Annotated in this window: 42 protein-coding genes; 11 read left to right on the top strand and 31 right to left on the bottom strand. The window is 74.8% G+C overall.

The features are described from left to right. A partial coding sequence (locus ACI79E_RS19615) for an NAD(P)-dependent oxidoreductase (RefSeq protein WP_456934249.1) occupies positions 1-773 on the bottom strand: 773 nt, incomplete at its 3' end. Positions 774-933: 160 nt separating this feature from the next. On the opposite strand from ACI79E_RS19615, the gene ACI79E_RS19610 reads away from it, so the two are divergent. Next, on the top strand, positions 934-1,695 hold the full coding sequence (locus ACI79E_RS19610; protein WP_456934248.1) for a hypothetical protein: 762 nt from the start codon (positions 934-936) through the stop codon (positions 1,693-1,695). A 281-nt stretch (positions 1,696-1,976) separates the two neighbouring features. Beyond that, positions 1,977-2,339, top strand: coding sequence for a hypothetical protein (locus ACI79E_RS19605; RefSeq protein WP_456934247.1), 363 nt, complete (start codon positions 1,977-1,979; stop codon positions 2,337-2,339). Between the two features lie 121 nt (positions 2,340-2,460). Here the strand turns inward: ACI79E_RS19605 and ilvC are convergent, their stop codons facing one another. The 6 genes from ilvC to ilvD all read right to left on the bottom strand — a co-directional run bounded on the left by ilvC (position 2,461) and on the right by ilvD (position 13,542). Then, positions 2,461-3,489, bottom strand: a complete 1,029-nt coding sequence (gene ilvC, locus ACI79E_RS19600; protein WP_456934246.1) for a ketol-acid reductoisomerase — start codon at positions 3,487-3,489, stop codon at positions 2,461-2,463. A gap of 53 nt (positions 3,490-3,542) precedes the next feature. Beyond that, positions 3,543-4,070 (bottom strand): acetolactate synthase small subunit, encoded by a 528-nt coding sequence (gene ilvN, locus ACI79E_RS19595; RefSeq protein ID WP_456934245.1) that lies wholly within the window; start codon positions 4,068-4,070, stop codon positions 3,543-3,545. 99 nt (positions 4,071-4,169) lie between these two features. Continuing rightward, on the bottom strand, positions 4,170-6,041 hold the full coding sequence (locus ACI79E_RS19590; RefSeq protein WP_456934244.1) for an acetolactate synthase large subunit: 1,872 nt from the start codon (positions 6,039-6,041) through the stop codon (positions 4,170-4,172). Between the two features lie 282 nt (positions 6,042-6,323). Further along, complete coding sequence (locus ACI79E_RS19585; RefSeq protein ID WP_456934243.1) at positions 6,324-9,017, bottom strand: putative bifunctional diguanylate cyclase/phosphodiesterase; 2,694 nt, start codon at positions 9,015-9,017, stop codon at positions 6,324-6,326. Then, positions 9,017-11,641, bottom strand: a complete 2,625-nt coding sequence (locus ACI79E_RS19580) for a putative bifunctional diguanylate cyclase/phosphodiesterase (RefSeq protein ID WP_456934242.1) — start codon at positions 11,639-11,641, stop codon at positions 9,017-9,019. Before ACI79E_RS19580 ends, ACI79E_RS19585 begins: the two co-directional genes overlap by 1 nt. A gap of 194 nt (positions 11,642-11,835) precedes the next feature. Next, entirely contained in the window at positions 11,836-13,542 is a 1,707-nt protein-coding gene (ilvD, locus tag ACI79E_RS19575) for a dihydroxy-acid dehydratase (RefSeq protein WP_456934241.1), read from the bottom strand. Positions 13,543-13,627: 85 nt separating this feature from the next. Here ilvD and ACI79E_RS19570 point away from each other — a divergent pair, with 85 nt between their 5' ends. Both ACI79E_RS19570 and ACI79E_RS19565 read left to right on the top strand, forming a co-directional pair. Continuing rightward, entirely contained in the window at positions 13,628-14,449 is an 822-nt protein-coding gene (locus ACI79E_RS19570; protein WP_456934240.1) for a helix-turn-helix transcriptional regulator, read from the top strand. A 24-nt stretch (positions 14,450-14,473) separates the two neighbouring features. After that, positions 14,474-14,851, top strand: coding sequence for a PH domain-containing protein (locus tag ACI79E_RS19565; protein WP_456934239.1), 378 nt, complete (start codon positions 14,474-14,476; stop codon positions 14,849-14,851). Between the two features lie 7 nt (positions 14,852-14,858). Here the strand turns inward: ACI79E_RS19565 and ACI79E_RS19560 are convergent, their stop codons facing one another. After that, the gene (locus ACI79E_RS19560) at positions 14,859-15,812 is read right to left on the bottom strand and encodes a 2-hydroxyacid dehydrogenase (RefSeq protein WP_456934238.1); all 954 of its coding nucleotides are present in this window, start codon (positions 15,810-15,812) and stop codon (positions 14,859-14,861) included. A gap of 236 nt (positions 15,813-16,048) precedes the next feature. On the opposite strand from ACI79E_RS19560, the gene ACI79E_RS19555 reads away from it, so the two are divergent. Then, complete coding sequence (locus ACI79E_RS19555; RefSeq protein ID WP_456934237.1) at positions 16,049-17,212, top strand: PQQ-dependent sugar dehydrogenase; 1,164 nt, start codon at positions 16,049-16,051, stop codon at positions 17,210-17,212. Between the two features lie 37 nt (positions 17,213-17,249). On the opposite strand, the gene gatB is transcribed toward ACI79E_RS19555, so the two are convergent. From gatB to gatC, 4 genes are read right to left on the bottom strand one after another with little or no spacing between them, the layout of a single operon-like run. Next, positions 17,250-18,743, bottom strand: coding sequence for an Asp-tRNA(Asn)/Glu-tRNA(Gln) amidotransferase subunit GatB (gene gatB / locus ACI79E_RS19550; RefSeq protein WP_456934236.1), 1,494 nt, complete (start codon positions 18,741-18,743; stop codon positions 17,250-17,252). Next, the gene (locus tag ACI79E_RS19545) at positions 18,740-18,919 is read right to left on the bottom strand and encodes a hypothetical protein (RefSeq protein ID WP_456934235.1); all 180 of its coding nucleotides are present in this window, start codon (positions 18,917-18,919) and stop codon (positions 18,740-18,742) included. The genes gatB and ACI79E_RS19545 overlap by 4 nt, the downstream gene beginning before the upstream one ends. Next, on the bottom strand, positions 18,916-20,463 hold the full coding sequence (gene gatA, locus ACI79E_RS19540; protein WP_456934234.1) for an Asp-tRNA(Asn)/Glu-tRNA(Gln) amidotransferase subunit GatA: 1,548 nt from the start codon (positions 20,461-20,463) through the stop codon (positions 18,916-18,918). The genes ACI79E_RS19545 and gatA overlap by 4 nt, the downstream gene beginning before the upstream one ends. Next, the gene (gatC, locus tag ACI79E_RS19535; protein ID WP_456934233.1) at positions 20,460-20,777 is read right to left on the bottom strand and encodes an Asp-tRNA(Asn)/Glu-tRNA(Gln) amidotransferase subunit GatC; all 318 of its coding nucleotides are present in this window, start codon (positions 20,775-20,777) and stop codon (positions 20,460-20,462) included. Before gatC ends, gatA begins: the two co-directional genes overlap by 4 nt. A 214-nt stretch (positions 20,778-20,991) precedes the next feature. Here gatC and ACI79E_RS19530 point away from each other — a divergent pair, with 214 nt between their 5' ends. Next, a complete protein-coding gene (locus tag ACI79E_RS19530; RefSeq protein ID WP_456934232.1) occupies positions 20,992-21,675 on the top strand; it encodes an ACT domain-containing protein in 684 nt (227 codons plus the stop codon). 6 nt (positions 21,676-21,681) lie between these two features. Here ACI79E_RS19530 and ACI79E_RS19525 read toward each other — a convergent pair whose 3' ends face one another. From ACI79E_RS19525 to ACI79E_RS19445, 17 genes are all read right to left on the bottom strand, one after another. After that, complete coding sequence (locus ACI79E_RS19525; RefSeq protein ID WP_456934231.1) at positions 21,682-22,053, bottom strand: DUF4440 domain-containing protein; 372 nt, start codon at positions 22,051-22,053, stop codon at positions 21,682-21,684. Further along, positions 22,046-24,235, bottom strand: a complete 2,190-nt coding sequence (gene ligA, locus ACI79E_RS19520; RefSeq protein WP_456934230.1) for an NAD-dependent DNA ligase LigA — start codon at positions 24,233-24,235, stop codon at positions 22,046-22,048. Before ligA ends, ACI79E_RS19525 begins: the two co-directional genes overlap by 8 nt. Before the next feature lie 57 nt (positions 24,236-24,292). After that, the gene (locus ACI79E_RS19515) at positions 24,293-25,330 is read right to left on the bottom strand and encodes a methionine synthase (protein WP_456934229.1); all 1,038 of its coding nucleotides are present in this window, start codon (positions 25,328-25,330) and stop codon (positions 24,293-24,295) included. 67 nt (positions 25,331-25,397) lie between these two features. Continuing rightward, the gene (gene mnmA, locus ACI79E_RS19510) at positions 25,398-26,486 is read right to left on the bottom strand and encodes a tRNA 2-thiouridine(34) synthase MnmA (RefSeq protein ID WP_456934228.1); all 1,089 of its coding nucleotides are present in this window, start codon (positions 26,484-26,486) and stop codon (positions 25,398-25,400) included. Next, a complete protein-coding gene (locus tag ACI79E_RS19505; RefSeq protein ID WP_456934227.1) occupies positions 26,486-27,676 on the bottom strand; it encodes a cysteine desulfurase family protein in 1,191 nt (396 codons plus the stop codon). The genes mnmA and ACI79E_RS19505 overlap by 1 nt, the downstream gene beginning before the upstream one ends. Then, positions 27,673-29,067 (bottom strand): MFS transporter, encoded by a 1,395-nt coding sequence (locus tag ACI79E_RS19500; protein ID WP_456934226.1) that lies wholly within the window; start codon positions 29,065-29,067, stop codon positions 27,673-27,675. Before ACI79E_RS19500 ends, ACI79E_RS19505 begins: the two co-directional genes overlap by 4 nt. A 143-nt stretch (positions 29,068-29,210) precedes the next feature. Next, positions 29,211-30,173, bottom strand: coding sequence for an electron transfer flavoprotein subunit alpha/FixB family protein (locus tag ACI79E_RS19495; protein WP_456934225.1), 963 nt, complete (start codon positions 30,171-30,173; stop codon positions 29,211-29,213). 42 nt (positions 30,174-30,215) lie between these two features. Next, positions 30,216-30,995 carry an electron transfer flavoprotein subunit beta/FixA family protein gene (locus tag ACI79E_RS19490; RefSeq protein ID WP_456934224.1) on the bottom strand — a complete coding sequence of 260 codons (780 nt, stop codon included), beginning with the start codon at positions 30,993-30,995 and terminating at the stop codon, positions 30,216-30,218. A gap of 117 nt (positions 30,996-31,112) precedes the next feature. Further along, positions 31,113-32,243, bottom strand: coding sequence for an ABC transporter ATP-binding protein (locus ACI79E_RS19485; RefSeq protein ID WP_456934223.1), 1,131 nt, complete (start codon positions 32,241-32,243; stop codon positions 31,113-31,115). Beyond that, positions 32,240-33,118, bottom strand: coding sequence for an ABC transporter permease subunit (locus ACI79E_RS19480; protein ID WP_456934222.1), 879 nt, complete (start codon positions 33,116-33,118; stop codon positions 32,240-32,242). Before ACI79E_RS19480 ends, ACI79E_RS19485 begins: the two co-directional genes overlap by 4 nt. Then, positions 33,115-34,065, bottom strand: a complete 951-nt coding sequence (locus ACI79E_RS19475) for an ABC transporter permease (protein ID WP_456934221.1) — start codon at positions 34,063-34,065, stop codon at positions 33,115-33,117. The genes ACI79E_RS19480 and ACI79E_RS19475 overlap by 4 nt, the downstream gene beginning before the upstream one ends. Continuing rightward, the gene (locus tag ACI79E_RS19470; protein ID WP_456934220.1) at positions 34,041-35,207 is read right to left on the bottom strand and encodes an extracellular solute-binding protein; all 1,167 of its coding nucleotides are present in this window, start codon (positions 35,205-35,207) and stop codon (positions 34,041-34,043) included. Before ACI79E_RS19470 ends, ACI79E_RS19475 begins: the two co-directional genes overlap by 25 nt. Positions 35,208-35,329: 122 nt before the next feature. Then, positions 35,330-36,115 carry an enoyl-CoA hydratase/isomerase family protein gene (locus ACI79E_RS19465; protein ID WP_456934219.1) on the bottom strand — a complete coding sequence of 262 codons (786 nt, stop codon included), beginning with the start codon at positions 36,113-36,115 and terminating at the stop codon, positions 35,330-35,332. Positions 36,116-36,155: 40 nt separating this feature from the next. After that, positions 36,156-37,676 (bottom strand): glycosyltransferase family 39 protein, encoded by a 1,521-nt coding sequence (locus ACI79E_RS19460; protein ID WP_456934218.1) that lies wholly within the window; start codon positions 37,674-37,676, stop codon positions 36,156-36,158. Between the two features lie 97 nt (positions 37,677-37,773). Further along, complete coding sequence (locus ACI79E_RS19455) at positions 37,774-39,303, bottom strand: NAD(P)/FAD-dependent oxidoreductase (RefSeq protein ID WP_456934217.1); 1,530 nt, start codon at positions 39,301-39,303, stop codon at positions 37,774-37,776. 79 nt (positions 39,304-39,382) lie between these two features. Further along, entirely contained in the window at positions 39,383-40,981 is a 1,599-nt protein-coding gene (locus tag ACI79E_RS19450; RefSeq protein WP_456934216.1) for a hypothetical protein, read from the bottom strand. 127 nt (positions 40,982-41,108) lie between these two features. Beyond that, on the bottom strand, positions 41,109-41,900 hold the full coding sequence (locus ACI79E_RS19445) for an ABC transporter ATP-binding protein (protein WP_456934215.1): 792 nt from the start codon (positions 41,898-41,900) through the stop codon (positions 41,109-41,111). 74 nt (positions 41,901-41,974) lie between these two features. Here ACI79E_RS19445 and glgX point away from each other — a divergent pair, with 74 nt between their 5' ends. Continuing rightward, positions 41,975-44,125 (top strand): glycogen debranching protein GlgX, encoded by a 2,151-nt coding sequence (gene glgX / locus ACI79E_RS19440; RefSeq protein ID WP_456934214.1) that lies wholly within the window; start codon positions 41,975-41,977, stop codon positions 44,123-44,125. 137 nt (positions 44,126-44,262) lie between these two features. Here glgX and ACI79E_RS19435 read toward each other — a convergent pair whose 3' ends face one another. Both ACI79E_RS19435 and glgP read right to left on the bottom strand, forming a co-directional pair. Continuing rightward, positions 44,263-45,243 (bottom strand): FHA domain-containing protein, encoded by a 981-nt coding sequence (locus tag ACI79E_RS19435; protein ID WP_456934213.1) that lies wholly within the window; start codon positions 45,241-45,243, stop codon positions 44,263-44,265. A 177-nt stretch (positions 45,244-45,420) separates the two neighbouring features. After that, a complete protein-coding gene (glgP, locus tag ACI79E_RS19430; RefSeq protein WP_456934212.1) occupies positions 45,421-47,970 on the bottom strand; it encodes an alpha-glucan family phosphorylase in 2,550 nt (849 codons plus the stop codon). 143 nt (positions 47,971-48,113) lie between these two features. Here glgP and ACI79E_RS19425 point away from each other — a divergent pair, with 143 nt between their 5' ends. The 4 genes from ACI79E_RS19425 (at position 48,114) to glgB (ending at position 56,472) form a co-directional block, all read left to right on the top strand. Then, on the top strand, positions 48,114-50,147 hold the full coding sequence (locus ACI79E_RS19425) for an alpha-1,4-glucan--maltose-1-phosphate maltosyltransferase (protein WP_456934211.1): 2,034 nt from the start codon (positions 48,114-48,116) through the stop codon (positions 50,145-50,147). Between the two features lie 130 nt (positions 50,148-50,277). Further along, the gene (gene treS / locus ACI79E_RS19420) at positions 50,278-52,146 is read left to right on the top strand and encodes a maltose alpha-D-glucosyltransferase (protein WP_456934210.1); all 1,869 of its coding nucleotides are present in this window, start codon (positions 50,278-50,280) and stop codon (positions 52,144-52,146) included. Further along, positions 52,143-53,513: a maltokinase N-terminal cap-like domain-containing protein gene (locus ACI79E_RS19415; protein WP_456934209.1), complete on the top strand. Its 1,371-nt coding sequence runs from the start codon at positions 52,143-52,145 to the stop codon at positions 53,511-53,513. The genes treS and ACI79E_RS19415 overlap by 4 nt, the downstream gene beginning before the upstream one ends. A 52-nt stretch (positions 53,514-53,565) precedes the next feature. Then, positions 53,566-56,472, top strand: a complete 2,907-nt coding sequence (glgB, locus tag ACI79E_RS19410; protein ID WP_456934208.1) for a 1,4-alpha-glucan branching protein GlgB — start codon at positions 53,566-53,568, stop codon at positions 56,470-56,472. Positions 56,473-56,586: the final 114 nt, after the last annotated feature.

The following is a 56,586-nucleotide window of genomic DNA, read 5'->3' as shown; positions in this document are numbered from 1 at the left end:
CCCCCCCCCCCCCCCCCCCCCCCCCCCCCCCCCCCCCCCCCCCCCCCCCCCCCCCCCCCCCCCCCCCCCCCGCGCGCGGCGTTGACGATGATCACGCCGCGCTTGGTGGTGGCCAGCTCGGCGGCGCCGATGAGCCCGAGGGTCTCGGGCGTCTTGGGGAGGTGGACGGTGATGAAGTCCGCCTCGCGCAGCAGCTCCTCCAGCGACACCATCCGGACGCCGAGCTGCGCCGCGCGGCCCGGCTGGATGTAGGGGTCGTAGGCGATGAGGGTCACGCCGAACGCGGCGAGGCGCTGGGCGACCAGCTGACCGATGCGGCCCAGGCCCACGACGCCGACCACCTTGTCGGTGACCTCGACGCCGGTGAACTTCGACCGCTTCCAGGTGCCCTCGCGCAGCGACGCGTCGGCGGCGGGGATGTGCCGGGCGGCGGCCAGCAGCAGGGCCACGGCGTGCTCGGCGGCGCTGACGATGTTCGACGTCGGGGCGTTGACCACCATGACCCCGCGCTCGGTGGCCGCGGCGACGTCGACGTTGTCCAGGCCGATGCCGGCCCGGGCCACCACCTTGAGGTTCGGCGCGGCCGCCAGTGCCTCGGCGTCGATCTGCGTGGCGCTGCGGATCATCACCGCCGACGCGTCGGCCAGTGCCGGCAGCAGCGCGGCGCGGTCGGCACCGTCGACGGACCGGATCTCGACGTCCCGACCGAGCACCTCCAGCACGCTGGGCGCGAGTTCTTCGGCGATCAGGACGACGGGCGCGGTCGTGGTCACGGGACCACAGCCTAAGGACGGCGGCACCCCCGTCCCCGGCCAGCCCCTCCCGGGTCGGGCGACACCTCCCGCCGGAGGGGTGGGTGTGCTTGCCCGCGCTGGGGTGCGCCGACATCCTGACCGCGCAGAGTCGGCACAGCCGGCGCCGACGGAGGAGATCATGAGCACCCACGACAACGAGCCCGGCAGCAGCTCCGGCTCGCCCCAGTACGGCCAGGGCCCGCAGTACGGGCAGGGCCAGCCGTACGCGCAGGGCCAGCAGCCGGGGCACGAGGCGCCGCAGTACGGGCAGCCCTCGGCCTACGGCCAGCAGGACCAGCCCTACGGGCAGTACGGGCAGCAGCCGTACGGCCAGCAGTACCAGCCCTCGCCGTACGGCCAGGGCTACCCGCAGCAGTACGGCCAGGCCCCTCCGCAGCAGTACGGCGAGTACGGGCAGTACGGCCAGTCGGCGGTGCCGGCCAAGCCCGGCGGCGTGGTCACCGCCGCGGTGCTCGGCTTCGTCTTCGGCGCGATCGGGGTCATCGTCACCCTGTTCGCCGTCGTCGCCGGCGCCGCGGCCAGTGGCAGCAGCTCGGACTTCGACGACATCCCCGGCTTCGAGGGCGTCGCGGGCGCCATCGGCGGCGTGCTGCTGGTCTTCGGCCTGCTCGCCCTCGTCTGGACCGTGGTGATGATCTGGGGTTCGGTGTGGGCCCTCACCGGCCGCAGCCGCGTGATGCTGCTCGTGGGCGGCTCCATCGCCCTGGCGTTCACCGCGCTCACGCTGATCAGCAGCCTGTCCGACCCCGACAACAGCGGCGCCGGCGGCATCATCACCAGCCTGCTGTTCTTCCTGGCGGCCCTGGCCATCGTCCTGCTGCTCACGATGCGGCCGGCGCCGGCCTTCTTCGCCGCCCACCGCGCCCGGCGCGGGCGCTGACCTGCGGCTCCGGGGGGCGGGAGTCCCCCGGGGCCACCGGGGTGGTCCTCCACCCCGCCGCCGACCGTCCCGACGGCGACCCCGCCGCCCAGGAGGATGCTGAGTCCATGTCCAGCCCCAGCGGATCCGAGCCGCACCCCGCACCCGGACGCGGTCCCGAGGACCAGCCCGGCTGGGGGGCACCACCGCCACCTCCCGGCCAGGCCCCCGGTGCGCCGGGCCCCGGCTGGCCGGCGCCGTCCGCCGGCCCGGGCACCCCGCCCGGGAAGCGGCCCCCACAGGTGCTCCTCGCCGCCGTCCTCGGCTTCGTCGTCGCCTTCTTCCTGCTGATCGGGGCGCTGGTCCTGTTCGCGGCGTCCTCGCTGTTCGGCGCCCTGAGCGCGGTGTTCGGCGTCCTCTACCTGGCGCTGACCGCGCTGAACGTCGTCGGCGGCGTCCAGGCCGTCCAGGGGCGGGGCAGCACGCTGCTGAAGATCGCCGGGGGCATCACCGCCGGCCTCGGCGTCCTCTCCCTGGTCACGTACCTCGTCCAGGGCAGCTTCGACTTCTCGACGCTGGTGTCGATCCTCATCGGCGCCGCCATCGTCTTCCTGCTGGTGCAGCCGGCGTCCAGGGCCTGGTTCGCCGCCCGCGGCACGAAGTAGTCCCCCGACGCCACGAGGCCCCCGCTGCCGGCCGGCAGCGGGGGCCTCGTGACGTACTGGAGCGGCCCCCTCCTGGGCCCCACCCCGAGCGGAGCCTGGGGTGGGGGGAAGAGGCCCTCCCTCAGTTGCGGGCGGCGGTGCCGGTGTAGTCGTCGGAGGCCGACACCCAGCTCATGAGGCCGCGCAGCTTGCGCCCGGTCTCCTCGATCGGGTGCGCCTCGGCCTCGGCCCGGCGGCGCTTGAAGTCCGGCGCGCCGGCGTCCTGGTCGGCGATGAAGGCCGCGGCCCAGGAGCCGTCCTTGATGGCGGCGAGGACGTCCTTCATCGTGTCCTTGACGTGCTGGTCGACGATCTTCGGGCCGGTCGTGTAGTCGCCGTACTCGGCGGTGTCGGACACCGACCAGCGCTGCTTGGCGATACCGCCCTCGTACATGAGGTCGACGATCAGCTTCAGCTCGTGCAGGCACTCGAAGTAGGCGATCTCCGGCTGGTAGCCGGCCTCGATCAGGGTCTCGAAGCCCGCCGCCACCAGGGCCGACATGCCACCGCAGAGCACGGCCTGCTCGCCGAACAGGTCGGTCTCGGTCTCCTCGGCGAAGGTCGTCTTGATGACGCCGGCCCGCGCGCCGCCGATGGCCTTGGCGTAGGACAGCGCCAGCTGCAGCGCCTGACCGCTGGCGTCCTGCTCGACGGCGACCAGGCAGGGCACGCCCTTGCCGTTCTCGAACTCGCGGCGCACCAGGTGGCCCGGGCCCTTGGGGGCGACCATCGCGACGTCCACACCGGCCGGGGGCTTGATGTAGCCGAAGCGGATGTTGAAGCCGTGGCCGAAGAACAGCGCGTCGCCGTCCTGCAGGTTGGGCTCGACCGACTCCTTGTACAGGTTCCGCTGCACGTGGTCGGGCGCGAGGATCATGATCAGGTCGGCCTCGGCGGCGGCCTCGGCCGGCGTCACGACCCGCAGGCCCTCGGCCTCGGCCTTGGCCCGGCTCTTGCTGCCCTCGGGCAGGCCGACGCGGACGTCGACGCCCGAGTCCCGCAGCGACAGGGCGTGCGCGTGGCCCTGGCTGCCGTAGCCCAGGACGGCGACGGTGCGCCCCTGGATGATCGACAGGTCGGCGTCGTCGTCGTAGAAGATCTCGGCGGCCATGCGGTGCGTGCTCCTTCGGTTGGTCCTGATCGGGAGGTCTGGGGGTCCGAGCCTCAGGCGGTGCGCTCGACCGGGCGCAACGTACCGGCGCCCGACATCGACCGCGGACCCCGCCCCAGGGCGACGGTGCCGGACTGCGCCATCTCCTTGATGCCCAGCGGGGCGAGGACGGCCAGCAGTGCCTGGAGCTTGTCCGGCGTGCCGGTGGCCTCCAGGGTCACCGTGTCGGTGTTGACGTCGATGACGTGGGCGCGGAACAGCTCGGCGGTCTGCAGCACCTGGGTGCGGTCGGCCATGGGGGCGCGGACCTTGACCAGCAGCAGCTCGCGCTGGACGGCGCCGGCCGCCTCCAGCTCGACGATCTTGATGACCTCGACGAGCTTGTTCAGCTGCTTGGTGATCTGCTCCAGCGGCTGGGTCTCGGCGTCGACCACGATGGTCATCCGGGACAGGTCGGGGTTCTCGGTCGGCCCGACGGCCAGCGACTCGATGTTGAACGCGCGCCGGCTGAACAGCGCCGAGACCCGGGCGAGGACGCCGGACTTGTTCTCGACCAGGACCGACAGTGTGTGGCGGGTCATGACCCGGGGTTCCTTTCAGGACGGAGTGGACCAGGGCTGGCCCCGTCCGGGCCCTCGCCCCGGGCGGGGCGAGGGGTGGGGAGGACGGGGTCCTCGGAGTTACACCTGTCCGTCGCCGAAGACCGGGCGGATGCCGCGCGCGGCCATGATGTCGTCGTTGCTGGCACCGGCGGCGACCATCGGCCACACCTGGGCGTCGGAGCCGACGACGAAGTCGATGACGACCGGCGCGTCGTCGATCGCCATGGCCTTCTCGATCACCGCGTCGACGTCGTCCTTGCTCTCGCAGCGCAGGCCCACGCACCCGAGCGCCTCGGCCAGGGCGACGAAGTCGGGGATGCGCACCGGCTTGGGCCTGCCGTCCTCGTCGACCGGGTGCAGCTTGGTGTTGGAGTAGCGGCCCTCGTAGAACAGGGTCTGCCACTGCCGGACCATGCCGAGGTTGCCGTTGTTGATGATGGCGACCTTGACCGGGATGCCCTCGATCGCGCAGGTCGCCAGCTCCTGGTTGGTCATCTGGAAGCAGCCGTCGCCGTCGATGGCCCAGACGGTGGTGTCGGGGCAGCCGTACTTGGCGCCCATCGCGGCGGGGACGGCGTAGCCCATCGTCCCGAGGCCACCGCTGTTGAGCCACGTGCCGGGCTTCTCGTACCGGATGAACTGGGCGGCCCACATCTGGTGCTGGCCGACGCCCGCGGCGTAGATCGCGTCGGGGCCGGCGATGGCGCCCAGCCGCTCGATCACGTACTGCGGGGACAGTGCGCCGTCCTCGGGCCAGTCGTAACCCAGCGGGTACTTCTGCCGCCACGAGTCCAGCTGCGCCCACCAGGCGGCGAGGTCGGGGGTGCGCCCGGCCTCGTGCTCGGCGCGCAGGGCGGTGACCAGCTCGGCGATCGTCTCGCGGGCGTCGCCGACGATCGGGACGTCGGCGCGGCGGTTCTTGCCGATCTCCGCGGGGTCGATGTCGGCGTGGACGACGAGGGCCTCGGGGGCGAAGGAGGACAGCTGGCCGGTGACCCGGTCGTCGAAGCGCGCCCCGAGGGCGACGAGCACGTCGGCCTTCTGGAGTGCGGTGACCGCGGCGACGGTGCCGTGCATGCCGGGCATGCCGAGGTGCTGCGGGTCGCTGTCGGGGAACGCGCCCCGGGCCATCAGGGTGGTCACGACGGGGGCCCCGGTGAGCCGCGCCAGCTCGGCCAGCTCCGCGGTGGCCTGCGCCTTGAGCACGCCGCCACCGACGTAGAGCACCGGCCGGCTGGCGCGGGCGATCAGCGCGGCGGCCTCGCGGACCTGCTTGCCGTGCGGGCGGGTGGTCGGCTTGTAGCCGGGGAGGTCCAGCCGCGGCGGCCAGGTGAAGTCGGTGGTCGCCTGCAGGACGTCCTTGGGGATGTCGACCAGGACCGGGCCGGGGCGGCCGGTGGCGGCCAGGTGGAACGCCTCGGCGATCCGCTGCGGGATCTCGCGGGGGTCGGTGACGAGGAAGTTGTGCTTGGTGACCGGCATCGTGATGCCGCGGATGTCGGCCTCCTGGAAGGCGTCGGTGCCGATCGCGCTGCTGGGCACCTGACCGGTGATCGCGACGATCGGGACCGAGTCCATGTAGGCGTCGGCCAGCGGCGTCACCAGGTTGGTCGCGCCGGGACCGGAGGTGGCCATGCAGACGCCGACCCGCCCGGTGGCCTGCGCGTAGCCGGTGGCCGCGTGGCCGGCGCCCTGCTCGTGCCGGACCAGCACGTGCCGCACGCGGGAGTCGAACAGCGGGTCGTAGGCGGGCAGGATCGCCCCGCCGGGGATCCCGAACACCACCTCGACGCCGACCGCCTCGAGCGAGCGGACGAGGCTCTGCGCCCCGGTGCAGCCGAGGAGCGGCTCGGCGGCGGCCTCGGCCACCGACCGCGCGGTGGTCTCGACGCCGGCGAGCGCTGCGGCGGCCTCGCGGGTCGCGGACTCGCCGGGGGTGGTGCTGTTCATGGCGTCTCCTGGCAGTGCCCCGGTGGGGGGCGTCGGTTCGGGGGCCGTGCGGTGTGCACGCGGTGCCTGCGGGCGCGGGCCGGCCGCCGTCCGGGGAGTCCAGGGGGCCCGCAAACGAAAGACCCCTCGTGCCTGCGGGCACAGAGGGGTCAGCGCGTCGGTCGGGCGACCGACGCGCTAGGCGACTACGAGGAGCAGGCAGGCCGGGCGCACCCGCCCACTGTGCGCCTCGACGCGGGCGCCCGTCAACCACCCCGTCCCACACAGTGGACCGGTAGGGGCTCAGACGTGGGACGGCACCCCGGCGTCGTCGAGGACCGCCGGGTCGAAGCGGGCCAGCAGCGCGGGCAGCTCGGCGGCGGGCACCGGGCGGCCCAGCAGGTAGCCCTGCAGGTACCGGCAGCCCAGCCCGCGCAGCGCCGCGAGCTGACCCGCCGTCTCGACGCCCTCGGCCACGACGTCCATGCCGAGCGTGCGGCCGAGCTCCACGACGCTGCCCACCAGCGCGGCGGTCCGCGGGTCGGACTCGATGTGGGCGACGAATGCGCGGTCCATCTTGAGCACCTGCACCGGCAGCCGGGCCAGGCGCGCGAGGCTGGAGTGGCCCTTGCCGAAGTCGTCGAGCGACAGCACGCAGCCCATGCCGCGCAGCGTGTCGAGGTCGCCGTCCATCCGGTCACCGGCGCCCATGAGCACCGACTCGGTGAGCTCCAGCATCAGCCGGTGCGCCGGCACGCCGGCGCTCGCGAGGACCGCCGCGACGTCGGCGGCCAGGCACCCGGCCTGCAGGTGCCGGATGGAGACGTTCACGCCGAGCTGCACGTCGTGGCCCGCGGCGAGCAGGGGGGCCAGCGCGGCGGTCGACTCGGCCAGCACCCACCGCTGCAGCGGCACGATCAGGCCGTCGTCCTCGGCCAGGCCGACGAACTCCTCGGGCGGGACGGAGCCGAGCTCCGGGTGGTCCCAGCGGACGAGGGCCTCCAGGCCCAGCACGCGCCGGTCCGGCACGCCCACCACCGGCTGGTAGACCACCGACAGCTGACCACCGGCGATCGCCGCGGGCAGGTCGCGGGCCAGCTGCGCGCGGCGGTCCACCACGCGGTCGAACGAGGCCCCCGACGTGCGGACGCAGTTCTTCCCCGCCGCCTTGGCCGCCCGCAGCGCGACGTCCGCGCGGCGCACCGCCTCGGCCGGCTCCTCCCCCGGGCGCAGCACGGCGACACCCACGCTGCCGGAGACGCGGAAGACCAGGCCTCCGTCGGCGCTCCCGCGCGGGGTGACCGGGCGGTGGTCGCGGTCGAGCAGCAGCACGAGCCGCTCGGCCAGCGCCGTGGCCTCCTCCCGCCCGGCACGCACGAGGACGGCGAACTCGTCGCCACCCAGCCGCGCCACGACGTCCCCCTCGCGGGCGGCCGCGCGCAGCCGGTCGGCCACCTCGCCCAGCAACCGGTCGCCGGCGTCGTGGCCGGCGACGTCGTTGACCGCCTTGAAGCCGTCCAGGTCCACCAGCAGCAGACAGCCCGGGGCGGAGGAGGCGAGCGCCGTGCGCAGCGCGGTCATGAACCGCGCCCGGTTGGGCAGGCCGGTGAGGAAGTCGGTGTAGGCCAGCCGCTCCAGCTCGCGCTGGGCGCTGGTGCGGTCGGTGACGTCGCGCAGGTGGAGCACCAGCCCGTCGTCGTCGCCGGTGCGTGCGGCGCCGGAGACCTCGACCTCCCGCCAGTCCCCCTCCTGGGTGTGCAGGCGCACGGTGGCGGGCAGCTCGGGCGGCTGCTCCCCCGCCCGCACGGCGACCGCCACCCGCTCGAGGAGGCCACGGTCCCCGGCGTGGACGAGCCCGAGCAGGACGCGACCGGAGAGGTCGCGGTGGGTCCAGCCCAGCTGGTCCCTCGACGGCCCGGACGTCCAGGCCACGCGGCCGGTCCGGTCGAGCAGGACGGTGACCGCGTCGCCGCTGTGCAGCAGCGCGCGCAGCCAGCCCTCGGTGTGCCGCACCCGCCGGGTCAGCCGCTCCCCGTCGGCGGCCCACACGAGGCAGCGCACGAGGGTGAGCAGCATGAGCACGGTGATGCCGGCTCCCTCCAGTGGGGAGACGGTGCGCCCCGCGGCGACCCCGATGGCGAGGAACAGCGCGACACCGAAGGCGGAGCAGTTGCTGAACAGGACGCCGGCGAGCGGCAGCCCGGCCGGCGGTTCGGCGTCCTCGCCGACCCGACCGGGGTCGACGTCGACCGCCCGGACGGCGGCCGCGAGCATGGCCAGCCACGCCACGCCGGTCACGACGTCGAGTGCGGTGTCCCGGGTGGTGACGGCGAGGGCGCCGCTGAGCACCACGACCGCGAGGGCGACCGAGGCGGCCAGCAGCCAGCCGGCGGCCCGGCGCCGGCCGTCGTCCACGGCGGCCACCGCCACCAGGCCCACGCCGCACAGCAGCGCCCCCACCGCCGGGTAGCCGACGGAGACCAGCGGGTCGGCGACGCCGCCGGAACGGGCGGCCGCGTCGGCCAGGAGGGCCTCTCCGGCCAGGCCGACCGCCACGAGCACGATCCCGCCGTCGAGCAGCGCACGGGAGCCGATGGACCGGGGGCCGGCCGAGGACAGCAGCCGGGCACAGGTGCTGATGGCGACCGGCACGGCGGCCAGGAGCGGCAGGTCGTGCCAGCCCGCCTCGCTGGTGTTGATCCCCACCCCGGCCAGCGCGCTGCCGGCCTGGCCCAGCCCCAGCAGCACGGTGGTCAGCGCGAGGGCACGCCAGGGGCCGGCCGAGCGTCCCGGCAGCCGGGCCCCGTGGTGGGCGATGACGAGCGCGGTGACCCACGACCCGAGCGCGAGCAGGGCCGGGCCCAGGCGCAGGGCCGTGTCCCCCGCGGTGGTCTCGACCAGCGCCAGCGTGCCGGCGAGGGCGGCGAGCAGGGCCAGGAGGGCAGCGGAGCCGCGGCGTCCGCGGTCGGCCGGGCCGCCGGCCGTGGTCCCCGGCATCAGCGGGAACCGACGAGGCCCGGCCACAGCACACCCGCACCGTCGCTGAGCAGTTCGGTGAGCTCGGCCGACCGCATCGGGCGCGCGAGCAGGAAGCCCTGGGCGAAGCCGCAGCCCAGGCCGCGCAGGGCACCGAGCTGGGCCGGGGTCTCCACGCCCTCGGCGACCACGTCCAGGCCGAGGGCCCGGCCGATGGTCACGACCGACTCGCACAGCGCACGGCTCTTCGGGTCGCGGTCGACCCGCGCGACGAAGGACCGGTCCAGCTTGAGCACGTCGATCGGCAGGCGGGTCAGGTCGGCCAGCGAGAACCGGCCGGCACCGAAGTCGTCGAGGGCCACGTGCACGCCCATGAGCCGCAGCGCCTCGATGTCGACGCCGACGTGGTCGCCGTCGGCCAGCACGGTGGCCTCGGTGATCTCCAGGACCAGCCGCTCCGGCGGCAGTCCGGTGGCGTGCAGCACGGCGGCGACGTCCCCGACGAGGGTGCGCGCGGCGACGTGCGAGGCGGAGATGTTGACGCCCAGCTGGAGGGGCGCGCCGGTGCACGGGAGCGCGACCGCGGCGGTCGCCGCCTGCTCCAGGGCCCACCGCTGCAGCTCGTCCATGACGCCGGCCCGCTCGGCGACGGGCACGAACTCCGCCGGGGGCACGTCGCCCAGCTCCGGGTGGCGCCAGCGCAGCAGCGCCTCGATGCCGCTGATCCGCTGCTCCTCCAGGGAGACCACGGGCTGGAACAGCACCGAGAACTCACCCCGCGTCCAGGCGCCGGGCAGGTCGTCGCGCAGCCGGTCCCGCCGGGCGGCGGCCGACCCCAGCGCCGGCCGGTAGCGCAGCGCCGTCCCGGGCCCGGAGGCCGCGGCGGCCCGCACGGCCAGCTCGGCGTGGCCGGTCAGCTCCGCGACGGTCGCACCGGCGGTGAGCTCGACGACGCCGATGCTCGCAGCGAGGTCGAAGACCCCCGCCGGGGTGTCCACGGGCTGCTCGATGACCGACAGGCAGCGGTCGGCGAGCAGGTCGACGGCGTGCGCCGCGCCCTCCACGAGGACGGCGAAGGTGCCGCCGCCGAGGTGGGCCACGACCTCGGGGGCGCGGACGGTGGCGCGCAGCCGGCGGGCGACCTCGACCAGCACGGCGGTGACGACGTCGGTGCCGGCGTGCTCGCGCACCTCCTCCAGTCCCTGGAGCTCGGCCAGCAGGAGCGTGGTGCAGGGCACGCCGGGCTCGCCCGCCCGGACCAGCCGCTCCTCGAGGCTCCGCTGGCATCCCGCGCTGTTGGGCAGGCCGGTGAGCGGGTCGGTGAAGGCGACCTGCTCGAGGGCGCGTTCGCGCTCCACCCGCTCGGTGGTGTCCCGGCAGTGCAGCACGACCGCACCGACGGAGGCGTCGGTGCGCAGGTCGGAGATGCTGGCCTCCAGGTGCCGCCAGGTGCCGTCGGCGTGCTGCAGGCGCAGGGCGGTCGAGGCCCCGCCGTCGCCGTCCCGGTGCAGCGCACGGGCCAGCGGGAGGGCGTCGTCCGGGTGGACGAGCTCGAGCAGGTCCCGGCCCACCACGACGCGACCCGGGTCGCCGAGCGTGGCGCCGAGCGCCGACGACGCCCAGGTGACCCGCAGGTCGTCGTCGAGGATCAGCACGGCGTCGCCGCTGGAGGCGACCAGGGAGCGGAAGTAGGACTCGCTGCGGCGCAGGCGCGCCCCCATGCGGTGCTCGTCCCCCGCGGTCACCCACCGGTGGACGGCGGCCAGGACCGCGCAGACCTGGACGCCGAGGATCGTGACGGCCGTGGTCTGGCCGGTGACCAGCGCCGCGACGGCGGTGGCCATCAGGGCCCCGACCATCGCCAGGTGCGGCAGCACCTGCCCGAGCTGGGTGGAGCGGCCGCTGCGCGAGCGGGGCCGGTCGCCGTCCTGCGGGGACAGCCGGCGGTCGGCGAGGGCCGCGCTCGCCAGCAGCGTGAGCCCGCCGACGACGAGGAAGCGGGTGAGGTCGGTGAGCGCGGCGGCCTCCGAGAGCAGCGCGGAGGTGCCCAGCGCGCGGCCGGTGGTCGTCAGGGAGATCCCGGCGAGCAGGACCAGGGCCACCCGCTGCCGGCAGCTGTGGACCACGCCCACGACCACCAGCGCGGCGGTCACCGTCGAGGAGGTGACCAGCACGGCGGCGGCGAGGACGGCGCCCTCGGCCGGGGCGAGGTCCAGCCAGCTGCGACCGGTGCCCAGCACGAGCAGCTGGACGACGAGCGCGCAGGCGGTCCCGAACAGCGCCACCTCGACCGCGGCCCGGCGGCCGCGGCGCAGGCGCTCGCGGTCGACGAGCGTGAGCACGCCGAGGGCGACCAGCAGGTAGCCGGGCACGGTGGGCAGCCAGCGCACGAGCACCTGCTGCATCGGGTCGCTCGGCGCGAGGGTGGTGGTCGCCAGGAACCCGGCGACCGGCAGGAGCGGGGCGACGGCGATCAGCCACCACCCGCGCGCTCCGCGCTGCCGGCCGCGGGCGGCACAGCCGATGACGGCCGCCGCGACCACGCCCATCGCGGCGACCGCGACGTCGGCGGCGGAGCCCGGACCGCTCGTGCCGGCGGCCACCGCGCAGGCGGCCGCCGCCAGCGCGGCGCTCACGAGGAGCACCCACCTCAGCCTGTCCACACCGGGGGTGTCGGCACCTCGCGCCGCCCACCACAGCGGACCGGGCGGCCGCTCACCCCTCGGGGTGAGGGCCGGCCCCCGGCCCCGACCCGCAGGTCAGGGCCGGGGCGCGAGGGGTCCCCACGGCACCCGGCCCCGTCCCGGGGTCTCCGAGGTGAGGAGGGAGAGGGTCTCCGTCAGCCGCAGATGGCGCCCTGCGCCGCCGAGCCGACGAGCTTGGCGTACTTGCCGAGCACGCCGGTGGTGTACCGCGGCGGCAGCGGCTGCCAGGTCTGCCGGCGGCGGTCCAGCTCCTCGTCGTCCACGAGCAGGTCGAGGGTGCGGGCGGCGAGGTCCAGCCGGATCGGGTCGCCGTCCTGCACGAGGGCGATCGGACCGCCGTCGGCGGCCTCGGGCGCGACGTGGCCGACGCACAGCCCCGTCGTCCCGCCGGAGAAGCGGCCGTCGGTCAGCAGCAGGACGTCCTTGCCCAGGCCCGCGCCCTTGATCGCGCCGGTGACGGCGAGCATCTCGCGCATGCCGGGGCCGCCCCGGGGGCCCTCGTAGCGGATGACGACGACGTCGCCGGCCTTGAGGGTGCCGTCGGTGACGGCGTCCATCGCGCCCTGCTCGCCGTCGAACACGCGCGCGGTGCCCTCGAAGACGTCGGCGTCGAAGCCCGCGGACTTGACCACCGCCCCCTCCGGGGACAGCGAGCCGCGCAGGATGGTCAGCCCGCCGGTCTTGTGGATCGGGTCGGACATGGCGTGGACGATCGTGCCGTCGAGGTCCGGCGGGGAGATCTCCTCGAGGTTCTCGGCCATCGTCTTCCCGGTCACGGTGAGGACGTCGCCGTGCAGCAGCCCGGCGTCCAGCAGCGCCCGCAGCACGACCGGGACGCCGCCGACGCGGTCGATGTCGGTCATCACGAACCGGCCGAACGGCTTGACGTCGGCCAGGTGCGGCGTGCGGTCCCCGATCCGGTTGAAGTCGTCGAGGGTGAGGTCGACCCGCGCCTCGTGGGCGATGGCCAGCAGGTGCAGGACGGCGTTGGTCGAGCCGCCGAGCGCCATGACCACGGTGATGGCGTTCTCGAAGGCCTTCTTGGTCATGATCTGGCGGGCGGTGATGCCCTGGCGCAGCAGGTTGACCACGGCCTCACCGGAGGCCACGGCGAAGGCGTCGCGGCGGCTGTCGGGAGCCGGCGGGGCGGCGCTGCCGGGCAGGGCCATGCCCAGCGCCTCGGCGACGCTGGCCATGGTGTTGGCCGTGTACATGCCGCCGCAGGAGCCCATGCCGGGGCAGGCGGCCTTCTCGATGGCGTCGAGGTCCTCACGGGTGATCAGCCCGCGGGCGCAGGCACCGACGCCCTCGAAGACGTCGATGATCGTGAGGTCGTCGCGGTCGCCGAGCTTCCCCGGCAGCGTGGAGCCGGAGTAGAGGAAGACGCTGGCCAGGTCCAGCCGCGCGGCGGCCATGAGCATGCCGGGCAGGGACTTGTCGCAGCCGGCCAGCAGCACCGAGCCGTCGAGCCGCTCGGCGAACATGACCGTCTCCACCGAGTCGGCGATGACCTCGCGCGACACCAGCGAGGCGCGCATGCCCTCGTGGCCCATGGAGATGCCGTCGGAGACCGAGATGGTGCCGAACTCCAGCGGGTAGCCGCCGGCCGCGTGCACGCCCTCCTTGGCCCGCTTGGCCAGCCGGTCCAGGGAGAGGTTGCACGGGGTGATCTCGTTCCACGACGACGCGACGCCGATCTGCGGCTTGTCCCAGTCGTCGTCGCCCATGCCGACCGCGCGCAGCATGGCGCGGGCCGGGGCCCGGGTGATCCCGTCGGTCACCTCGCGGCTGCGGGGCTTGACGTCTGCGGTGGTGGTGGGGCGGTCCTCGACGCTGGTCACGTCCGACGAGGGTAGGCCGGTCCACGGACTGGACAAGGAGAGCGTCGATACTGGTACCGACACCACCACCGAAGGGAGGGCCCGCGTGCCGCCGTCCGCCCGCCGCGAGCTGGCCGACTTCCTCCGCTCCCGCCGCCGCCAGGTCGACCCGCACGAGGTCGGCCTGCCGGCCGGGGGCGCCCGGCGCACCCCCGGGCTGCGCCGGGAGGAGGTCGCGCTGCTGTCGGGGGTCAGCCACACCTGGTACACGTGGCTCGAGCAGGGCCGGGACATCCGCGCGTCCCGCCAGGTCGTCGAGGCACTGGCCCGCACGCTGCGCATGTCCCCCGCCGAGCGCGAGTACGTGCTCCGCCTGGCCGGGCACGGCGGGGCGGCACCGGAGACCGCCGCCCAGGGCATGCCCGCGCACGTGCAGCGCCTGGTGGACGCCCTCGGCAGCTCCCCCGCCTACGTCATCACCGCCAGCTGGTCGATCGTCGGCTGGAACCACGCCTACGAGCGGCTCTACCCCGGGGTCGCCGCCGTGCCGGCCGCCGACCGGAACCTGCTGTGGCTGGTGTTCACCGACCCGGCGGTGCGCGCGCTGCTGGGCGACTGGACCACCGACAGCCGGCGCTTCCTCACCCAGTTCCGGGCGGAGGTGGGCCCCCGCCTCGCCGACCCCGACGTCGTCGACCTGGTCGCGCGGCTGGACGCGGCCAGCCCGCACTTCCGCGCCGGGTGGGCCAGCCACGACGTCGACCGGTTCAGCTCCGGGGAGCGGCGCTTCGAGCACCCCGAGGTCGGCACGCTGCTGCTGGAGCACCACCAGCTGACCCCCGCCGACGCCCCCGGGCTGCAGCTGGTCGTCTACACCGCGGCCGAGGGCAGTGACGCGGCCGACAAGCTGGCCCGCATGACCGGCTGAGCCGTTCTGGGAGACTCGGCAGACGTGGCTGCTCCCGTCCGTATGCGGATGAGCCGGACGGCGTTGCTCCCGGTCGCCCTGCTGCTCGTCTGCGCCGTCCCGCTGGCCTCCGCCGCGACCTGGACGCTCGTCTTCCTCCTCGTGCCCGTCCTCGTCGCCACGTGGGTGCTGCGCGTCGGGGTGGACGTCGGCGACGACGGCATCACGGTGCGCTCCCTGGTCGGCCGGCGCCGGGTGCCGTGGTCGCAGCTGGCCGGCATCCGGGTGGGCCCCCGCAACGACCTGTGGCTGGTCACCACCGGTGCCACCGAGGTCCGCCTGCCCGTGCTGCGCACCCGCGACCTCCCGCGGCTGGCGGCGGTCTCCGGCGGGCGCATCCCCTCCCCCGACCCGACCGCCTGATCCGGGGTCAGTAGGCGTCGACGACGTTGACCAGCGGCTCCCCGGCGAGCACGCGGGTCACCTGGTCCACGACGGCGGCCGCCGCCCGCTCGTTGGTCTCCGGCACGTTGCCGGCGACGTGCGGGGTCAGCAGCAGCCCGGGCGCCGACCACAGCGGGTGCCCCTCCGGCAGCGGCTCGGGGTCGGTGACGTCCAGCGCGGCCCGCAGCCGCCCCGACCGCAGCTCGGCCAGCAGCGCGTCGGTGTCGACGACCACCCCGCGCGCGGCGTTCACCAGCAGCGCGCCGTCGGCCATCGCGGCGAGGAAGGCCGCGTCGACCAGCCCGGTGGTCTCCGGGGTGACCGGCACGATCACCACCACGACGTCGGCGTGCGGGAGCAGCCGGGGCAGCTCCTCGGTGCCGTGGACGCCGTCGCGCGCGGTCCGCGCCACGTAGGTCAGCTCGACGTCGAAACCGGCGAGCATCCGCCCGACGGCCCGTCCGATGTCGCCCGCGCCGACGACCAGCACCCGGGACCCCGCCAGAGTGGGGAACGGCGCCGGCGACCAGCGGCCGGCGTCCTGCTCGCGGACGAAGTACGGCAGCCCGCGCTGGGCGGCCAGCACGGCGGCCGCCACCCACTCCGCGGTGGACGGCGTGTGCGCGCCCCGGGCGTTGCACAGGACGACGCCCGCGGGCAGCCGGCCGACGAACTTCTCCGCCCCGGCGCTGAGCAGCTGCACCAGCCGCAGCCGGGGCAGGGCCGCGGCGAGCTCGAGGTCGGCTCCCCCGCCCCCGCGCGGCACCCACACCTGCGCCTGGGCCGCCTCACCGCTCGGCACGTCGCCGGGGTCGACCCGGTGCGCGCGCACGCGGGGCGACACCGCCTCCACCGCGGCGGCCAGGGCCCGGGAGGGGACGAGCACGTGCAGCGTCTCGTCCGGGCCGACGACGTGGGAACCGGTGATCTGGGGAGCCACGGCCGCCGACCCTAGAAGGACCCCGTCCTCCCCACCCCTCGCGGGCTCGGGGCGGGCCCCGGGACGGGGCCAGGAGCCGAGGGGGGACCCCGTCCTCCCCACCCCTCGCGGGCTCGGGGCGGGCCCCGGGACGGGGCCAGGAGCCGAGGGGGGACCCCGTCCTCCCCACCCCTCGCGGGGCCCGGGGACGGAGTCGACAGGCCGGGGCGCGGCCCGGCGCACGTACTGTTCTGGGGGTGAGCCGGTGGCGCGGGAGACGGGGGCCGGGGCTGGCCGGTGCCCTGCTGCTGACCGCCGTCCTGGCCGGGTGCGGCAGTGACGGCTACGAGCCCGCGGGGCCCTTCCGCCCGCTGCCGGAGGACCCGCCGCCGCAGGTCGGCCCGCCCACGGAGTCCACGGTGCCGCCGGGCCCCGGCGACCCGGCCGACCCCGGCTCCGGCGAGGAGGGCGGCGACCCGAACGTCGTCGCCTCGGGCCTGACCGTGCCGACCGGCCTGGTGGTGCTGCCCGACGGCTCGGCGGTCGTCGGCGAACGCGACAGCGGCCGGCTGTTCCAGGTCTTCCCCGACCGCTCCCCCGCCCGCGAGCTCATGACCGTCGCCGGGGTCGACGCGGCAGGCGACGGCGGCCTGCTCGGGCTGGCGCTGTCGCCGACCTTCGCCGAGGACGGTCTGCTCTACGCCTACGTCTCCACGGCGACCGACAACCGGGTGGTCCGCTTCCCCCTCGGCGGGACGCCGAACCCGGTGCTCACCGGCCTGCCCCGCGGCGAGACCCGCAACGGCGGCGGGCTGCTGTTCGGCGCCGACGGCACCCTGTTCGTCGGCACCGGGGACACCGGCAACGCCGCCCTGGCCCAGGACCCGGCGTCACTGGGCGGCAAGGTGCTGCACGTCGACGTCTTCGGCCAGCCGGTCGGCGCCGGGCCGGTGTACAGCAGCGGCCACGGCAACGTCACCGCCCTGTGCGCCGGCGGGGCGGAGGCCCTGTTCGCGACCGACGACGCGGTCGAGGGCCCCGACGCCCTGGACCGGGTCGCCGAGGGCAGCGACGCCGGCTGGCCTCAGCCGGGCCCGGGCAGCCGGCCCCCGGTGCTGGAGGTCCCCGCCCCCGAGGCCGGGCTGGGCGGCTGCGCGGTGTCCGGCCGCACCGTCTTCCTCGGCGCCCTCGACGGCCGGCGGGTGCACGCGGTCGAGCTCGACGCCGGCGGCGCGGCCGTCGAGGAGCCCACCGACTTCCTCGCCGAGCGCTACGGCCGGCTGCGGACCGTCGTCCTCGACGCCGACGGCGCGCTGTGGATCACCACGTCCAACCGCGACGGCCTCGGCACCCCCGTCGAGGAGGACGATCGCGTGCTGCGGGTGCTCCCACCCGGCGGCTCCGGCGACTCGCCGTTGTGACCGTGGGGTGACCCCGCAGTCCTCCCGGACCGCGGGGTCAGAGCACGCGCTCCTCGAGCATCCGCTTGACGGTCGCGGCGTCGGCCTTGCCGCGGGTGGCCTTCATGACCGCGCCGACCAGCGCGCCGAGGGCCTGCACCTTGCCGCCCTGCACCTTGGCGACGACGTCCGGTGCACCGGCGATCGCGGCCTCGACCGCGGCGACCAGCTCGTCGGACTCCCCCATCACGGCCAGCCCGCGGGCCTCGACCACCTGCGCGGGATCGCCCTCCCCGGCCAGGACGCCGTCCAGCGCCTGCCGGGCCAGCTGGTCGTTGATGGTGCCGGCGGAGACCAGCCCGGTCAGCTCGGCGACCTGGCGGGGGGTGATGGCCAGCTCCGACAGCTCGACGCCGGCGTCGTTGGCCCGGCGGGCCAGCTCACCGAGCCACCACTTGCGCGCGTCGGCGGGGGTGGCACCGGCGGCGACGGTCGCGTCGACCAGGCCGAGCGCGCCGGCACCGGTCAGCCAGCCCATCTCCGTGGCCGACAGGCCCCACTCCTCCTGCAGCCGCGCGCGGCGGGCGGCGGGGAGCTCGGGCAGCTCGGCGGTGAGCTTCTCCACCCACTCGGCGTCCGGGGCGACCGGGACCAGGTCGGGCTCGGGGAAGTACCGGTAGTCGGTCGCCTCCTCCTTGCTCCGCCCGGCCGAGGTGGTGCCGGTGTCCTCGTGGAAGTGCCGGGTCTCCTGCAGCACCCGCTCGCCGGCGTCCAGGACCGCAGCCTGCCGGCGCATCTCGTAGCGCACCGAGCGCTCCACCGACCGCAGCGAGTTGACGTTCTTGGTCTCGGTGCGGGTGCCCCACTCGAGGCTGCCGATCGGCGCCAGCGAGGTGTTCACGTCGCAGCGCAGGCTGCCCTGCTCCATGCGGACGTCGGAGGCACCGAGGGTCTGGATGATGTCGCGCAGCTCGGTGACGTACGCCCGGGCGACCTCCGGGGCCTTGGCGCCGGCGCCGGGGATCGGCCGGGTGACGATCTCGACCAGCGGGATGCCGGCGCGGTTGAAGTCGACCAGCGAGTAGTCGGCGCCGTGGATCCGCCCGGTCGCGCCACCCACGTGGAGGTTCTTGCCGGTGTCCTCCTCGAGGTGCACCCGCTCGATCTCCACCCGGTAGGTCTCGCCGTCGACCTCGACGTCGAGGTGACCGGCGGTGCACAGCGGCTCGTCGTACTGGCTGGTCTGGAAGCCCTTGGGGATGTCCGGGTAGAAGTAGTTCTTCCGGGCGAAGCGGCACCAGCCGGCGATCCGGCAGCCCAGCGCCAGCCCGATGCGGATGGTCGCCTCGATGGCAGCGGCGTTGGCCACGGGCAGCGAGCCGGGCAGGCCGAGGCACACCGGGCAGGTCTGGGTGTTGGGCTCGGCGCCGAAGGTCGTGGCGCAGCCGCAGAACATCTTCGACGCGGTGCCCAGCTCGACGTGGGTCTCCAGGCCGATGACCGGCTCGTAGCGGGTGAGGACCTCGTCGTAGTCCACCAGGGTCTCGGTCATGAGGGGTTGTTCTCCTTCGGGCCGGTGCGACCGGTCATCCACGCACCGACCGCGGTCAGCAGGCCCAGGACGATGAAGACGGCGAAGAACGCCTCGCCGGTCGCGATCCAGCCGACCAGGCCCACGAGGACGACGAACGCGGTGAGGGCCCAGGCGGCCTTGAGGGGACCGGTCACGCCTCGGCCCCCGCGGTCGCCGTCCGCTGCGCCAGCTCGTCGAGCAGCCGGTGCCCGCGGGCGGCGTCCAGGGCGGCCTCGACGGCGGCGGCGACCCGGTAGCAGCGGTCGTCGGCCAGGGCCGGCGCCATCACCTGGAAGCCGACGGGCAGCCCGTCGGACAGCCCGCACGGCACCGAGATCGCCGGGAGCCCCGCGAGGCTGGCCGGCAGCGTGCACAGGTCGGCGGCGTACATGGCCAGCGGGTCGTCGACGCGGGCCCCGATCGGCCACGCCACGGTCGGGCTCGTCGGGCTGACCAGGACGTCGACGTCGTCGTAGGCGGCGGTGAAGTCGCGGGTGATGAGCGTGCGGACCTTCTGCGCCTGCCCGTAGTAGGCGTCGTAGTAGCCGGCCGACAGCGCGTAGGTGCCCAGGATGATGCGGCGCTTGACCTCCGCGCCGAAGCCCTGCTCGCGGGTCAGCGACATGACCTCGTCGAGGGAGTGGCTGCCGTCGTCGCCGACGCGCAGGCCGAAGCGCATGCCCTCGAAGCGGGCCAGGTTCGACGACGCCTCGCTCGGGGCGATGAGGTAGTACGCCGGCAGCGCGAGGTCGAACGACGGGCAGGAGACCTCGCGGACCTCGGCGCCCATGCCCTCCAGCAGCGCCACGGTCTCCTGGACCCGGGCGAGCACGCCGGCCTCGTAGCCGTCGGTGTGCCCGTCGCCGCCGAGCTCACGGACGACGCCGACCCGCAGGCCGGCCAGCTCGCCGCGCGCACCCTCGGTGGCGGCCTTCACCAGCACCGGCACCGGCGCGTCGATGCTCGTGGAGTCCCGCGGGTCGTGGCCGCCGATCGCCTCGTGCAGCACCGCGGCGTCGAGCACGGTGCGCGCCATCGGGCCGGCCTGGTCCAGGCTGGAGGAGAAGGCGATGAGCCCGTAGCGCGACACCGACCCGTAGGTGGGCTTGTGCCCGACCAGGCCGGTGACCGCGGCCGGCTGCCGGATGGAGCCGCCGGTGTCGGTGCCCAGGGCCCACGGGGCGAGGCCACCGGCGACCGCGGCGGAGGACCCGCCCGAGGAGCCGCCGGGGATGCGGTCGGGGTCCCAGGGGTTGCGGGTGGGCCGGTAGGCGGAGTTCTCCGTGGAGGAGCCCATCGCGAACTCGTCCATGTTGGTCTTGCCGAGCAGCACCGTGCCGGCGTCCTTGAGCCGCGCGGCGACGGTCGCGTCGTACGGGGGCCGCCAGCCCTCGAGGATCTTCGAGCCGCTGGTGGTGGGCACGCCCTCGGTGACGAAGACGTCCTTGAGCGCGACCGGCAGGCCGGCCAGCGGGCCGAGCTCCTCGCCGGCGGCGCGGGCGGCGTCGACCTCCCCGGCGCGGGCCAGCGCGGCGTCGGGGTCGACGTGCAGGTAGGCCCCCAGCACGCCGTCCGCGGCCGCGATCCGGTCGAGGTAGGCGCGGGTCAACTCCACCGAGCTGAGCTCGCCGGCGGTGAGCCGGCGGCCGAGCTCCGCGGCGTCGAGGGTGGTGAGGTCGCTGTCCACCGGGGTGCTCACTCCTCCTCCCCGAGGATCTGCGGCACGCGGAAGCGGTCGTCCTCCGCGGCCGGGGCCTGCGCGAGGACGACGTCCCGCGGCAGGCTCGGGGTCACGACGTCGGGGCGGGTGACGTTGGTCAGCGGCACCGCGTGGGTCATCGGCGGGACGTCGGCGACGTCGGCCTTGCCGACCTGCGCCACGGCGTCGAGCACCGCGGACAGCTGCCCGGCGAAGTGGTCGAGCTCGTCGTCGCTGAGGGCCAGGCGGGCCAGGCGCGCCAGGTGCGCGACGTCCTGCCGCCCGAGGGACGCCTGCGGGGAGGGGGTGCTCACTGCGGTGGGGACTCCACTTCGGCGGTGCCTTCCGAGGCCGCTCGCGGCCAGGGAACCAACCCCGCCACTGTACGTGGGGCCTCTCCGGCGCCGTCCGGCGGCGACGTCGGCGGCGACTCGCCCGGGGGTCCCTCGACCGCCGACGGGTCGATGGGGGAAGCTGGGCGTCCCGCGATCGACGGAGATCGGCCCGTACCTCGAACCGGAGGGACCCGTGTCCTATCTCCTGCGGCTGGTCGTCCCCGACCGTCCCGGCATCCTCGGTGCCGTGGCCACCGCCCTCGGCACCGCCGGGATCGACATCGTCTCCGTCGACGTGCTGGAGCGCGGCGGCGGGGTCGCGGTCGACGACATCGTGGTCGACCTGCCTCCCGACCGCCTCCCCGACAGCCTGATCACCGCGGCCCACGCGGTGGACGGCGTGCAGGTGGAGTCGCTGCGGCCGTTCGCCGGCCCGTTGGACACCCACCGCGAGCTGGAGCTGCTGGAGTCCCTGGCCCGTGCCGCGGCGCCGGGCCCGCCCACCCTCGCGGTCAAGCTGCTCGCCGCCGAGCTGCCCCGGGTCTTCCACAGCGGCTGGGCGGCGGTGCTGCACGGCGGGGACGACGGACAGCCGTGCGAGGTGCTGGCCGCCTCCGACGCCGCCCCCGGCTTCGACGGCATGACGCTGCCGTGGCTGCCGATGTCCACCCCGCGACTGCTCCCGAGCGAGGACGACTGGCTGCCCGAGCGCTGGCGGGAGATGGCCATCGAGATGATGGCCACCCCCTTCGGCAGCCCGCAGACGGCCGTCGTGCTGGGCCGCTCGGGCGGGCCGGCCTACCGGCGCTCGGAGCTGCTCCGCCTGGTGCACCTCACCGGGATCGCGGCCAGCGTCGTCCACCTGCCGCCGGTGTGACGCCGCTCAGCGCGGCGTCTGCTGGTGGAACACCAGCCGCCAGCCGTCGTCCCGCCGGACGTACGCGCTGCTGATCAGCGCCGAGTACGGCGCGACGCCCTCCCGCTGGGCGACCACCCCGTAGGTGACCAGCCCCGAGTCGGCGGACAACCGTCGCACCACGACGTCCTCGAGCGCGTGGGAACTCCACGGTGGGCCGCCCATCGCCGCCAGGACGGTGGCGCGGTCGTCCAGCCGCATGCCGCCCGGCAGGAGCATCTCCACGTCGTCGTCGAGCACGCGGTCGTAGAAGGCCAGCGCCGCCTCCGCGGACGTCGACAGCGCCTGCCAGCCCCGCTCCTCCAGCGCGGCGAGGTCGTCGTCGGGCTGCTCAGCCATCGGCTCCCTCCTCTGTCGGGTTCGCCGGCTCGCTGCCGTCGCCGATCGTGGCGACGGCGCGGGCCGCCTCGGGCCCTTCCTCCAGTAGCACACGGAAGCCGTCGTCGTCCAGGATCGGCGCCTTGACCTGCACCGCCTTGTCGTACTTGCTGCCCGGGTCGGCGCCGACGACGACGAAGCCGGTCTTCTTGCTGACCGACCCGGTCACCTTCCCGCCGCGTTCCTGGATCGCCGCGGTCGCCTGGTCGCGGCTGAGGTCGCGCAGCGACCCCGTGACGACGACGGTGACCCCGGTCAGGGGGCCGGGGCCGGCGTCCTCGCCCTCGTCGGCCATCCGGACGCCGGCCGCCCGCCACTTCTCGACGACCTCGCGGTGCCAGTCGACGGCGAACCAGTCACGGACGGAGCGGGCGATGGTCGGGCCCACGCCGTCGGCGGCCGCGAGCTCCTCCTCGGAGGCCTCCGCGATCCGGTCGAGGGAGCGGAAGTCACGGGCCAGCGCCTGCGCCGCGGTCGGGCCGACGTGCCGGATCGACAGCGCGACCAGCACCCGCCACAGCGGGACCTCCCTGCGGGTGGCCAGGTTGGCCAGCAGCTTCTGGCCGTTGGCCGACAGCGCGCCGTCCTTCCTGGTGAAGAACGCCGTCCGCTCCAGCTTCTCCGCCTCGAGGGAGAACAGGTCGCCCTCGTCCTGCAGCAGGCCGCTCTGGAGCAGCGCGACCGCGGCCTCGTAGCCCAGGTTCTCGATGTCGAACGCCCCGCGCCCGGCGACGTGGAACACCCGCTCCCGCAGCTGGGCCGGGCAGGACCGCGCGTTCGGGCAGCGGATGTCGGCGTCGCCCTCCTTCTCCGGGCGCAGCTCCGTGCCGCACTCGGGGCAGTGGGTCGGCATGACGAAGGCGCGTTCGTCGCCGGTCCGGGCGGCCACCACCGGGCCGAGCACCTCGGGGATCACGTCACCCGCCTTGCGGATGACCACCGTGTCGCCGATGAGCACGCCCTTGCGCTGCACCTCGCTCGCGTTGTGCAGCGTGGCCAGCTGCACCGTCGAGCCGGCGACCTTGACCGGCTCCATGTAGGCGAACGGCGTCACCCGGCCGGTGCGCCCGACGTTGACCCGGATGTCGAGGAGCTTGGTCGTGGCCTCCTCCGGCGGGTACTTGAACGCGATCGCCCAGCGTGGGGCGCGCGAGGTCGAGCCCAGGCGGCGCTGGAGCGCGATCTGGTCGACCTTGACGACGACGCCGTCGATCTCGTGCTCGACCGAGTGCCGCTGCTCCCGGTAGCGCTCGATGTAGGCCCACACGCCCTCGAGGTCGTCGACCACCTGGTGGCGCTCGCTGGTGGGCAGGCCGAGTTCGCGCAGCCGGGTGTAGGCCTCCGACTGCCGCTCGGGCTGCCAGCCGTCGTGGGCGCCCAGCCCGTGCACGATCATGCGCAGCGGCCGCGAGGCGGTGATCCGCGGGTCCTTCTGCCGCAGCGACCCGGCCGCGGCGTTGCGGGGGTTGGCGAACGGCGCCTTGCCCTGCTCGACCATCGAGGCGTTGAGGTCGGCGAAGGCCTCGACCGGGAAGTAGATCTCGCCGCGCACCTCCAGCCGCGCCGGCAGGTCCTCGCCGCTGAGCTGCTGCGGGACGTCGCGCATCGTGCGGACGTTGGCGGTGACGTCCTCACCGGTCACGCCGTCGCCGCGGGTGGCCGCGCGCACCAGCCGGCCCCCCTCGTACAGCAGGGCCACGGCCAGGCCGTCGATCTTCAGCTCGCACAGGTAGCGCGCCCCGGTGCCGGCCTCGCGCTGGACCCGCGCCTCCCACGCCGAGAGCTCGTCGCTGCTGAACGCGTTGTCCAGGCTCTGCATCCGCTCGAGGTGCTGGACCGGGGCGAAGGTCGCGGCGAACCCGCCGTTGACCTTCTGGCTCGGGGAGTCGGGCGTGACCAGCGCCGGGTGCTCGGCCTCGATCGCCTTGAGCTCGCCCATCAGCTCGTCGTACCGGGCGTCGCTGACCAGCGGTGCGTCCTGCACGTAGTAGGCGAACGCGTACCGGTCGAGCTCCTCGGACAGGTCGCGGTGGCGGGTGCGCGCCTCGTCGGGGACCTCGGTGAGGTCCTCCCGGTCGGGGGCCGCGGCCACCTCGGGCGCGTCGACCAGCGGCTCGTCCAGCGGCTCGGCTTCGGCTGTCACGACCGAACGGTATCCGCCCGGTACGACGCCGAACCGACGCTCACCCGGCCGTGTGCGTCACTCCGGCTGGAGGTACCGGGCCGCCTCGCGCACGTGGGTCATCACCGACCGCGCGTGGCCCGGGGTCGCCCCGGCCAGCCCGCAGGCCGGGGTCAGCGTGACGGCGGTGGACAGCTCCTCCACCGGGAAGCCCAGTTCACGCCACCACGCCTGCAGCCGGGAGGCGGTCGCCTTCGGGGCGGGCAGCGTCGCGTCGGTGCCGGGGACGACGCCGGGCAGCAGGTGGGTGCCGGCCTCCACCGCGGTGCCGATGGCGTCGAGGTCCTGGACCAGGCCGAGGTCGAAGGAGATGCCGTCGGCGCCGGCGGCCCGGAACAGCTCCAGCGGGGCGCGGTGGGCGCAGCAGTGCACGACCACGGGCACGTCGAGTGCGCCGATGACGGCGGCGAGCTCCTGCTCCACGACGGAGGCCTCGACCGCCGGCAGCCTGCCGAAGCCGCTGACGGTGGGCAGCGCGCCCTGCAGGACGGCGGGCACCGAGGGCTCGTCGAGCTGCACCACGACCCGCGCGCCGGGCACCCGGGCGGTGACCGCGGCGACGTGCTGCGCCACCCCCTCGGCCAGCGACTGCCCGAGGTCGCGGCGGGCGCCGGGGTCGACGACGGCGCGGTCGCCGCGGGTGCGCTCCAGGCCGGCGGCCAGCGTCCACGGCCCGGCCACCTGGAGCTTGAACGGCCCCTCGTAGGCCTCGGCCACGTCGTACAGGGCGTCGAGGTCGCGGGCCAGGAACTCCTGCGCCCGGCGCTGGTCGATCCCCGGTCGCGGGACCAGCCGCCAGCCGGCCGGGGTCAGCTCCACGGCGATCTCCACCAGGAGGGCGGCGCCGCGACCGAGCAGGTCCGCGCCGGCGCCCCGGCCGGGCAGCTCGGGCAGGTGCGGGAAGTCGGGGAGCTCACCGGTCACCGTGCGCAGTGCCTCGGCGGGGTCGGTGCCGGGCAGTGACCCGACCCCGGTCGCCGGCCCCCAGGACAGCGGCGCGGGCCCGGTGTCGGGAACGGGGTCGATCGGCGAGGCGGGATCGATCGGCGCGGCCACGCCACCGACGCTAGTCGCGCGAGGTGGGCCGCCCGCAGGGCGTCCCCGCGTCCGGGACGAGCCGACCTCAGGCGGGGACGGGCCGGCCGGCGGAGACGACGGTCCCCTGGCCCAGCACGAGGTCGCCCCGCTCGGCGTCGGGCGCGTACAGCACCGCGGACTGGCCCGGCGCGATCCCGCGCTGCTCGGCCCCCAGCCGCAGCACCAGCCCACCGTCCTCGGCGGCGGTCACCGCACACGGCACGGGACCGCCGTGCGCGCGCAGCTGCACCTCGGCGTCGAACGGCAGCCGCGGCGCCGGACCGGCCCAGGTCGGCACGGCGGTGCGGACCTCGGTGACGCCGGCGAGGTCCGCGGTGCCGATGGTGACCGTGCGGGACACCGGCTCGATGCCGAGCACGTAGCGCGGGCGGGAGTCCCCGACGTCGACGCCCAGGCCGCGGCGCTGCCCGACGGTGAAGCCGTAGGTGCCGCCGTGCTCCCCCACCGTCGCACCCGTGGCCGCGTCGACCACCGGCCCGGGCCGGTCCCCCAGCCGCCGGGCCAGGAACCCGCGGGTGTCCCCGTCGGGGATGAAGCAGATGTCGTGGGAGTCGGCCTTGGTGGCGACGGCGAAGCCGCGCTCCGCGGCGATCTCCCGGACCCGCTGCTTGGTCATCGACCCCAGCGGGAAGCGCGCCCCGGCCAGCTGCTCCCCGGTCAGGACGGCGAGCACGTAGGACTGGTCCTTGGCCGCGTCGACCGAGCGCCGCAGCCGGCCGCCGGCCAGCCGGGCGTGGTGGCCGGTGACCACGGCGTCGAAACCCAGGGCCCGCGCCCGGTCCAGGACCGCGGCGAACTTGATCTTCTCGTTGCAGCGCAGGCACGGGTTCGGCGTGCGGCCGGCCGCGTACTCGGCCACGAAGTCGTCGACGACGTCCTCGGTGAACCGCTCCGCGAGGTCCCAGACGTAGAAGGGGATGCCGAGCTCGTCGGCGACGCGACGGGCGTCGTGGGCGTCCTCGACGCTGCAGCAGCCCCGGGCGCCGCTGCGCAGCGTCTGGCGGTCCGGCGAGAGGGCCAGGTGCACCCCGGTGACGTCGTGGCCGGCGTCGACGGCCAGGGCCGCGGCGACCGCCGAGTCCACGCCGCCGCTCATGGCGGCGAGCAGGCGCACTACCGCCGTCCCATCCCGGCCCGCCGGGCGCGCTCCACCACGGGCCCGACGACCTCGAGCACCGCGTCCACGTCGGCGTCGACCGAGGTGTGACCGAACGAGAACCGCAGCGAGCTGCGGGCCCGGTCTGCGTCGGCTCCGACGGCGAGCAGCACGTGGCTGGGCCGGGCCACGCCGGCGCTGCAGGCCGAGCCGGTGGAGCACTCCACACCGCGGGCGTCCAGCAGCATGAGCAGCGCGTCGCCCTCGGCCCCGGGGAAGGACAGGTGCGCGTTGCCCGGGAGGCGGCCGGGCCCGCCGGCGACGACGTCGTCGAGCGGGGGGCCGTTGAGCTGGACGTCGGGCACCTGCGCCATGACCCCGGCGACCAACCGGTCGCGGAGGGCGGCCAGCCGGGCGGTCCGCTGCCCGCGGGTCGCCACGGCCGTCGTCGTGGCCACCTGCAGGCCGACGATCGCGGCCACGTCGAGCGTGCCCGAGCGCACGTCGCGCTCCTGGCCGCCGCCGTGCAGCAGGGGCGTGCACTCCGCGTCGCGGCGCAGCAGGAGCACGCCGGCGCCCATCGGGCCACCCAGCTTGTGCCCGGTCATGGTCAGCGCGTCGACGCCGCTGGCGGCGAAGTCCACCGGCACCTGGCCCACGGCCTGCACCGCGTCGGTGTGCAGCGGCACCCCCACGGCGTGCGCGACCTCGGCGAGGGCGGTGAGGTCGCTGACCGTCCCGATCTCGTTGTTGGCCCACATGACGCTGGCCAGCGCGACGTCGTCCCCGTCGCCGAGCGCCGCGCGCAGCGCGTCGGGGGTGATGCGGCCGGTGGGCTCCACCGGCAGCCAGGTGATGTCGGCGCCGTCGTGCTTGGCCAGCCACTCGACGCTGTCGAGGACGGCGTGGTGCTCGGCGGGGCTGACCACGATGCGCCGACGGCGGGAGTCGGCGTCGCGGCGGGCCCAGAACAGGCCCTTGACGGCGAGGTTGTCGCTCTCGGTGCCGCCGCCGGTGAAGAGGACCTCCGAGGGGCGGGCGCCGAGCGCCTCGGCCAGCCGCTCGCGGGCCTGCTCGGCGGAGCGGCGGGCGGCGCGGCCACTGGCGTGCAGCGAGGAGGCGTTGCCCACCCGGCCCAGCTGCTCGGTCATCGCAGCCAGGACCTCGGGCAGCATCGGCGTGGTCGCCGCGTGGTCCAGGTAGGTCATGACGCCGCCAATGTAGTCGTGGGCGCGGCGGTGCCCTCCTCGGCCGGGGCGGCCGCCCGGGGCGCCACGGCGGCACCGACGAGGGCCAGGCCGGTGAGGACCGCCGCGGCTACCGCGACCGCGGCGGGCAGCGGCAGCAGCGCCGCGGTGGCCGCGGCCACGAGCACCCCGACCAGCCCGACGCACAGCGCCGACCCGGTGACGTCCGCGATCTGGAACGCCGCGGAGTCCGCGCCCCGGCGGTGCTCGGGTGACTGCGCGAGCAGCAGCACCCCGACGCTGGGCATGCCCAGCCCCATCCCGAGCCCGGCCACCGCCCACGTCGCGTAGGCCGGCCACCCACCGACCCCCGGGACGGCGACCAGCGCGCTGGCGCCCACGCCGACGGCCAGCAGCACGAAGCCGACCCGCAGCAGCCGGGCCCGGGACACCGCGGGGTGGCGCCCCTGCAGCTGCGACGCGGTCGCCCACCCGACTGCGCCGGCGGTCAGCGGGAGGCCGGCGGCGGTGGGGCTGAAGCCGTGCAGCTGGGTCAGGGCCAGGGGCAGCAGCACGTCCATCCCGAAGAACGCCCCGGCCAGCAGCCCGCGGGCGCCCACGACGGCCGGGAGCCCGGCCCGCGCGCGGACGACGCCGGCGGGGAGCAGCCGCCGCAGCCCGAGGGTGAGCGCGACCAGGCCCGCACCGGCCAGGGCGACCGCGGCGAGGTCCAGGCGCTGGCCGGCCACCTGGAGGGCGCCGGTCCCGACCCCGGCGAGGGCCGCCCACGCCGTGCGGGCGCCCCCGCGGGGAGCCCCGGACGCCGTCGGCGCGGCGAGGCCGCGCAGCGCCGGCAGCACCAGCAGCACGCTGACCGTGACCAGGGGCAGCAGGCCGAGGAACACCCAGCGCCAGCTGGCGTGCGTGGTGACCAGCCCGGCCAGCACCGGCCCCACCAGGGCCGGGAGCACCCAGGCGGCGGAGATCGCGCCGAACAGGCGGGGTCGCAGCGACGCCTCGTAGGCCTGCCCGGCGACGACGTACAGCGAGACCGCGATCAGCCCGCCCCCGAGCCCCTGCACGGCCCGGGCGGCCACCAGCAGCGCCATGGACCCGGCCAGCCCCGCGGCCAGCAGCCCGGCACCGAACACCGCGACACCGGCCCCCAGCGCCGCCCGCGGGCCCCGCCGGTCGCCCAGGTCCCCGCCGACGACCATCCCGACGACCGAGGCCACCAGGTAGGCGCTGAACGGCCAGCCGTACCAGGCCAGCCCGTCGAGCTCGGCGACCACCGTCGGCATCGCCGTCCCGACGGCCATCGCCTCGAACGCGACGAGGGTGACCAGCAGGAGCAGACCGGACGTCGGCAGCCGGTGCCGACGGTCGAACAGCCCCGCTCCGGGTGCCTCCACGTCCACCTCCCCGCCAACGGTCGCCCCCGGCGACGACTTCCCCGACACGGCGAACGCCGGCCCCGTCGGACGGGACCGGCGCTCGGCGCCCCACGACCCCGTCCTCCCCACCCTGAGCGTGGGGAGGGACGGAGCCCTCCTGACTACTTGCGGGCGGTGATCAGTTCGGTGGCGGCGGGGACGACGGTGTTCAGGTCGCCCACGATGCCGAAGTCGGCGAGTTCGAAGATCGGGGCCTCGGGGTCCTTGTTGACCGCGACGATGGTCTTGCTGGTCTGCATGCCGGCCCGGTGCTGGATCGCCCCGGAGATGCCCACGGCGATGTACAGCTGCGGGGAGACGGTCTTGCCGGTCTGCCCCACCTGGAAGGTGTGCGGGTAGAAGCCGGAGTCCACCGCGGCCCGGGAGGCGCCGACGGCGGCGCCCAGGGAGTCGGCCAGGCCCTCGATGATGGCGAAGTTCTCCGCCGAGGCGACCCCGCGGCCGCCGGAGACGACGATCGCGGCCTCGGTCAGCTCCGGGCGGCTGGACTTCTGCTCCACCACCCGGTCCACCACGCGGGTGGCCTTGGCCGCGTCGGAGATCGCCACGGTCACCGGCTCCTCCTCGGCCGCACCGGGGGCGGGGGTGGGGGTGACCGAGTTGCCGCGCACGGTGTAGATCGGGGTGCCGGCGGTGACGCGCGAGTGCACGATCGTCGCCCCGGCGAACGCCGTCTGGGTGGCGGTGCCATCGGCGGCGATCTCGGTGACGTCGGTGAGGAAGCCGCTGCCGGTCTTGACCGCCAGCCGCGCGGCGACCTCCTTGCCCTCCGGAGAGGAGGGGATGACCACCGCCGCCGGGGACTTCTCGGCCACCAGCGCCGCCAGCACCTCGGCCTTGGGCGCGACCAGGTAGGACTCGATCTCCTCGGACTCGGCGACGTAGACCTTCGCCGCGCCGTACTCGGCCAGCTGCGCGCGCGCCTCCGCCGCCGAGCCCGGCGCGCCGGCGACGACCGCCGCGGGCTCGCCCAGCGCGCGGGCCGCGGTCAGCGCCTCCAGGGTGGTCTTGCGGACACCGCCGCCGGCCGGGTTCAGCTCGACCAGGACCAGGACCTCTGCCATGACTGCTCTCGTCTCCTCGTGCGGGTGTCGGTCTGGGCCGGGTCAGACGATCTTCTGGGCGGCGAGGTAGTCGACCAGCTTCTGGCCGCCGTCGCCCTCGTCGGTAACCTTCACGCCCTCGCCCTTGGGCGGGCGGCCGGCGAAGTCCAGCACCTGGCTGGTCGCCGAGCCCAGGCCCACCGTGCCGGGGTCGACGCCCAGGTCGGCCAGCGTCAGCTTCTGCACCGGCTTCTTCTTCGCCGCCATGATCCCCTTGAAGGAGGGGTAGCGCGGCTCGTTGATGGTGTCCCAGGTGGACACGATGGCCGGCAGCGGTGCCTCCAGCGCCCAGTAGCCGCCGTCGGTCTGCCGCTCCACCTTGGCCACGCCGCCGTCGACGGTGAGCTTGCGGGCACCGGACAGCTGCGGCAGGCCCAGCCGCTCGGCCAGCAGCGCCGGCATCACCGACATCTGGCTGTCGGTGGCCTCCGCCCCGCACAGCACCAGGTCGTACTCCAGCTGCGACAGCGCCGCGGCCAGCACCGCGGAGGTCTGCACCGCATCCGAGCCGTGGATCGCCTCGTCGGTCACGTGCACCGCGCGGTCGGCGCCCATCGACAGGCCCTTGCGGATCGCGTCGGCCGCCGAGTCCGGCCCCACGGTGAGGATCGTGACCTCCCCGCCCTGGGCCTCCTTGAGCTGGAGGGCCTCCTCCAGGGCGTACTCGTCGATCTCGTTGAGCACGTTGTCCGCACTGCCCCGGGCGACGGTGTTGTCCCCCGGGTCCAGCGTCCGCTCGCTCCCGGAATCGGGGACCTGCTTGACCAGAACGACGATGTTCATCGTCAGACCTACCTCCGCGCTGGGGTCAGGGGGTCGCGGGCCGGCGCCCGCCTCGCTCCGATAGTGGAGGTTACCGCCGGGTAACGGAGACGCCCGCCCGGGCTCCGGTGACCCCCGTCACGACGTCCGGGCGCTGCCCTGGGCGTCCGGGGACGGCTCGGCCGGGACCACCAGCACCGGACGCTCGGCCGGCGTCACCGTGACCGCCGTGCCGGGGACGAGGTCCGCGCTGTCGGCGCTGGCCACGTCGACGACCACCTCGATGCCCTCGGCCAGGGCGACGGCCAACCGTGTCGTGGCGCCGGAGAAGGTGCGGGTCACGACCCGGCCGGCGCCGGCCGGGTCGGCGTGGACGACCAGGGACTCCGGGCGCACCAGCGCGACCAGCGGGACCGCGGGCAGCGCCCCGGTCACCGGCCGCCGGACGCCGAGCAGCCGCACTCCCCCGTCGACCGGCTCGGCGGGCAGCCGGTTCATCGTGCCGACGAACTCGGCGACGAACGCCGTCGCGGGCCGCTCGTAGAGCTCGTCGGGCGAGGCCACCTGCTCCAGCCGGCCCTGGCGCAGGACGCCGACCCGGTCGGCCACCGACAGCGCCTCGGCCTGGTCGTGGGTCACGAAGACCGTGGTGATGCCCAGCTCGAGCTGGATGCGGCGGATCTCCTCCCGCAGCTGCACCCGCACCTGCGCGTCCAGGGCCGACAGCGGCTCGTCCAGCAGCAGCACCTGCGGGGCGACGGCGAGCGCGCGGGCCAGGGCGACCCGCTGCTGCTGACCGCCGGAGAGCTGGTGGGGGTAGTGGCTCCCCCGGTCGGCCAGGCCGACGAGCTCGAGCAGCTCGGCGGCCCGCCGCCGCTGCTCGGTCCGGCCCCGCCGGCGCACCCGCAGGCCGAAGCCGACGTTGTCGGCCACGGTCAGGTTGGGGAACAGGCTGTAGGCCTGGAACACCATCCCCATGTCCCGCCTGCTGGCCGGGACGCCGGTGATGTCGCGGCCGTCGAGCAGCACCCGTCCGGTGTCGGGCCGCTCGAACCCGGCGATGGCGCGCAGCGCCGTCGTCTTGCCGCAGCCGGAGGGGCCCAGCAGGGCGAGGAACTCCCCGCCGCGGACGTCGAGGTCCAGGCCGTCGAGGGCCAGCACCGAGCCGTACCGGCGGGTGATGCCGTCGAGCCGGACGGCGACGCCGGGGCGCTCGCGCAGGTCGGCCGGGGCCGCGGCGGCACGCGCCGGGACCGGGGTCGTGGTCATGCGGACTCCTTCCCCGTCCGCCGGCGGTCCAGCGCGGAGATCAGCAGCAACAGCACCCAGGTCAGCACGAGGGAGAGCACCGAGACGGCCACCGACAGCTGCGGCTGGGACCCGGAGATCTCCAGGATCCACGTCGGGAAGGTCCGGAAGCCCAGGATCTGGGCGATGGTGAACTCCCCCAGCACCAGGGCGAGGGTCAGGAACGAGGCGTTGAGCACCGACGTGCGCAGCACCGGCAGCACGACCGACACCAGCACCCGCGGCCACGAGGCGCCGAGGTTGCGGGCGGCCTCGGTGAGCGTGCGCAGGTCGGTGCCGCGCAGGCCGGCGTCCAGCGCCCGGTAGACGAACGGCAGCGCCAGGACGACGTAGACGAGGACGAGGATCCACGGCAGCGACGGGCGCTGGAGGGCGAAGAACGCCTCGGCCAGCGGGGTGCCGAAGAAGTGGTCCGGCGCCCAGGCCAGCACGCTGCGCACTCCGACGACCAGCGCGATCGGCGGCAGCACCAGCGGCAGCAGGGTCAGCAGCTCCACCGTCGTCCGCAGCCGGGGCAGGCGCAGCTCGACCAGGACGACGGTCGGCACCATGAGCAGCAGCGCCAGCAGCACGGTCAGCACCGCGATGGTCAGCGACCGGCCGAAGGTCTCGGCGAACCCCTCGGCGCCCGGGATGCGCGTGTAGTTCTCCGCCGTCAGCCCGCCCGCGCCCCGGTCGCGGACCGTGAACCACAGCGAGGCGCCGATCGGCACGAGGAAGTAGAGGCCGGCCAGCGTGAGCACCACCCAGCGCCACGCACCGCCCCCGCGCCGGCCCGGCCGGACCGGCGCCTCGGGCGCGACGCTGCCGGCCCCGGCGATGCCCGCCGTCGTCACGACAGCCACCGCTGCGTGCGCCGCTGCACCCAGGCGTAGAACGCCATGACCAGGCCGATGAGCACGACCATGCCCAGCGCCAGCGCCTTGCCGAGGTTCTCCGAGCCGACGACGACGTTGCTCGACAGCGCGTCGGCGATCTGGAGGGTGACCAGCGGGATGCTGCTGCCCACCAGCGCCCGGGCGGTGGCGTAGGCGGCGAAGGCCGAGGCGAACAGCAGCATGGTCGCCCCGATGACCGGCGGGGCGAGCACCGGCCCGCCGACGTACCGCCAGTACTGCCACCCGCTGGCCCCGAGGTTGTCCGCGGCCTCCCGCCACTGCGGGCGCAGCGCCTCCAGTGCCGGGGTGATGGTCAGGACCATCAGCGGCACCAGGAAGTACAGGTAGACCAGCGCCAGCCCGGCCATCGAGTACAGCGAGAAACCCGACAGCCCGAGGGTGTCGGTGAGCAGCGCGGTCACCACCCCGGCGTTGCCGATGGTCGCGATGAAGGCGAAGGCCAGCGGGATGCCACCGAAGTTGGCCAGCACGCCCGAGGCGGTGAGCACCAGCCGGCGCAGCAGCCGGCCGCGGCGGGCCCGCAGCACCGCGATCGCCAGCGTCAGCCCGAGGGCGGCACCCAGCACCGCGGTGATCGCCGACAGCTGCAGGCTGCCGACGTAGGCGCGGCGGTAGGCGCCGTCGGTGATCGTCGCGAGGTTGGCCGCTGACCAGGTGTCCTCGAAGGTCACCGGGTCGGTGACCCGGAACGCCTCCACGCCGAGGACGACCACCGGCAGCACGAGGAAGACCGCGACGTAGAGGAAGAACGGGACGGCGCCGAGCCAGACCAGCACCCGGCCGCGGCCGCCCCGGCGCGGCCGGTCCGGGGCGGCGGCGAGCGAGCCGCCGTCCCGGACCGCGGTGTCCGCTGCGGCGCTCAGCCGGAGATCTCCGCGTTCCACCGCTCGGCGACCGCCTGCTGTGCGGCGGTCTCCTGCTCCTGGGTCGGGAAGTCCGCGGTGCCCTCGACCGGCGGCAGGGCCGCCAGCGCGTCGGCGTCGGCCGTGCCAGCCTCCTCCATGGCGGGCAGGCGCACCGGGCGGGCGCCGCCGTTGAGCCAGATGTTCTGCCCCTCGTCGCTGTAGAGGAACTCCTGCCACAGGCGCGCGGCGGCCGGGTGCGGGGCGAACCGGCTGATCGCCTGGCTGTAGTAGCCGCCGAAGAGCCCGTCGGTCGGGACGGCGACCTGCCACTGGGCGCCCTGCGCGGTGAGGTCGTCGGTCAGGGCGGCGTTGTTGTAGTCCCAGTCGATGGAGATCGGGGTCTCGCCGCTGAGGATCGTGGCCGGGGTGATCTCGACCGGGTTCCAGTTGCCGGCGTCCTTCACCTGGCGGAAGAAGTCGATGCCCGGGCCGATGTCGTCGAGGTCGCCGCCGTTGGCCAGCGAGGCGGCCCAGACACCGGCGAAGGCCGCCGCCGCCTGCGTCGGGTTGCCGTTGAGCGCCACCTGGCCGGCGTAGCGGGGGTCCAGCAGCTCGGCGAAGGTCGCCGGGCACTGCGCGACCACCGTGGCGTTGCAGCCGATGGAGATGTAGCCGCCGTAGTCGTTGTACCAGTGGCCCTCGGGGTCCTTCTGGTCCTCGGGGATCTCGTCCCAGGTCTGCACCTGGTACGGGGCGAGGAGGTCCTGCGCCTGGGCCTGGCGGGCGAAGGCGGTGCCGAGGTCGAGCACGTCGGGGGCGCGGTCCTGACCGCGCTGGCTGGTCACCGCGTTGAGCTCGTCCTGGCTGGAGCCGTCGGGCAGGGCGCTGACGACCTCGATGTCGTACTTCTGGCTGAAGGTGTCGATCATCTCGCCGTAGTTGGCCCAGTCCGGCGGGAGCGCGATGACGTTGAGCGTGCCCTCGGCCTGCGCCGCCTCGACCAGGGCGTCGAGGTCCCCGAAGTCCTGCAGTGAGGTGGCGCCGGCCGCCTCGCTGCCCGCGCCCCCGCCGCCGCCGGATCCCTCGTCCCCACCCCCGCACGCGGCCAGGACCAGGGCGGCGGTGGCCAGGGTGGCCGCCGTTCGCGCGGGAGATCGTCTGCTCGGGGCGCTGCGCTGCACTTCAGTCCTCCAGGGGTGGGTCCGTGGGCTGGCGGGATCGTGACAGAGAGCGGCCGCCCGGGACGGGTCACCGACGCCGACGGCGGGTGTCCATCCGGTGAACGGCCGGGGGTACGCCCAGCTCAGCGGCCGGTGAAGGTGGCCTTGCCCGGGCCGTTCTCGAGGAAGGAGCGCATGCCGGCCTTCTGGTCCTCGGTGTCGAACAGCCCGGCGAACAGCTCGCTCTCGAGCACCAGCCCCTCGGGGAGGGTGCGGTCCAGGCCCTCGTCGATGGCGCGCTTGGCGGCGGCCAGGGCCAGCGGCGGCCCCGCGGCGAACTTGCGGGCCATCGCCACCGCGGTGGCGTAGACCTCGTCGTCGGGGACGACGGCGTCGGCCAGTCCGATCTCCAGGGCCTCCTCCGCCCCGACGTGCCGGCCGGTGAACACGAGGTCCTTGGCCTTGGCGGGGCCGACCAGGCGGGCCAGCCGCTGGGTGCCGCCCGCGCCGGGGATGACGCCGAGCAGGATCTCCGGCTGGCCGACCTTGGCCCCCGCACCCATGACCCGGAAGTCGGCGCACAGGGCGAGCTCGTAGCCGCCGCCGAGGGCGTAGCCGGTGATCGCGGCGATGACGGGCTTGGGCACCTGCTGCACCGCGGTGAAGGAGTTGGTGAGCTCCCGGCCCCACGCGACCATGCTGCCGCCGTCCAGCTGGGACATGGCCTTGATGTCGGCGCCGGCGGCGAAGACCCGCTCGCCGCCGTAGATCACCACCGCCCGGACGTCCTCGCGTTCGCCGGCCTCGAGCGCGGCCGCGCGCACCTCCCGGTGCAACTGCTCGTCGATCGCGTTCATCTTGGGACGGTCGAGGCGGATCGTGCCCACCCCGTCCGCCACCTGCAGGGTCACGAACTCCGGCGCTGCCATGGCGGACCTCCAACGGGGTGGACGACGTCGTCGCCGCACCTTAGCCAGCAGCGGGACCCGACGGCCCGGGCGGGAAGTGGTGCAGCCGCATGTCCTCCGGGACCGCGGCGTCGGACACCACCACGAGGTCCGGCTCCCCGCGCGCCGCCGCGAGGGCGTCGACGAGGTCGCCGCACCGCTCGGACGAGGGCACCGAGAAGCCCCGGCCGGTGACCACCCAGACCCCTGCCCCCGCCGCCCGGTCCAGGACGCCGGCGGCCACCGTCTCGGAGGGCGTGCCGGTGGTGCGGGGGACGTAGTCGGTCCAGTCGACGCGGTCGGCCGGCCGCAGGTCGGGGTACACGACCAGGTCCAGGCCGCGGGAGGCCGGCACGAGCCGGTGCACGGACGGACCCAGCTGGTCGGGGCAGAACACCACGACGTCCCCCGGCCCGGCGTCGGTCAGCGCGCGGGCCACCTCCCCCGCCTGCGTGCGCGGCGCGTCGAGCACCGGCAGCGCCGCGGCCAGCCCGAGCCCGGCCAGCGCGGCCAGGACCCCCACCCGGGCCCGCACGGAGGGCAGGGCGGCCACGCCGAGGGCGACGAGGGCGGTGAAGGGCAGGACCGCGACGCTGGTGTACCGGCCGGAGACCGCGCTCCCGGTGACGACGCCCACCGCACCCGCGACGACGAGGGTCCCCACGGTGAGGGTCAGCAGCACCGCCCGCGGTCGGCGCGGCCGCAGCGCGAGCCGGACGACGGGCACGCCCGGACGACGGGTCGCTGGCACCGCCAGCGTGCCCAGCGCGGCCAGGAGCAGCAGCGCGGCGCCCAGCAGCCGGCCCCGCGTCCGCGTCCCGCCCTGCCAGGCGTCCAGGGCCGTGGGCAGCGGGCTGAGGACGTCGCCGACCCGGGCCCACGGCGTCCCGGTGTGGGCCAGCTGGACCAGCAGCGAGGGCACCCACGGCGCGAAGACCAGCAGCCCCAGACCCAGACCGGCCAGCACCCGCAGCGCCGCGCGCCGCCGGGTGCGCAGGGCGAGCACCGTCACCAGCCCGGCCACGGCGACCAGGTGGGCGGCCCACAGGTGCGTGAGGAGCAGGGCACCGGTCACCAGGCCCAGGCCCAGGACCGGCCAGGGGCGGCTCGAGCGGACCACCGCCCGCACCGCCATCGCCGCGAGGGCGACCAGCAGCACCAGCAGCGCGTACATCCGCGTCTCGCTCGCGTACCGGATCAGGAACGGCGAGGTGGCCAGCAGCACCACCAGCGCCGTCGCCGTCCGCCGGCCGGCCAGCTGCCGGGCGACCCGCCAGACGAGCGCCAGGGTCAGCACGCTGACCAGTCCGGACAGGCTGCGGACCGCACCGGAGCCCGTGCCGAACAGGGCGATCCAGCCGTGCAGCAGCAGGTAGTACAGCGGCGGGGAACCGTCCTGCTCGAGCGCGGCCAGCAGCTCGGGCACCGGCAGGCGGGCGATGGCGACGCTCTGCGCCTCGTCCAGCCAGAGCTCCGGGGGCGCCAGGAAGCGGGCGACTCCCCCCGCGGCCACGGCGACCGCCACGACCACGGCGACGAGCACGCCACCCGGAGGGCGCTCGCCGAGCCGGGTCCCGATGCCGGGGAGGCCCCGCCTCCCCGCCGCCACGGCCGGTGCGGCGGTCACCACACCGTCGCCGCTAGGCGGCACGCGGGGGACGCCTGCGGGGCAGGACGGGGGCGTCCCGTCCGGTCCCGGACGCGGCGGGGGTCGCGATCCCGTCGGACGCCGGGGCGGCACCACCCTCGTGGTAGTCCTCCTCGACGTTGACCGCCCACACGTCGTGCGCGGCACCGTCGGCGATGTTCTCGACGGTCCGCATGGCCGTCACCATCGAGTGGTCCTGGTTGTTGTACTTGTGCATGCCGTTGCGGCCCACCGGGTGCACGTTGGGGACCGCCTCCTCCAGCCAGCGCCGGATGACGTCGACCCGCTGGTCGTAGCCGGCGTCGTAGACCGGGTAGGCCTTGGGCATCCGCACCACGAACCCGCGCTCCACCTGGTCGGCCTCGACCAGCCCGAGCCGGACCAGCTCAGCGGTGGCCAGCTCGACCAGCGTCTCGTCGTCGGACTCCCACGTCCGGTCGCCCTCGTCGACGAAGTACTCCAGCCCCAGGCAGGTCCGCCCGTCCTTGACCAGGAACGGCGACCAGCTGCCGAAGTTCTGGATGCGGCCGACCCGCACCTCCGGGGAGTGGATGTAGATCCAGTTGTCCGGGAAGCCGGCCTCCTCGGGCACGACCAGGGCCACGGTGAGGAAGTCCCGGTGGGACAGGCCCTCGGCCGCCTCCCGGACGTGCGCCGGCGCGGGCGGGTCCATCGCCAGCACCAGCTCGGGCAGGGGCATCGAGGAGATGACGTGGTCGGCCTCGATCCGCCGCGGCGGCCCCCCGGCCTCGGTCGTGACGTCCACCGCGACCGCACCCCCGGCGTCCCGGTGGACGGCGGTGCAGCGGGCGCCGAGGCGGACGACCGCCCCGCCCTCCCGCACCCTCTCCAGGGTGCGCTCCCACATCAGCCCCGGGCCGGTCCGCGGGTACTGGAAGCGGTCGATCAGCGTGGTGATCTGCCGGCCAGAGCCCGGGCGCACCGCGTGCAGCACGGCCCGCCACAGGTCGAGGTCCTTGATCCGCTGGGCCGCCCAGTCCGCCTGGATCTCGGTGGCCGGGATGCCCCACACCTTCTCGGTGTAGGTCTTGAAGAAGATCTCGTAGAGCCGGCGCCCGAAGCGCGCCGACACCCAGCCCTCGAAGTGGCTCTGGTCCGCCGGCGGCCGCAGCCGCGCGGCCACGTAGGACGCCATGCACCGGACCGCCTCGACCGGCCCCAGCCCGCGCAGGGCGTTCAGCGGCCGCAGCGGGTAGTCGAAGAGGCGGCCGGCGTAGTGGATCCGGGAGAGCCGCGGCCGGGAGAGGAACTCGTCGTCGCTGAGCATCTCGTGCCACCAGCGCTCGACCTCCGGCACCTTGGTGAAGAAGCGGTGCCCGCCGATGTCGAAGCGCCAGCCGTCCCGCTCCACCGTGCGGCTGATGCCGCCCACGACGGTGTCGGCCTCGAGCACCGTGACCGGCAGGCCCCGCTGGACGAGCTGGTGGGCCGCGGTGAGGCCGGCCGGCCCCGCGCCGATCACGACGCTGTGGTGCCGGGGTGCCGCCGGTGCTCTGCGCACACGTCCTCCGAACTTCTCGGCGTGGTCGCCGGTGGGGTGGGGGGAGTACGGCCAGTATCTAGGCCGGGTCGTGCCCCGGTTACCCCGGGCCGTCCCCGGCGGAAACGGCCGCTGGTGCCGGGTCCGCCCGCCAGACCTGCACCAGCCCCGTGGGCGCGGAGGTGGCCACGCGCGTGTAGTGGGCGGACAGCTCCGTACGCACGGCTCGGGTGTGGGGAGAGTCCCGGACCTGCTCCGTCGCCCGGTCCAGGCCCACCACCACGACCACGTCCAGGTCGCCCCGGACGGTCTCCAGCCGCACCGCCGGCGGGACCCGCTCGAGCCCGCCGAGGTCCGCCGTCATCCGGCGCCACAGCGCCGGCTCCTCGAACGACACCTGGAAGTACGGGTAGGCCGCCTCGTAGAGGCCGACGTCGGCGCCCCCGGCCTGCACGGCCAGCCGGCTGGACTCGTGCCGCATCGGGTCCGGCGCCCGGGGGACGGCGGCGACCGCGGACCGGCTGTAGCGCAGGACGACGAGGGTGGCGGCGGGTGGGATCGCGGCGGCCACCGACAGCAGCTCCTCGGCCTCGGCCACCGCCGCCCGCTGCGCCGGGAACCGGGCCAGCGCCCCGACGGAGGCGGCCGTCACGAGGACGACCACGGCGACCGCGGTCCCCCGGCGGCCGGGGGGACGGGTCGCCACCCACAGGGCGAGCAGCAGCGGCGGGAACCAGGCCACCCGCTCGGCGAGGAAGCCGAAGTCCGCGCCCAGGCGCTGCGGCGTCAGCCAGGCGGCGAGGACGGCACCGGCCAGCAGCAGCCCGAGCGCCGCGCGCTCCGGCCCGCTCCCCGGGCCACGCCGCAGGGCCAGGACCCCCAGCACGAGCAGCACCGCCGTCGCGACCGCGGCGGCGGCTCCCACGGCTGCCGGGGCGCCCGCACTCCCCCACTCGGTGACGAACGGCTGGGCACCGCGGAGCAGGTCCAGCAGCCGCTCCGCCGAGGGTCCGCCCTCCGGCGTGGCCGGCGGCCCGTCCCCGCCGACGAGGTAGACCACGGTCAGCACCCCGCTCGGCAGGACCGCCACGACCACGGGGACGACGTCCCGGGCGAGGGCGGACCGCGCATCCTGCCCGCCCCGGACGCCGGCCGCGGCGCGGGCCACCGCCAGGAGCAGGACGCCGCCCACGCCGACGACCCACGGCAGCAGGTGCGCCGTCCAGGTGAGCACCGCCAGCACCGCCAGGACGGCGACCGCGGCCGGGGACCACCCCGCGCGGCGGCGCAGCGCCACGCCCAGCAGGAGCAGCGCGCCCACCACCCCGAGGGCGAAGTTGTAGAAGCCGTAGGAGAGCAGGTGGCTGCCGGCGAACGGCAGGGCCGCCGCGCCCAGCCACCAGGCCCGCCGCGACACCCCGCGCGCGGCGTAGGCCAGGGCCGCGACCAGCCCGACGACGACGGCCGCGACCAGCAGCCGCTCGGCGGTGTCGGGCCCCACCAGGGTCAGCAGCCCGGCCAGGGCCAGGGTGGTGAGCATGTTCGGGACGGGGGTCAGGTCGAGGCGGTACTGCTCCCGCAGCAGCGCGCCCACGGCGTCGTCGTCGCCGGAGTGCAGGAGCACCCAGGCGCCGGCGAGGTGCGCCGGCCCGTCCTGGGTCGGCACCGTGGAGAGGGCGAGCAGCGGGTACAGCTGCACCGCCAGACCGACCAGGAGCAGGGCCGCGCCCAGCGCCGAGGCGACGTCCGGTGCCCGCCCCCGGGGCGTCCAGGACCTGCCGGCGGCCCTCCCGGGGCCGGCGCCGGCCGCGGGAGGGGCTGCTCGGTCAGGCCGCGCGGCGGGCGGTCCAGCGCCCATCGGTCCGCTCCACCGTCAGGGCCACCCCGAAGGTGTCCGACAGCGTCTGCTGGGTCAGCACCTGGTCGACCGGACCGCCGGCGACCACCTGCCCGTCGCGCAGCAGCAGGGCGTGGGTGTAGCCGGGCGGGATCTCCTCGACGTGGTGGGTGACCAGCACCTGCGCCGGGGCGTACAGGTAGCGGGCGAGGTCGGACAGCCGGCTGACGAGGTCCTCCCGGCCGCCGAGGTCCAGCCCCGCGCCGGGCTCGTCGAGCAGCAGCAGCTCCGGGTCGGGCATGAGCGCGCGGGCGATCTGCACCCGCTTGCGCTCGCCCTCGCTCAGGGTGCCGAACGGGCGGTGCGCCATCGGGGAGACGCCCCACTGCTGCATCAGCATCGCCGCGCGGGTGAGGTCGTGGACGTCGTAGCGCTCCCGCCACCGGCCGACGACGGCGTACCCGGCGGACAGGACGATGTCCCCCGTCCGCTCCGACGGTGAGATGCGCTGGGCCAGCGCGGCACTGGTCAGCCCGATCCGGGGCCGCAGCTCGAAGACGTCGACCGCGCCGAGGGTCTCCCCGAGCAGCTGCACGGTGCCCCGCGTCGGGTGCAGGTGCGCGGCGGCCAGCTGCAGCAGGGTCGTCTTCCCCGCGCCGTTGGGGCCGAGCACCACCCAGCGCTGGTCCGCCTCGACCGTCCAGTCGATCCCGCGCAGCAGGTACGCCTGCCCTCGGACGACGTCCACCCCGTGCATCTCGACGACCGGCTCGCTCGACACGCCCCCATCCAACCAACCCGCCGGGATCGACCGCCCTCCACCCGCTGGTCGCGCGGAGTTGGCACCATCACACCGTGCTCAGCAGTGCGGTCGACGCGGAGGTCTGGCCCGGTTCCCCCACACCGCTGGGGGCGCACTGGGACGGCACCGGCACCAACTTCGCCCTCTGGTCGGCCGGGGCGAACGCCGTGGACCTCTGCCTGTTCGACGACGACGGCCGCGAGCACCGGCACCGGCTGCAGGAGACCACCCACCAGGTGTGGCACGGCCGGCTGCCCGGGATCGCCCCCGGTCAGCGCTACGGCTACCGCGTGCACGGCGGCTACGACCCCGGCTCCGGCTCGCGGTACAACCCGGCCAAGCTGCTGCTGGACCCCTACGCCCGCGCGGTCGACGGCGAGCTCACGCTGCACCCGGCGCTGTTCGGCTACGTCGAGTCCGCGCACGACGGTGGCCGGGGCGAGGCGCTGCCCGACCCGCACGACTCCGCGCCGTTCGTCCCGCGCGGCGTCGTCGTCCACGACTCCTTCCCGTGGGACGGCGACCGCCCGCCGGCCACGCCGTGGTCGGACACCGTCATCTACGAGCTGCACGTCAAGGGCGCGACCATGCGCCACCCCGACGTGCCCCCGGCCCTGCGCGGCACCTACGCCGGCCTGGCGCACCCGGCGTTCGTCGCGCACCTGCAGGCCCTCGGGGTGACCGCCGTCGAACTGCTCCCGGTGCACCACTTCGTCAGCGAGCCGCACCTGCTGCGCCGCGGCCTGACCAACTACTGGGGCTACAACACCCTCGGCTACTTCGCCCCGCACGCCGCCTACAGCTCGGCCGGGTCCGGCGGGCGGCAGGTGACCGAGTTCAAGGCGATGGTCAAGGCGCTGCACGCCGCCGGCATCGAGGTCATCCTCGACGTGGTCTACAACCACACCGCCGAGGGCGACCACACCGGCCCGACCCTGTCGTTCAAGGGCATCGACAACGGCGGCTACTACCGGCTCGCCGGTGACGACCCCTCCCGCTACACCGACTACACCGGCTGCGGGAACACCCTCGACGTGCGCCGTCCGCCGGTGCTCGCGCTGCTCATGGACTCGCTGCGGTACTGGGTCACCGAGATGCACGTCGACGGGTTCCGGTTCGACCTGGCCGCCGCGCTGGCCCGCTCGATGCACGACGTCGACCGGCTCTCGGCGTTCTTCGACGTCGTCCACCAGGACCCCGTGGTCAGCGGCGTGAAGCTGATCGCCGAGCCGTGGGACGTCGGCGAGGGCGGTTACCAGGTCGGCAACTTCCCGCCGCTGTGGACCGAGTGGAACGGCAAGTACCGCGACACCGTGCGGGACGTGTGGTCGGGGGCGCGCGTGGGGGTCCGTGACCTCGCCTACCGGCTCACCGGCTCCTCGGACCTCTACCGCTCCGACGGGCGCCGGCCCTTCGCCAGCATCAACTTCGTCACCGCGCACGACGGGTTCACCCTCGCCGACCTGGTCACCTACGAGCGCAAGCGCAACGAGGCCAACGGCGAGGACAACCGGGACGGCGAGAGCCACAACCGGAACTGGAACTGCGGCGTCGAGGGCCCCACCGACGACCCCCAGGTGCGGGAGCTGCGCGCCCGGCAGGTGCGCAACCACCTGGCCACCCTGCTGCTGTCGACCGGCGTCCCGATGCTCACCGCCGGCGACGAGCTGGGCCGCACCCAGCAGGGCAACAACAACGCCTACTGCCAGGACAACGACGTCTCCTGGATCGACTGGGACGCCGTCGACGAGGACCTGGTGGCGTTCGTGTCCCGCATCGTCGGCCTGCGCCGGTCCTCCCCCGTGCTGCGGCAGGAGGCGTTCTTCGAGGGCCACGAGATCCCCGGCACCGGCGGCACCCGGGACCTCGCCTGGTTCGCCCCCGGCGGCGAGCAGCTGACCACCGCGGACTGGTTCGACACCGGGCTGCAGACCATCGGCATGTACCTGGACGGCCGCGGCATCCGGCACCGGGACGAGCGGGGCCGGCCGGTGCAGGACGACTCCTACCTGCTGCAGCTGCACGCCGGGGCGCAGCCGGTCACCGTGCGGCTGCCGGGTCCGCCGTGGTCGGACGGCTACGAGTTCGTCGTCTCCACCGAGTTCCCGACCGGCGCGCCACCCCGGCCGGCGATCGTCGCCCCGGGCCCGCTGGAGATGCCGGCGCGCAGCCTCGCGCTGCTCCGCGTGCACCGCCGTCCCTGACGACCCGGCGCACCGCTCGGTCTGCCGCCTGCGCCGCACCCCGCGCATTGACGCGCGAGAGCCCCGGTCCGCAGTGGGATCGGGGCTCTCGCCGGGACGGCCCGTGGCCGCGGTGCGGTCCGGAGGACCGCAGTGACCTAGTCCTGGACCTGCTCGAAGGTGATGACCGTCCAGCCCAGCAGCAGCCGGTCGCCGTCGGACAGCGGGTGCGCGACGCCGGGCTCGAGCTGGGTCCACTCGGTGGCCTCCGGGCCGGCGACGTGCGTGCCGTTGAGCGAGCCGAGGTCGACCAGCGAGACCTCCCGGCCGTTGCGCTGGATCGCGGCGTGGGCCGAGGAGAGCACGTTCTGGGTGTCGGCGATCGGCACCGGCCGGGCGGAGCCGGCGGTGACCAGCTCGTGGTTGTCGGGGCGCCGGCCGAGGACGAGGTCCTCGTCGACGGTCACGACCAGGCCGTCGTCGAAGCGGAGGATCGGCGCCGCGGGCGGCTCGGGCTTCCAGAAGGCGGTGGCCTCTCCCCCGTCGGCGTCCGGGGCCGCGGCCGCCGTGGCGCCGTAGCCGGAGGAACCGGCGCTGCCGAAGCCGGCGTCGGAGCCGGCGCTGAACGACGACGGCGCCGGGGACGACGGGACGGCGGCCGACGAGGCGTGCGCGGCGGCGGCGAGCTGCAGCATCGCCCCGGAGCCGGGGACGGTGCCCTCGACCAGGTCGTAGGCCACGCCCGGCGGCATCGACGGGACCGGCTGACCCGGGCCCACGTAGAGGGTCTGCCCCAGCTGGAAGCCGGAGGCGAGGGTGCAGCCGTCGACCGACGAGCCGGACACCGGGACGCCGTCGACCGCGGGCTGGCCCTTGCCGCACCACAGCGCGACGCCGGTGCCCGTGCCGCCCGCGGTGTCGACCAGCACCAGCGCGAAGGACACCGAGCCGCCACCGAGCGCGGCGACCTGCCCGGCCACCGCGGCGAGCACCCGCTCGGCGCCCGGCCCGGAGACGCCCAGGCAGGCGTGCAGGGCGGCGGCGAGGGCCGGCGAGCCCGGCGCGTCCACCCACAGCAGACCGCCTCCGCGTCGGGCGACGACGGAGTCTCCTGGCAGGACTTCACAGCGGTCGGGCATGGCGCAAGCCTAATGACCTCAGGCACGACGAGGCGGACCGGCGACGCGCCACGCCGACACGCGGGGACGTTGCCGGGGCGAGTGCGACCGTCGTGGCGGGTGTGCCGCCCGTGAGCCCGGGTCCGCGGCCCCTGTCAGGCCCCGCCACGAGGTCACCGAGGTGGGGCGGGCCCTCCCTCAGGCGCTGGCGACCACGCCCAGCTCGGCCGGGTCGGCCAGGTGCGGCGAGTTCGGCAGCACCCGCACCGTGTAGCCGAACGCCCCGGTGCGCTCCAGCGGCACGGTGGCGGTGAACCAGTGCCGGGACCCGTCGGTGTGCTCGTGGGTCATCGGCAGCGTCGTCACCTCGTGCAGCCCGTCGGCGTCGTCCACCCGGCCGTAGGCCGCCTGCACCTGCACGTCGGAGGTGCTGAGGCCGGGCAGCTCCACCTCCGCGCGCAGCGCCAGCGTCGACCCGATCTCGGGGGTGTCGCCGGCGCCGGTGGCCTCGACGTGGGCGACCCGCACCCCGTTCCAGTGCTCGAGCAGGTGCGCCCGCCAGCCGGCCTCGGTGCGCGCGGCGCCGTACCCGGACCCGGCCATCGCGCGGGCCGACCCGGCCGCCGGCACGTACAGCTGCTGCACGTAGTCGCGGACCATGCGGGTGGCCTGCACCTTGGGGCCGGTCTCGCGCAGGGTGTGGCGCACCATCTCCACCCAGCGGGTGGGGATCCCGTCGCGGTCGGTCTCGTAGAACCGCGGCAGCACCTGGGTGCCGAGCAGGTCGTAGATCGCCCGCGCCTCGATCTCGTCGCGCCGGTCGGGGTCGCTGACGCCGTCGGCCGTGGGGATGGCCCAGCCGTTCTGGCCGTCGAACCACTCGTCCCACCACCCGTCGCGGATGGAGAGGTTCAGCCCGCCGTTGAGCGCGGCCTTCATGCCCGAGGTGCCGCAGGCCTCCAGGGGCCGCAGGGGGTTGTTCAGCCAGACGTCGCAGCCCCAGTAGAGGTAGCGGGCCATGCCGATGTCGTAGCCGGGCAGGAACGCGATCCGGTGCCGGATCTCCGGGTCGTCGGCGAACTTCACCATCTGCTGGATCAGCTGCTTGCCGCCGTCGTCGGCCGGGTGGCTCTTGCCCGCGATGACCAGCTGGACCGGCCGCTCGGGGTCCAGCAGCAGGGCCCGGAGCCGCTCGGGGTCGCGCAGCATGAGGGTCAGCCGCTTGTAGGAGGGCACGCGGCGGGCGAAGCCGATGGTGAGGACGTCGGGGTCGAAGGCCGAGGCGGTCCAGCCCACCTCGGACTCCGCGGCGCCCCGCGACAGCGCGGTGTCGCGCAGCCGGCGGCGCACCTCCTCGACCAGCCGGCCGCGCAGCAGGCGCCGGGTGCTCCACAGGTCTCCGGCGGAGATGTGGTCGACGCCGTCGAAGTGCACCGGGCCCTCGACCTCCACCGGGTCACCCTGGCTGCTGGCCTGGCTGCCCAGGTCGACCAGCTCGCGGGCGGTCCAGGTGGGGGCGTGCACGCCGTTGGTGATCGAGCCGATCGGCACGTCGCCCTCGTCGAAGCCCGGCCACAGGTTGCGGAACATCGACCGGCTGACGTGCCCGTGCAGCTGGCTGACGCCGTTGGCGCGCTGGCCCAGCCGCAGCCCCATGTGGGCCATGTTGAACTTGGTCGGGTCCTGCTCGGCGCCCAGCGGGATCAACTGCTCCAGCGGGACGCCGAAGCCGGCGAAGTACCGCTCGATGAGCGCCCGCGGGAAGCGGTCGATGCCCGCCGGCACGGGCGTGTGGGTGGTGAACACCGTGCCGGCCCGCACCGCCTGCAGCGCCTCGGGGAACGACAGCCCGTGGGACTCGGTGAGCTCCCGGATCCGCTCCACGCCCTGGAAGCCGGCGTGCCCCTCGTTGGCGTGGAACACCTCCGGCTGCGGCGTGCCGGTGAGCGAGCAGTAGGCGCGCAGGGCGCGGACGCCACCGATGCCGAGGAGCATCTCCTGGCGCAGCCGGTGGTCCTCGTCGCCGCCGTAGAGGCGGTCGGTGACGCCCCGCTCGGCCGGCGCGTTCTCCTCGATGTCGCTGTCGAGCAGCAGCAGGGAGACCCGGCCGACCTGGGCGCGCCAGACGTGCGCGTGCAGCGTGCGCCCCTCGGGCAGCGGGACGGTGATGACCACCGCCGAGCCGTCGGGCTGGCGCAGCAGCTTGACCGGCAGGCCGTGCGGGTCCAGCGAGGGGTAGTGCTCGAGCTGCCAGCCGTCGGCCGACAGCCCCTGCTCGAAGTAGCCGGCGCGGTACAGCAGCCCCACCCCGATGAGCGGGACGCCCAGGTCGGAGGCGGCCTTGAGGTGGTCGCCGGCCAGGATGCCCAGGCCACCGGAGTACTGCGGGAGCACCTCGGTGATGCCGAACTCCGCGGAGAAGTACGCGATGGACGCCGGCGCGTCCGCACCCAGCGACTGGTACCAGTGCGGGCCCGACAGGTAGTCCTGCAGGTCGTCGACGACGTCCTGCAGCCGGCGGACGAAGCGGCGGTCCCGGGCCAGCGCGGCCAGCCGCGCCGCCGACACCTCGCCGAGCACCTTCACCGGGTCCCCGTTGCACGTGCTCCACAGGGTCGGGTCGAGGGCCTCGAACAGGTCCCGGGTCTCGGGGTGCCACGACCAGCGGAGGTTCGTCACCAGCTGGGACAGCGGCAGCAGCTCCTCGGGGAGCGATGCCCGGACGGTGAACCGGCGGAGAGCGCGCACCGCCCGAGACTAACCAGCACCGGGCCCCGCCACAGTGCGCCGCGGGCGGTTCACACGCCCGCAGCACGCTGCTCACGCGGGCGTCTCCCCCCGGTCCTCCCGCCGACGTGCCCGCAGGCCGGGACCTCGATAGCGTGGCCGGGATGACTCGCCGCGCTGACCTCCGTCTCGGCATCACCGATGTCGCCCCCGTCGTCTCCTGCGGGTCCTTCTCGGCCCGCGCCGTGGTCGGCGAGCACCTGCCGATCACCGCCACCGTGTTCCGCGAGGGGCACGACGCCGTCGCGGCGAACGTGGTCTGGACGCCGCCAGGAGAGGACGGCGCCGCCCAGCCGCTGCGCCGCATGGTCCGCTTCGGGCCCGAGCCGGACCGGTGGATCGCCACGGTCGTGCCCGACCGCGAGGGCCGGTGGACCTTCCAGGTGGAGGCGTGGAGCGACCCGCTGGCCACCTGGCACCACGCCGTCGAGGTGAAGATCGCGGCCGGTCAGGGGGCCGAGGACCTCGCCAACGACCTCGAGGAGGGCGCCCGGCTGCTCGACCGCGTGGCGAAGGAGGCCTCCGACGAGTGGCGCGGGCGGGTCACCGACGCCGCGGCCGCGCTGCGGGACACCTCCCGTGACCTCACCGCCCGCGTGGCCCCGGCCCTGGCCACCGCGCTGCAGGAGTACCTGCACGAGCACCCGGTGCGGGAGCTGGTGACCGGCGGGCAGCGCTACGAGGTCTGGGTCGACCGGCGGCAGGCGCTGTACGGCTCCTGGTACGAGTTCTTCCCGCGCTCGACCGGCCCGGTCGTCGGCGGGAAGCCGACCCACGGCACCTTCACCACCGCCGGCGACCGGCTGCCGGCGATCGCCGAGATGGGCTTCGACGTCGTCTACCTGCCGCCGATCCACCCGATCGGCAAGGTCAACCGCAAGGGCCCGAACACGCCGCAGTTCCCGGGCGGCAACCCGCACGAGGTCGGGCCGGACGACGTCGGCTCACCGTGGGCCATCGGCAGCGACGAGGGCGGGCACGACGCCGTCCACCCGGAGCTGGGCACGATGGAGGACTTCCGGGCCTTCGTCCGGCGGGCCGGTGAACTCGGCATGGAGGTGGCGCTGGACCTGGCGCTGCAGGCCGCGCCCGACCACCCCTGGGTGAAGAGCCACCCGGAGTGGTTCACCACCAAGCCCGACGGCACGATCGCCTACGCGGAGAACCCGCCGAAGAAGTACCAGGACATCTACCCGGTCAACTTCGACAACGACCCCGAGGGCATCTACGCCGAGGTGCTGCGGGTCGTGCGCGTGTGGATGGACGCCGGCGTGCGCATCTTCCGGGTGGACAACCCGCACACCAAGCCGCTGGACTTCTGGCACTGGCTCATCTGGGAGGTGAAGAAGACCGACCCCGACGTGCTGTTCCTCGCCGAGGCCTTCACCCGGCCGGCGATGATGCACCAGCTCGCCCGGATCGGGTTCACGCAGTCCTACACGTACTTCACCTGGCGCACCGAGCGCGGGGAGATCGAGGACTACGGCCGGGAGCTGGCCAGCAACAGCCACTACATGCGGCCGAACTTCTTCGTGAACACCCCGGACATCCTCCACGAGTCCCTGCAGTACGGCGGGCCGGCGATGTTCAAGATCCGGGCCGTCCTCGCCGCGATGATGAGCCCGACCTGGGGCGTCTACTCCGGTTTCGAGCTCTTCGAGCACGTCGCCGTCCGGCCGGGCAGCGAGGAGTACCACGACAGCGAGAAGTACCGCCTGCGACCCCGGGACTTCGCCGGGGCCGAGGCGTCCGGGCGCAGCCTGGCGCCCTACCTCCGCCGGCTCAACGAGATCCGCCGCGCCCACCCGGCCCTGCAGCAGCTGCGCACGCTGCGGTTCCACTCGGTGGACAACCCGAACCTGATCTGCTTCTCCAAGACCGACCCCGGCTCACAGGACGCCGTGATCGTGGTGGTCAACCTGGCCAGCCACCACACCCAGATCGGGACGACGGCCCTCGACCTGCCGAGCCTCGGGCTCGACTGGTACGAGCGGTTCACCGTGACCGACGAGCTCACCGGCGCCAGCTACGACTGGGGCCAGTTCAACTACATCGAGCTCGACCCGTTCCGGGAGCCGGCGCACGTCTTCTCCGTCGGCTACCCGCGGACGGTCCAGGTGCCGCCGCCGGTCGCCTGAGAGAGGACCCCGTGGCCCCCACCACCCGCCGGCTCGCGGCGCGGCCCGGTACGGGGGCCAGACCGTCTCCCCGCAGACGGGCCACGAACTCCCACCCGCTCCCCTGCAGAACCGAGGGCGACTTCCTGCGATGACCGTTCCCGTCCCCAGCTCCCCCGAGGGCCGCCCCGACTCCCCGCGGTCGGCTCTGCCCGCCCCCGGTGCCGACCCCGAGTGGTACAAGCGCGCCGTCTTCTACGAGGTGCTGGTCCGTGGCTTCGCCGACAGCAACGCCGACGGTGTCGGCGACCTGCGCGGCATGCTGGACAAGCTCGACTACCTGCAGTGGCTGGGTGTCGACTGCCTCTGGCTCCCGCCGTTCTTCGCCTCGCCGCTGCGCGACGGCGGCTACGACGTCAGCGACTACACCGCGGTGCTGCCCGAGTTCGGTGACATCGAGGACTTCAAGGAGTTCCTCGACGCCGCCCACGCCCGCGGCATGCGCGTGATCATCGACTTCGTCATGAACCACACCTCGGACCAGCACCCCTGGTTCCAGGCCAGCCGCAGCGACCCCGAGGGGCCCTACGGCGACTTCTACGTGTGGTCCGACGACGACACCCGGTACGCCGACGCGCGGATCATCTTCGTCGACACCGAGAGCTCCAACTGGACCTTCGACCCGGTGCGCAAGCAGTACTTCTGGCACCGGTTCTTCTCCCACCAGCCCGACCTCAACTTCGAGAACCCGCGGGTGCAGGAGGCGATCATCGACGCCCTGCGCTTCTGGCTGGACCTGGGCATCGACGGCTTCCGGCTCGACGCCGTCCCCTACCTGTTCGAGGAGGAGGGGACCAACGGCGAGAACCTGCCGAAGACCCACGAGTTCCTCAAGCACGTCCGCAAGGTGGTCGACGCCGACTACCCCGACCGGGTGCTGCTGTGCGAGGCCAACCAGTGGCCGGCCGACGTCGTGGAGTACTTCGGCGAGGACGGCGACGAGTGCCAGATGGCCTTCCACTTCCCGGTGATGCCGCGCCTGTTCATGGCGGTGCGGCGGGAGCAGCGCTTCCCGATCTCGGAGATCATGGCGCAGACCCCGGACATCCCGGACAACTGCCAGTGGGGCATCTTCCTGCGCAACCACGACGAGCTGACCCTGGAGATGGTCACCGACGAGGAGCGCGACTACATGTGGGCGGAGTACGCCAAGGACCCCCGCATGAAGGCCAACATCGGCATCCGCCGCCGGCTGGCGCCCCTGCTCGACAACGACATGGACACCCTCGAGCTGTTCAACGCGCTGCTGCTGTCGCTGCCGGGCTCCCCGGTCCTGTACTACGGCGACGAGATCGCGATGGGCGACAACATCTGGCTCGGTGACCGCGACGGCGTCCGGACGCCGATGCAGTGGACGCCGGACCGCAACGGCGGCTTCTCCACCGCCGACCCGCAGCGGATGTACCTGCCGCTCAACCAGGACCCGGTCTACGGCTACCAGGTCACCAACGTCGAGGCGCAGCTGCGCAACACCAACTCGATGCTGCACTGGATCCGGCAGATGATCCGGGTCCGCAAGGAGCACCCGACCTTCGGGCTGGGCACCTACGCCGAGATCGGCTCGCGCAACCCGACGGTGCTCTCCTTCGTGCGCGAGTTCGGCGACGACGTCGTGCTGTGCGTGAACAACCTGTCGCGCTTCCCCCAGCCGGTGGAGCTGGACCTGCGCCGCTTCGAGGGCTACACCCCGATCGAGCTCACCGGCCGGGTGGAGTTCCCGCAGATCGGCGTCCTGCCCTACATGCTCACCCTGTCCGGCCACGGCTTCTACTGGTTCGAGCTGAGCCGGCCGGCGGAGCCCGCGGCCGAGGAGACCGAGGACTGGGAGAGCACCGCCGCCAGCGCGGTGGCGGAGTCCCTGCTGGCCGCCGGGGTGGTCTCCGCCGCGGCGGAGATCCCCGGTGACAGCGACACCCGGTCCGGAGACGACGTCCCGCCCAGCCCCGGAGGCGACCGATGAGCGCACTGACCGACCTGCTCCGCGAGTGGATGCCCCACCAGCGCTGGTTCGGGAGCAAGGGCCGGGAGTGGGCCGACGTCTCCGAGGAGGGCTTCCTGCTCGACCAGACCGACCCGGTGCTGTCGGTCCACCGGGTACGGGTGTCCTACACCGACGGCGCGACCGAGACCTACCTCGTGCCGCTGTCCTGGCGGGACCACCCGGTCGACGAGCTCAGCTCGGCGTTCATCGGCGCCGTGCCCTCCGGTGACCGGGAGAGCTACGCCTACGACGCCATGCGGGACCGGGACGCCACCACCCCGTGGCTGATCCACCTGGTCAACGCCTCGACGGTCGGGCCGATGCACTTCCACCCCGCCGGGGTCGCCCACATCCCCGAGGGCGTGCCCGGCGACATCGTCTCCACCGAGCAGAGCAACACCTCGCTGGTCTACGGCCAGGAGGCGATCTTCAAGCTGTTCCGCCGGCTCGAGCCGGGGCTCAACCCTGACGTCGAGGTCCACGACGCGCTGCGCAAGACGCAGAACCCGCACATCGCACCACTGCTCGGGCACATCGAGATCGACGACCCCGACCCGTCGGCGGAGCCGGCGACGGTGGCGATGCTGCAGACGTTCGTGCCCAACGCCAGCGACGGCTGGCGGCTGGCCACCGCCAGCGTCCGGGACCTCTACGCGGAGGGCGACCTGCACGCCGACGAGGTGGGCGGGGACTTCGCCGCCGACAGCGAGCGGCTGGGCGCGGCGACCGCGTCGGTGCACGCCGACATGGCCAAGGTGCTGCCCACCGAGCCCGCCGACCGGCAGTGGTTCGCCACGCTGGCCGAGCAGATGACCGCCCGGCTGGAGTCGGCGATCGCCGTCGTCCCGCAGCTGGCCGAGCACGCCGACGGCCTGCGCGCGGTGTACGCCGCCGTGGCCGACGCCGAGGAGGCGGTCGTCCGCCAGCGGGTGCACGGCGACCTGCACCTCGGGCAGGTGCTGCGCACCGCCACCGGGTGGATCGTGCTCGACTTCGAGGGCGAGCCGGCCCGCCCGCTGGCCGCCCGCCGCGAGCTCGACAGCCCCATGCGCGACGTCGCCGGCATGCTGCGCAGCTTCGACTACGCCGCACGTCACATGCTCGTCGAGCAGCCCGGGGACCCGCAGCGGGCATACCGGGCGCAGGAGTGGGCAGAGCGCAACCGCAGCGCCTTCTGCGCCGGCTACTCGGCCGCCAGCGGCACGGACCCGTGCGGCGACTCACCGCTGCTGCGGGCCTTCGAGGCGGACAAGGCCGTCTACGAGTGCGTCTACGAGGCGCGCAACCGCCCGCACTGGCTGATGATCCCGCTGCAGTCGCTGTCCCGGCTCACCGCCGTGGACTGACGCGCGGGCACCACGACCACCCACCACCCGCACCGAAGAGGACGGCGACGCGATGACGACCCCCGAGGGGACGACCGACAGCACCACCGGCGCCACCGAGCCCACCATCGACTCCGGCAGCCGCCCGCCGGCCACCAAGGAGGAGCTGCAGGCCGCCGTCGAGGAGAAGGCGGCCCGCGCCGAGGCCGCCGAGAGCGAGCCGGTGGTGAACCCGACCGCGCCGCGCAAGCGCGCCGCGGCCAAGAAGGCACCGGCGGCGAAGAAGGCACCCGCCGCCAAGAAGGCCACCGCGGCCAGGAAGACCGCCGCAGCAGCGGCGGACGGCGAGGGCGACGGCGCACCGGTCAGCAAGGCCACCAAGCGAACCGCCGCGAAGAAGACCACCCCGCGCACCACCGCGGCGAAGAAGGCGGCGGCCGCGCGGGCCGCGGGCGACGCCGACGTCCCGCAGGAGGACGTCGTCCTGGCGCAGGGCGGCACCGCGACGCCGGTGGTCGCCCCCGCACCGATCGCCGAACCGGGCAGCCCCAGCGGCGCGCCGGCCCCCCAGCCCGAGCCGCCGAGCCCCGACCCGGCCGAGCCGAGCACCCCGCAGGCCCCCGAGGACGCCGCCGGCGGGCCGCCTGCCGGCACCGGGGACGCCGCCGGCGGGCTGCCTGCCGGCAGCGGGGACGGCGCCCCCGCCGGGGCCGGTTCCGCGGGCACGGTCGTCGCCGGCACCGTCCCGGACGGGCAGCCCGCCGCCGAGGAGGTCACCGGGGAGCAGCTGCGCGCGATCGTGGAGGGCTGGTCCTACGCGCCGCACAGCGTCCTCGGCGCGCACCGCTCCGCGCAGGGCTGGGTGGTGCGCACACTGCGGCCCGACGCGGTCTCGGTCACCGTCGTCGACCAGGACGGCTCCCGCTACGACGCCCGCCAGCTGCACGGCGGCGGCATCTACGAGGCCCGGCTCCCGCAGCAGCCCGGTGACTACCGCATCGAGGTGACCTACGGCGACGGACAGGGCGGGACCAACGCCTTCACCGTCGACGACCCCTACCGCTGGCTGCCGACGGTCGGCGAGCTCGACCAGCACCTCATCCGCGAGGGCCGGCACGAGCGGCTGTGGGACGTGCTGGGTGCCCACGTCCGGCGCTACGACACCCCCGGCGGGCCGGTGGAGGGCGTCTCCTTCGCCGTCTGGGCGCCCAACGCGCAGGGCGTGAAGGTGACCGGCGACTTCGACTACTGGGAGGCACGCGCCTACCCGATGCGGTCGCTGGGCTCCTCCGGCGTCTGGGAGATCTTCATCCCCGGCGTCCAGGTGGGCTCGCGGTACCGGTACCACGTGCTGGGCCGCGACGGCGTGTGGCGGGAGAAGTCCGACCCGCTGGCCTTCGCCACCGAGGTACCGCCGCTGAACGCCTCGGTGGTCACCGAGTCCACCTACGAGTGGCAGGACGACGAGTGGCTGGCCGACCGGGCGCAGGGCGGCTGGCACCAGCGGCCGATGAGCGTCTACGAGGTGCACGTCGGCTCGTGGCGGCAGGGCCTGTCCTACCGCGAGCTCGCCGACGAGCTGGTCGACTACGTCGTGTCGGCCGGCTTCACCCACATCGAGTTCATGCCGGTGGCCGAGCACCCCTTCGGCGGCTCGTGGGGGTACCAGGTCACCTCCTACTACGCCCCCACCGCGCGCTACGGCACCCCGGACGACTTCCGCTACCTGGTGGACAGGGCCCACCGGGCCGGCATCGGCGTGATCGTCGACTGGGTGCCGGCGCACTTCCCCAAGGACGACTGGGCGCTGGCCCGCTTCGACGGCACCCCGCTCTACGAGCACGGCGACCCCCGCCGCGGCGAGCAGCTGGACTGGGGCACCTACGTCTTCGACTTCGGCCGCTCCGAGGTCCGCAACTTCCTGGTCGCCAACGCCCTCTACTGGTGCAAGGAGTTCCACGTCGACGGCGTCCGCGTCGACGCGGTGGCCTCGATGCTGTACCTGGACTACTCCCGCGACGAGTGGGTGCCCAACAAGTACGGCGGGCGGGAGAACCTGGAGGCGGTGGCGTTCCTGCAGGAGATGAACGCGACCGTGTACCGCGAGGTGCCCGGGGTGGTCACCATCGCCGAGGAGTCGACCGCGTGGCCGGGCGTCACCCGGCCCACCCACCTCGGCGGCCTGGGCTTCGGCTTCAAGTGGAACATGGGCTGGATGCACGACTCGCTGGCCTACGTGCAGCGTGAGCCGGTCTACCGCAGCTACCACCACGGGCAGCTGACGTTCTCGATGATGTACGCCTACTCCGAGAACTACGTGCTGCCGATCAGCCACGACGAGGTCGTCTACGGCAAGGGCTCGCTGCTGCGGAAGATGCCCGGTGACCGGTGGCAGCAGCTGGCCAACCTGCGCGCCTACCTGGCCTACATGTGGGCGCACCCGGGCAAGCAGCTGCTGTTCATGGGCTCGGAGTTCGCCCAGGACGCCGAGTGGGCCGAGAGCCGGTCGCTGGACTGGTGGCACCTCGACGACCCCGCCCACCGCGGGGTGCTGTCGCTGGTCACCGACCTCAACACCCGCTACAAGGAGCTGCCGGCGCTGTGGTCGCAGGACGTCGACCCGGCCGGGTTCCAGTGGATCGACGCCAACGACGCCTCGGGCAACGTGCTGTCGTTCCTCCGCTTCGGGCTGCCGGGGGCCGACGGCGAGCCGGCCGAGGCACCGGCCACCGGCGCCGGGCAGGTGCTCGCGTGCGTCGTCAACTTCTCCGGCGCCCCGCACCACGACTACCGGATCGGGCTGCCCCGCCCGGGGTTCTGGCGTGAGGTGGTGAACACCGACGCCGAGGGCTACGGCGGCTCCGGGGTCGGCAACATGGGCGGCGTCGAGGCCGTCGAGGAGCCGTGGCACGGCCAGCCCTTCTCGGCCACGCTGTCGGCTCCCCCGCTGGGCACCGTCTGGTTCCTGCACGAGGGCTGAGCAGCACCCCGGGGGGGGGGGGGGGGGGGGGGGGGGGGGGGGCCGCGGGGGGGGGGGGCCCGCGGGCGCGCGCCCCCGGGGGGGGGGGTCGGGGGGGACGCCCGCGTTGTTGGG

It is taken from the genome of Geodermatophilus sp. SYSU D00079 (assembly GCF_054050635.1).
Note: the sequence above shows the minus strand (reverse complement) of the source record. Positions and strands in the feature narration are given on the sequence as shown.

Excerpts from the sequence above, each read along its gene's own strand:
- ACI79E_RS19590 (WP_456934244.1), bottom strand. The coding sequence starts at position 6,041 with ATGAACAGCACCACCCCCGGCGAGTCCGCGACCCGCGAGGCCGCCGCA.
- ACI79E_RS19505 (WP_456934227.1), bottom strand. The coding sequence starts at position 27,676 with ATGACCTACCTGGACCACGCGGCGACCACGCCGATGCTGCCCGAGGTC.
- ACI79E_RS19425 (WP_456934211.1), top strand. The coding sequence starts at position 48,114 with ATGACTCGCCGCGCTGACCTCCGTCTCGGCATCACCGATGTCGCCCCC.
- ACI79E_RS19610 (WP_456934248.1), top strand. The coding sequence starts at position 934 with ATGAGCACCCACGACAACGAGCCCGGCAGCAGCTCCGGCTCGCCCCAG.
- gatB (WP_456934236.1), bottom strand. The coding sequence starts at position 18,743 with ATGACCGAGACCCTGGTGGACTACGACGAGGTCCTCACCCGCTACGAG.
- glgB (WP_456934208.1), top strand. The coding sequence starts at position 53,566 with ATGACGACCCCCGAGGGGACGACCGACAGCACCACCGGCGCCACCGAG.
- ACI79E_RS19525 (WP_456934231.1), bottom strand. The coding sequence starts at position 22,053 with ATGGCTGAGCAGCCCGACGACGACCTCGCCGCGCTGGAGGAGCGGGGC.
- ACI79E_RS19485 (WP_456934223.1), bottom strand. The coding sequence starts at position 32,243 with ATGACCACGACCCCGGTCCCGGCGCGTGCCGCCGCGGCCCCGGCCGAC.
- ACI79E_RS19435 (WP_456934213.1), bottom strand. The coding sequence starts at position 45,243 with ATGCCCGACCGCTGTGAAGTCCTGCCAGGAGACTCCGTCGTCGCCCGA.
- ACI79E_RS19490 (WP_456934224.1), bottom strand. The coding sequence starts at position 30,995 with ATGAACATCGTCGTTCTGGTCAAGCAGGTCCCCGATTCCGGGAGCGAG.
- ACI79E_RS19465 (WP_456934219.1), bottom strand. The coding sequence starts at position 36,115 with ATGGCAGCGCCGGAGTTCGTGACCCTGCAGGTGGCGGACGGGGTGGGC.
- ACI79E_RS19585 (WP_456934243.1), bottom strand. The coding sequence starts at position 9,017 with ATGCCGGGGACCACGGCCGGCGGCCCGGCCGACCGCGGACGCCGCGGC.
- ACI79E_RS19495 (WP_456934225.1), bottom strand. The coding sequence starts at position 30,173 with ATGGCAGAGGTCCTGGTCCTGGTCGAGCTGAACCCGGCCGGCGGCGGT.
- treS (WP_456934210.1), top strand. The coding sequence starts at position 50,278 with ATGACCGTTCCCGTCCCCAGCTCCCCCGAGGGCCGCCCCGACTCCCCG.
- ACI79E_RS19415 (WP_456934209.1), top strand. The coding sequence starts at position 52,143 with ATGAGCGCACTGACCGACCTGCTCCGCGAGTGGATGCCCCACCAGCGC.
- ilvC (WP_456934246.1), bottom strand. The coding sequence starts at position 3,489 with ATGGCCGCCGAGATCTTCTACGACGACGACGCCGACCTGTCGATCATC.
- ilvN (WP_456934245.1), bottom strand. The coding sequence starts at position 4,070 with ATGACCCGCCACACACTGTCGGTCCTGGTCGAGAACAAGTCCGGCGTC.